Consider the following 56,986-nt stretch of genomic DNA (forward strand, 5'->3'; position numbering starts at 1 on the left):
ACGCCGCCCACTTTACCCCTTTCCACTGGGTGGATGCGTTACTGATGGGGAAAAGCAAACGCGCGCTGCATATTCTGCAACAGCTACGCCTTGAAGGCAGCGAGCCGGTTATTCTGCTGCGGACCCTCCAGCGAGAGCTGCTGCTACTGGTAAATCTCAAACGTCAGTCCGCGCATATGCCGTTACGCGCGCTGTTTGATAAACACCGGGTCTGGCAAAACCGTCGCCCCATGATCGGCGACGCGTTGCAGCGTCTCCATCCTGCACAGCTTCGCCAGGCCGTGCAGTTACTGACGCGTACAGAAATTACGCTCAAACAGGATTATGGTCAGTCAGTATGGGCAGATCTTGAAGGGCTATCGCTCCTGCTCTGCCATAAGGCGCTGGCAGACGTATTTATTGATGGGTGATATGAAATCGTTACAGGCTTTATTCGGCGGCACCTTTGATCCGGTGCATTATGGACATCTTAAACCTGTTGAAACGCTGGCGAATCTGATCGGCTTATCGCGGGTGATTATTATGCCTAACAATGTGCCGCCGCATCGCCCCCAGCCGGAAGCTTCCAGCGCGCAGCGTAAATATATGCTGGAGCTGGCTATCGCCGATAAGCCGCTTTTTACGCTGGATGAACGCGAGCTACAGCGAAACGCGCCCTCTTACACTGCGCAAACGCTGAAAGCATGGCGCGAAGAACAGGGCCCCGAAGCGCCGCTGGCGTTTATTATCGGCCAGGACTCGCTGCTTAACTTCCCCACCTGGCATGATTACGACACCATCCTTGATAACACTCACCTGATCGTTTGTCGTCGTCCGGGCTATCCCCTTGAAATGACGCAGGCGCAACACCAGCAGTGGCTGGAACAGCATCTGACCCATACGCCGGACGATCTGCACCAGTTGCCAGCCGGTAAAATTTACCTGGCGGAAACGCCCTGGCTTAATATCTCCGCAACCCTCATCCGCGAACGTCTGGAAAAAGGCGAATCCTGCGACGATCTGTTGCCGGAAAACGTGCTGAACTACATCAATCAGCAGGGGTTATACCAGTAAGCACATTGCGCAGCGCCGACAGCAGACGCTCGTTTTGCGCAGCGCTGCGTATCGCCACACGATAATAGCGGCTGTCCAGCCCCGGGTAGTTAGCGCAGCTACGGATTAAAATCCGCTGCGTCAGCAACCGTCGCTGCAGGTCAATATCCTCTCGCTCACAGCGTAACAACAGATAGTTTGCCCGCCCGGGATAGACCGTCAGCAGGGGGAGCTGACAAAGCGCCTGATAAAACCGGGCGCCCTCCTCCCGTAACCAATGCCAGGTCGCCTGTTGCCAGGCGCTATCCTGTAACGCTACCTCACCGGCAAGCGCCGCCAGCGCGTTAACCGACCACGGCATTTGTTGGCGACGCATCCGCGCCACCGCCGCGTCATCGCTGTTGACGAGATATCCCAACCGCAGGCCGGGAATGGCATAAAATTTGGTCAGCGAACGCAGCACCCAGATATGTGGATTATCTTTAAGAGCAGGAATAAAGCCCGCCTCATGCGGAATAAAATCGATAAACGCTTCATCCAGGATCAGGTTAATGTTCAGCGATTTGCAGCGATCGGCAATGGCCTGTAATAACTGCCGCTCCGGCAGCAGGCCGGTAGGATTATTGGGCGTACACAGAAACAGGCAGTCCAGATCGGGCGTCAACGCCTCAAGAATGGCATCGGTAAGCTGCCAGCCATCCGCTTCGCGTAGAGACCAACGACGAATTTCACAGCCACTTTGCGCCAGCGCCCGGCCATACTCCGCGAAACCAGGCGTGACAATCATTGCACGACGCGGTTTAAGACCGCTCGCCACGGTAAAGATTGACTCCGTCTCGCCATTTCCCGCCAGTATCCACGATGCCGGCACCTGATGATGACGCGCCAGCGCCTGGTGCAAATGAAAATAATCGGCGTCCGGGTAGCGCTCAATGCAGTCCAGATTGTCGATAAGCGCGCGTTTCACGCTGACAGGCATACCCAGCGGATTAATGTTTGCGCTAAAATCCAGTAACTGGTCAGGCGAGATGCCCAACACCGTCGCGGCTTCCCGAATATTACCGCCATGCGCGCTGTTGAATAACGCCATTATGCCTCCGGCCAAAAAATGCTATTTTAGTGAAAAAAACGTTGCGCAATCAGGGGCATTATCATGTTTTGCGCATTTAACCTCATGAGGAATACCATGCGATTGTGGCTGGTGCGTCATGGCGAAACCGAGGCCAATGTCGCCGGGTTGTATAGCGGACATGCTCCCACGCCGTTAACGAAAAAAGGGATTGGCCAGGCGAAAACGCTACATACTTTATTGCGCCACGCGCCATTTGACAGGATGTTATGCAGCGAGCTGGAGCGCGCGCGCCATACCGCCCGGCTCGTACTGGAGGGCCGGGATGTGCCGCAACACATCTTACCTGAGCTTAATGAGATGTACTTCGGCGACTGGGAAATGCGCCATCACCGCGACCTCACCCATGAAGATGCCGAAAGCTATGCCGCCTGGTGTACGGACTGGCAGAATGCGGTTCCGACCAATGGCGAGGGTTTTCAGGCTTTTACCCGGCGCGTAGAGCGCTTTATCTCGCGACTCGACGCGTTCAGCGATTGCCAGAACCTGCTGATCGTCAGCCATCAGGGCGTACTCAGCCTGTTGATTGCCCGTCTGCTCGCGATGCCCGCCGCCTCGCTATGGCATTTCCGGGTAGAACAGGGATGCTGGAGCGCAATCGACATATGCGAAGGGTTCGCCACCCTGAAAGTATTAAATAGTCGTGCCGTCTGGCGGCCTGAGTGATGAATTTTCCGTTTTTTCTCGCCGCAGCGGTTTCGCCCATTGACAGCCCCCGACAGGCTGTTATTCTCCGCAGCCAGGCTTTTTTCACCTTGCAGAGCTTTGCAGAAATTGTTTTACAAAAATGGCGATGCTTTCTGTGACGTGGGATGGGATGATAATCTGGTTTTAAACGCCGATCCGGCGACATAAGTCCCGGTATCGCCGCTGATTCAGGTATACTACACGGCGTCCCGCCGGAAGGTTAGCGTTAACTCGCAACGCCTTACCGGTCCAGCCTGTTGGCCTTTTTTCTATCGTTATAACGCAATTATTCACCCAGGGGGAAAACTTGCAGGGTAAAGCACTCCAGGATTTTGTTATCGACAAAATTGATGACCTGAAAGGTCAGGACATCATCGCCTTAGATGTTCAGGGTAAATCCAGTATCACCGACTGTATGATTATTTGTACCGGCACCTCCAGCCGTCACGTTATGTCTATTGCCGACCACGTGGTGCAGTCGTCGCGCGCGGCCGGTATGTTGCCGTTGGGCGTCGAAGGCGAAAATGCGGCTGACTGGATTGTCGTCGATCTGGGCGATGTGATTGTGCATGTCATGCAGGAAGAAAGTCGCCGCCTGTATGAACTGGAAAAACTCTGGAGTTAATGCGTGAAGCTGCAACTTGTCGCTGTCGGCACGAAGATGCCCGACTGGGTTCAAACGGGATTTACGGAATATCTGCGTCGTTTTCCGAAAGATATGCCCTTTGAGCTGATCGAAATCCCTGCGGGCAAACGCGGCAAGAACGCGGATATCAAACGCATTCTCGACAAAGAGGGCGAGCAGATGCTGGCCGCCGCCGGTAAGAATCGCATTGTTACCCTGGATATTCCAGGCAAGCCGTGGGATACGCCGCAGTTAGCCAATGAGCTGGAGCGCTGGAAACAGGACGGGCGCGACGTCAGTTTGCTGATTGGCGGCCCGGAAGGATTATCTCCCGCCTGCAAAGCGGCAGCGGAACAGAGCTGGTCGCTCTCGGCGTTAACGCTCCCTCACCCACTGGTTCGGGTTCTGGTCGCGGAGAGTTTGTACCGGGCGTGGAGCATCACAACCAACCACCCTTATCACCGTGAGTGATCGTGAAGTCTTGAGAAGATTAAGCAGCGGATGAAACGACAAAATTCTTTTCGTGACTATACGGCTGAGTCCGCACTGTTTGTGCGTCGGGCGCTGGTCGCCTTTTTGGGTATTTTGCTGCTGACCGGCGTACTGATCGCCAATTTGTATAATCTGCAAATCCTTCGTTTTACCGATTACCAGACCCGCTCGAACGAAAACCGTATCAAGCTGGTGCCAATTGCGCCAAGCCGCGGGATAATCTACGACCGTAACGGCATTCCCCTTGCGCTGAACCGCACTATCTATCAGATTGAAATGATGCCGGAAAAGGTGGATAACGTTCAGCAAACGCTGGATGCGCTACGCAGTGTGGTCGATTTAAACGACGACGATATCGCCGCCTTTAAAAAAGAGCGCGCCCGATCCCATCGCTTTACTTCTATTCCGGTGAAAACAAACCTGACGGAAGTTCAGGTCGCGCGCTTTGCCGTCAACCAGTACCGTTTTCCGGGCGTTGAAGTCAAAGGCTATAAACGCCGCTATTATCCATACGGATCGGCGCTGACCCACGTTATCGGCTACGTATCGAAAATCAATGATAAAGACGTCGAGCGTCTCGACAGAGAAAACAAACTGGCAAACTACGCCGCCACCCATGACATCGGCAAGCTGGGCATTGAGCGCTACTATGAAGATATTCTGCATGGGCAAACCGGTTATGAAGAGGTTGAAGTCAACAACCGCGGCCGCGTCATTCGCCAGCTCAAAGAGGTGCCGCCGCAGGCCGGACACGATATCTACTTGACGCTGGATCTCAAGCTCCAGCAGTATATTGAAACGCTGCTGGCAGGCAGTCGCGCGGCGGTGATTGTCACCGATCCGCGTACCGGCGGCGTGCTATCGCTGGTCTCCATGCCAAGTTACGACCCTAACCTTTTCGTGGATGGCATCTCCAGCAAAGATTACTCCGGGCTGCTTAACGACCCGAACACGCCATTAGTGAACCGCGCGACTCAGGGTGTCTACCCACCCGCTTCTACCGTTAAGCCTTACGTCGCCGTATCGGCGTTAAGCGCTGGCGTCATCACCCGTAACACCAGTCTTTTCGACCCTGGCTGGTGGCAGTTGCCGGGGTCTGAGAAACGCTACCGCGACTGGAAAAAATGGGGCCACGGGCATCTGAATATCACCAAATCCCTTGAAGAGTCGGCGGATACCTTCTTCTATCAGGTGGCCTATGACATGGGAATCGACCGCCTGTCAGAATGGATGGGTAAGTTTGGCTATGGGCACTATACCGGAATTGATCTCGCAGAAGAGCGCTCAGGTAATATGCCGACCCGCGAGTGGAAACAGAAACGCTTTAAAAAACCGTGGTATCAGGGCGATACGATTCCGGTGGGCATCGGCCAGGGTTACTGGACGGCAACGCCGATTCAGATGAGTAAGGCGCTGATGATCCTTATTAACGACGGTGTAGTTAAAGTCCCGCACCTGTTAATGAGCACCGCGGAAAACGGTAAACAGGTGCCGTGGGTACAGCCGCATGAGCCGCCGGTGGGCGATATTCACTCCGGCTACTGGGAAATTGCGAAAGATGGCATGTATGGCGTCGCCAACCGCCCTAACGGCACGGCGCATAAATATTTTGCCAGCGCGCCCTATAAAATCGCGGCGAAGTCGGGCACCGCGCAGGTCTTTGGCCTGAAGGCCAACGAAACGTACAATGCGCATAAAATCGCCGAGCGCCTGCGCGACCATAAATTGATGACCGCCTTTGCGCCGTATAACAATCCCCAGGTCGCCGTCGCGATCATCCTTGAAAACGGCGGCGCAGGCCCGGCAGTAGGCACGATCATGCGCCAAATCCTTGATCACATCATGCTGGGCGACAACAACACCCATTTGCCTGCGGAAAACCCGGTGGTTGCAGCGGCGGAGGACCAATAATCATGACGGATAATCCGAACAAAAAAACCTTCTGGGATAAAATTCATATCGATCCCACGATGCTACTCATTCTGCTGGCGTTACTGGTTTATAGCGCGTTGGTCATCTGGAGCGCCAGCGGCCAGGACATCGGCATGATGGAGCGTAAAATCGGTCAGATTGCGATGGGGCTGGTGGTCATGGTGGTGATGGCGCAGATCCCGCCGCGCGTGTATGAAGGCTGGGCGCCCTATCTCTATATCATTTGTATCATTTTGCTGGTCGCCGTTGATGCCTTCGGCGCAATATCCAAAGGCGCGCAGCGCTGGCTCGATCTGGGAATCGTTCGCTTTCAGCCTTCGGAAATAGCCAAAATCGCCGTGCCGCTGATGGTCGCCCGCTTTATTAACCGTGACGTCTGCCCGCCCTCGCTGAAAAATACCGCCATCGCCCTGGTATTAATCTTTATGCCTACCCTGCTGGTCGCCGCCCAGCCGGACCTGGGGACGTCTATTCTGGTCGCCCTTTCCGGTCTCTTTGTCCTATTTTTGTCTGGTCTGAGCTGGCGCTTAATTGGGGTCGCCATTGTATTGATCGCTGCATTTATTCCTATTTTGTGGTTTTTCCTGATGCACGATTACCAACGCCAGCGCGTCATGATGCTCCTTGATCCGGAGACCGATCCGCTGGGCGCGGGCTATCATATTATTCAGTCTAAAATCGCCATTGGCTCAGGCGGCCTGCGCGGTAAAGGCTGGCTCCACGGCACCCAGTCGCAGCTGGAGTTTTTACCCGAACGCCATACCGACTTTATCTTCGCGGTACTGGCGGAAGAGCTCGGTCTGGTGGGCATCCTGATTCTGCTCGCGCTCTATATTTTGCTGATAATGCGCGGTCTGTGGATTGCCGCCAGAGCGCAAACTACATTTGGTCGCGTGATGGCTGGCGGATTAATGTTAATATTATTCGTTTATGTCTTCGTAAATATTGGTATGGTGAGCGGTATTCTGCCTGTGGTTGGAGTACCTTTACCCCTGGTCAGCTACGGGGGCTCCGCACTGATTGTGCTGATGGCCGGGTTCGGGATTGTGATGTCGATCCACACCCACAGAAAAATGTTGTCGAAAAGCGTATAAGGGGTGCGCAATGCGTAAGCAGTTGCCTGTAATCTGCGTCGCGGCAGGGATAGTACTACTCGCGGCATGTACTAATGACGGCGGTCAGCAGCAAACCACCGTCGCGCCGCAACCTGCGGTATGTAATGGTCCGACTGTGGAAATCAGCGGAGCGGAACCGCGTTATGAACCTCTGAATCCGACCGCAAACCAGGATTATCAGCGTGACGGTAAAAGTTATAAAATCGTTCAGGACCCGTCCCGCTTTAGCCAGGCTGGCCTGGCCGCTATTTATGATGCGGAACCCGGCAGTAATTTAACCGCCTCCGGGGAGATGTTCGATCCGATGCAGCTTACCGCCGCCCATCCGACACTGCCTATCCCCAGCTATGCGCGAATCACCAACCTGGCCAACGGTCGCATGATCGTCGTGCGTATTAACGATCGCGGCCCCTATGGCACAGATCGGGTCATCTCCCTGTCCCGCGCGGCGGCGGATCGTCTGAATACCTCGAATAATACTAAAGTACGGATTGACCCCATTATCGTGGCGCCGGATGGTTCGCTCTCCGGCCCGGGGATGGCCTGTACGACGGTGGCGAAACAGACCTACGCTCTGCCCCCGCGCCCTGATTTAAGCGGCGGAATGGGAAGCGCCTCTTCAGCGCCTGCGCAACCGCAAGGCGACGTTCTTCCGGTCAGTAATTCCACGTTGAAAAGTGACGATACCACCGGTGCGCCGGTGAGCAGCAGCGGCTTCCTCGGCGCGCCGACCACGCTGGCGCCTGGCGTGCTGGAGAGTAATGAACCGACGCCGGCGCCACAGCCAGCGCCGGTTTCCGCGCCTGCCGCCGCAGCCCCGGTATCTGCCCCGGTGAGCGCGCCAGCCGCCGCGGCGAGCGGTCGTTTCGTCGTCCAGGTCGGCGCCGTCAGCGATCAAACGCGTGCGCAGCAGTACCAACAGCGTTTAAGCCAGCAGTTCAGCGTACCAGGACGCGTAATACAAAACGGCGCGGTCTGGCGTATTCAACTGGGGCCTTTTGCCAGTAAAGCCGAAGCCAGCGCGTTACAGCAACGTTTGCAAACAGAAGCACAATTACAGTCCTTTATCGCCAGCGCGCAGTAACCGATCGCAGGTATCTGTACTGTCAATTTCTGTAAATGACATTAACAAAGTCACGCGGAAAGTCAGATGCCTGCCAGTTATGCTTTTGCTATAGTAGGGCTCTTTTTTTAATTTCATCACGGACGTCGTAGTTCAGACCATGAAGACCACTTTTTCCGCTCGTTTTATGCAGCGCATGGCGCTCACCACGGCGCTTTGTGCCGCGTTTATCTCAACCGCACATGCCGATGACCTGAATATCAAAACTATGATCCCGGGTGTTCCGCAGATCGATGCGGAATCCTACATCCTGATCGACTACAACTCCGGCAAAGTTCTGGCGGAACAAAACGCCGACGAACGTCGCGACCCGGCGAGTCTGACAAAGATGATGACCAGTTACGTCATCGGACAGGCAATGAAAGCGGGTAAATTTAAAGAAACCGACCTGGTTACCGTCGGTAATGACGCCTGGGCCACCGGCAATCCGGTATTTAAAGGCTCCTCGCTGATGTTCCTCAAGCCGGGAATGCAGGTACCGGTCTCTCAGTTGATACGCGGCATCAATCTGCAATCCGGCAATGACGCCTGTGTGGCGATGGCTGATTTCGCCGCCGGTAGCCAGGATGCTTTCGTCGGACTGATGAACAGCTATGTGAACGCGTTGGGGCTGAAAAATACCCACTTCCAGACCGTACACGGCCTGGACGCCGACGGACAATACAGTTCAGCTCGCGATATGGCGCTGATTGGTCAGGCGTTAATTCGCGATGTGCCTAACGAATATGCCGTTTATAAAGAAAAAGAATTCACCTTTAACGGCATTCGCCAGTTAAACCGTAACGGTCTGCTGTGGGATAACAGCCTGAATGTGGACGGCATCAAAACCGGCCATACCAGCAAAGCGGGCTATAATCTGGTCGCTTCCGCAACCGAAGGCCAGATGCGATTGATTTCCGCCGTGATGGGCGGACGGACCTATAAAGGCCGTGAAACAGAAAGCAAAAAACTGCTGACGTGGGGCTTCCGTTTCTTTGAAACCGTTAATCCGCTGAAGGCTGGTAAAGAGTTCGCCTCTGAACCCGCCTGGTTTGGTAATACCGATCGCGCCTCGCTGGGCGTCGATAAAGACGTTTACCTGACGATCCCTCGTGGTCGCATGAAAGATTTGAAAGCGAGCTATGTACTGAATACCGCAGAACTGCACGCGCCGCTGCAGAAAAACCAGGTGGTCGGCACCATCAACTTCCAGCTGGACGGTAAAACCATCGAGCAGCGTCCGCTGGTCGTACTGCAAGAGATCCCGGAAGGGAACTTCTTCGGTAAAATCATTGATTACATTAAATTAATGTTCCATCACTGGTTTGGATAAAAATTGAACGCTTGAAAGTGTGATTTTCGTCCCCATATACTATGCATCAGTAAAACTCCCGCCCTGTGGCGGGAGTTGTTATTTTTTTACGTAATGCCGGAGCTGACATGAAAACCAAACTTAACGAACTGCTTGAATTCCCTACGCCATTTACTTACAAAGTAATGGGGCAGGCGTTACCTGAGCTGGTTGATCAGGTGGTTGAAGTGGTACAGCGCCATGCGCCTGGTGATTACTCTCCGACGGTAAAACCGAGCAGCAAAGGCAACTACCACTCGGTCTCTATCACCATTAATGCCACCCATATTGAACAGGTTGAAACGCTGTACGAAGAACTGGGCAATATTGATATCGTGCGAATGGTATTGTAATACATCCAGACGGTTACCCGGTCTTATCCGGGTAACTCCCCGCCTCCCCCGCTGTGATATACTTTCCTCTCTTTTTTCATTCTCTACGGAGATGCCGTTTTGTATCAGGATAAAATCCTTGTCCGCCAGCTCGGCCTTCAGCCCTATGAAGCTATCTCTCAGGCCATGCATAACTTTACCGATATGCGCGATGAAAACAGCCATGATGAAATCTGGTTGGTTGAGCATTACCCGGTGTTTACCCAGGGCCAGGCCGGTAAAGCGGAACATATATTGATGCCTGGCGATATTCCCGTTGTGCAGAGCGATCGTGGAGGACAGGTGACCTATCATGGTCCGGGCCAACAGGTAATGTACGTTTTACTTAACCTGAAACGACGTAAACTGGGCGTGCGTGATTTAGTCACCCTACTTGAACAGACCGTGGTGAATACGCTGGCTGAAATTGGTATTGAGGCGCATCCGCGCGCCGATGCGCCGGGCGTCTATGTGGGTGAAAAGAAAATCTGCTCGCTGGGTTTACGTATCCGTCGCGGCTGCTCATTCCACGGTTTAGCGCTAAACGTTAACATGGATCTTTCTCCTTTCCTGCGTATCAACCCGTGTGGTTATGCCGGCATGGAAATGGCTAAAATAACGCAGTGGAAGAAAGACGCTACCACAGATAATATTGCGCCCCGCTTGCTGGCGAATATTTTAGCTCTGCTAAATAATCCACCGTATGAATATATTGCTGCTTAATGCGTAAAATATAATGGCCCAAGAAATTTATGGGTCATTAATCATATATGATTTGAATGCTTTACTTCTCCCCCCGCTTTCTATATTTTCGTTATATCCCTGCTGTAGCCGCCAGGCGGCATGGCCTCTTCAGTCCTCATGATGAGGAATTTTCCGTGAACAAAATCCCGGCCTTGCTGTTACTTATCTTATTGAAATGACTTAAAATACATTCATAAGAGTAATTTTAAAACCAACTCATAAATGCAAAATATACTATTTCATCTATTATTCATAATACGAATGAATTCGGAGCCAGAGCGTGAGTGATAATAATCAGGCAGAAAGACAACCGGCCGATCAACATCTACAAGACAAACCGCAAATTTTCAGAACACTGAGAAATATTGACCTCAATCTGTTGACGATTTTCGAGGCCGTATATGTCCATAAAGGGATCGTCAATGCCGCGAAAATTCTTAACCTGACGCCGTCAGCCATCAGCCAGTCCATTCAAAAATTACGGACTATATTTCCCGATCCGCTGTTTATTCGCAAAGGCCAGGGCGTAACGCCCACGACGTATGCTACGCATCTGCACGAATACATCAGCCAGGGGCTGGAATCTATTCTTGGCGCCCTGGATCTTACGGGCAGCTATGATAAGCAACGCACCATTACGATTGGCACGACGCCTTCGGTCGGCGCGCTAGTGATGCCGATTATTTACCAGGCCATCAGGCCGCGTTATCCTCAGCTTTTGCTGCGCAACATTCCGGTAGACGATGCCGAAAGCCAGCTTAGTCAGTTTCAGACCGATCTCATTATCAATACCCATAGCTATAACAACCGGAGCATCCAGCATCACGTCCTGTTTAGCGATACGCTTGAGATTGTCTGCCGCCAGCATCACCCGTGTCTGGCGAACGCCATTACTGAAGAGAGACTGAACAGCGCGGATCACACCTTTCTGATGCTGGAGGGACAACATCTTTCCCTACTGCGCCAGCGACTGCAGGAGACATTTCCCGATCAGCAAATCAGTTTTAGCAGCTACAATATTTTTACCATTGCCTCGCTGATCGCCAGCAGCGATATGCTGGGACTGATGCCCACCCGCTTCTACGACTTATTTAGCCGTTGCTGGCCGCTTGAACGCCTTCCCTACGCGCCGGTGAATAGTGAACAGGTCGAGTTCTCGCTGCATTACAATAAACTGAGTCTGCGCGATCCGGTGCTGGAGAACGTCATTGATATCATCCGTGAGGCGTTCTGACAAAAATGTTGCATTCAGGTCACGGAAGATATGGGCAAACAGCACAAAACAACAACTATTTTACATTTTGCCGGGCTGTCAGGCTGCTTTATGGCCCTTATCAATGATATACTGCGTGTCACAAATTCAAAAATAGTTGATAAATACAACTTTCTCTTGAATTGAAACGCTTTCCTTCGTTATTCGCAACTGGAACACGCACGCTATGAGTAAACCCATTGTGATGGAACGCGGTGTAAAATACCGCGATGCCGATAAGATGGCTCTTATCCCGGTTAAAAATGTGGTCACAGAGCGCGACGCTCTACTACGTAAACCGGAATGGATGAAAATAAAACTTCCGGCGGATTCTACCCGTATCCAGGGCATCAAAGCCGCAATGCGCAAAAATGGCCTGCATTCTGTCTGCGAGGAAGCGTCTTGCCCAAACCTGGCTGAATGTTTCAACCACGGCACCGCTACGTTTATGATCCTTGGCGCCATTTGCACTCGCCGCTGTCCGTTCTGTGATGTCGCCCATGGCCGCCCCGTTGCGCCGGATGCGGAAGAGCCGCAGAAACTGGCGCAAACGATCGCCGACATGGCGCTACGCTATGTGGTCATCACCTCTGTCGACCGTGACGATCTGCGTGACGGCGGCGCCCAGCATTTTGCTGACTGCATCACCGCTATCCGTGCCAAAAGCCCGGAGATAAAAATAGAGACCCTGGTGCCAGACTTCCGTGGACGTATGGATCGCGCGCTGGATATTCTTAACGCGACGCCGCCGGATGTGTTTAACCACAACCTGGAAAACGTGCCGCGTATTTACCGCCAGGTTCGTCCGGGCGCCGATTACAACTGGTCGCTGAAATTACTGGAACGCTTCAAAGAAGCGCACCCGGAAATTCCGACAAAATCGGGCCTGATGGTGGGCTTAGGCGAAACCAATGCGGAAATCATTGAGGTTATGCGCGACTTACGCCGTCATGGCGTCACCATGCTGACGCTTGGTCAGTATCTACAGCCAAGCCGCCATCACCTGCCGGTACAGCGTTATGTCAGCCCGGAAGAGTTTGACGAGATGAAAGCGGAAGCCCTGGCGATGGGCTTTACCCATGCCGCCTGTGGCCCCTTTGTACGTTCTTCGTACCATGCTGATCTCCAGGCCAAAGGCATGGAAGTGAAATGATCGTGTAATAGACGCTTACATTTCAGGCAAAAAAAACCGGCAACTTGCCGGTTTTTTTACTCTGCGGAGCAAGCGCATCGCGCTATTACTCTTTGTGCGAGAGTTTTTCAGCCTGAACGCTACCGTCGACGTCTTTCTTAACGCCCGCGTCTTCATCGTTCATTGCTTTCTTGAATCCTTTAATCGCCGTGCCCAGGTCTCCGCCCAGCGTACGTAACTTCTTGGTACCAAACAGCAGAACAACCAGTGCGGCAACCACCAGCAGTTTGGTAATACTAATCTCACCCATAGATACCTTCTTCACTAAAAACAGGCTGCGTAACGCGCCGGATTAACCTGAGAATATTAACGGTCTTTCGACGCGCGCACACAATAGCAATCTGTAACAAGGTGAATCAAGCTTTGCGTAAAAAAACATCATAATAATTGCGGTGGCGCAAATCGTCGTTGCTGCAAAAGAGGAAGTTGCTCCCGCACCTGGTCTATTCGTTCTCTGAATATTTCCGCGACGATCAGCGCCGGACGATCGGCTGCTGCGGCTATCGTTACCCCCAACGGATCGATAATACGACTTTGACCAATATTACGATTACCACACTCCCCGGCCGCAATCATATAGCAGGTGGTATCCAGCGCTCTCGCCGCCAGCAGCGTCGACCACTGCTGCTCTTTCAACGGGCCGCGAACCCAGCCCGTCGGCAGCGCCAATACGTCAGCCCCCTGTAAAGCCAGCGCTAACGCCATGTCAGGAAAGCGCAGGTCATAACAGGTCATAAGCCCCACCTTAACCCCCTCCACGTCCAGCACAGGCGCGATAGCGGTTCCGGCATCAATACTTTGGGATTCTTGCATCGAAAACGCATCATAGAGATGCAGCTTCGCGTAACGCGCGACAATGTGACCTGCCCGTAGAGCCACCAGCATATTAACCGCCCGTCCAGGCGTTGACGGGACAAGGATAGTGAATATCGTCGTCATATTATTATGAGCGCTTTCTTCCTGAAGCCGCGTCATAAACGCGCCATCCAGCGGCTGCGCGGCGCGAATCGGCAGGTCAAGGTCGATGTCATCTCGCGCTAATATCCCCTCAGGCAGCACCAGAAGCGATACGCCGCGGCCCGCCGCCTGAGCCATTAACGAAACGCAAACTTGCGCATTCTTTTCCCATACAGAACTCACCACAAACTGCCCGGCTGCAACGAACATATCCCCTCCCACACCTCTGTCAGGACTCGCCAATTATGCGTGTTCGGCGTTACACTCCTCCTGTATAGCAATTAAATAAAGGATTCGGCAGTGTTACAGCTTCTTTTAGCAGTTTTTATCGGCGGTGGAACGGGGAGCGTAGCCCGGTGGATGCTAAGTATGCGTTTTAATCCGCTTCATCAGGCGATTCCCATCGGTACGCTAACAGCAAATTTGCTTGGCGCGTTTATTATCGGCATGGGGTTCGCCTGGTTTAACCGCATGACACATATCGATCCGATGTGGAAAGTGCTCATTACGACCGGCTTTTGCGGCGGCCTGACGACCTTTTCTACTTTTTCTGCTGAAGTGGTATTCTTGCTGCAAGAGGGGCGCTTTGGCTGGGCGCTGCTGAATGTGCTGATTAACCTGTTGGGTTCGTTTGCCATGACAGCGCTGGCATTCTGGCTATTTTCCGCCGCAGCGGCGCGTTAAGCGCAAAAAAAACCCGCCGAAAGGGCGGGTTTTGAAATCTTGCTGTCGGACGTATGCTTACAGAGCAGTTACGTTTGCAGCGGAAGGGCCTTTGGCACCGTTAGTGATTTCGAACTCTACGCGCTGACCTTCAGCCAGAGTTTTAAAACCATTGGTCTGGATTGCAGAGAAGTGTACGAACACGTCTTTGCTGCCATCTTCCGGAGTAATGAAACCGAATCCTTTGGATTCATTAAACCACTTAACGTTACCTTTAATCTTAGACATCAAAATTACCTTTACATGAAAAATAGACACAAATGCTGTGTCGGATACCAGTACAACAATTGTGATGCATTTTGTCCAGTCGAACTTTGCGAAAAAGTGATAAATATCGCGTTAATTTTTAGCTAACCCTGTCTACTTATTGTTTTTTAAGGCTTTTTTATTCACAACTGAAGAATGCCCTTCCCCGTCAAAACTGGAAACGCATCCAGGCGAAATAGACGTTTCCGTTGTTATACGAACCCGGAATGTAGGTCATCTGAAAGGTAGCGGGACCATAGCCTATCGACGCTAAAGGCAACAGTACAGGGATGGGAATATAATTCCAGTTGTCGCGCGCGGTAACGCCTGCGGTAAAGCCAAGTCCCAGACGAAAATTATCGTCTTCCAGCGGTCGCCAGGTTTTTTCCCAGCCATAACCGCCTATGGGTTCCCATTTGTTAAATGAATCTTTAAAGGCCATCATATAGAGGCCATGCCAGTTGCCTTTGTCGTCCCAGCGCGACTGACCAAAACCAACGCCCCACGGCCGCTCGTTATAGCGATCCGTTTTCTCTTTATCGTAGGCAAAGCGCGCATGCCAGGTAATGGCGGGGACATACAAATCATAATGCTCAGGCTGTCGCCACGTTTCTGCGACGTTATCGGTAAACGTGTTAAACCACCCTTTATCCGCCGCAGAGACTGAAGGAATAGCCAGCCATGGCATAACAAGGAGAGCAATAATAAGAAAATACTTTCTGATAATCATCACAACAGCCATACCGTTCAAAAATTCGACCGTGATAATAACAACATTAACCTGAATAAAATCTTAACAAACTATAAACAGAGAATAATCTGAGAAAGTATCGGGTTAACGGCGTTTGATTTAGCACTCAGAACCGTCGCGCTCTCCTTACTAAGTTTTCACAAAAAACACAAAACAAAGCACAACAAACAAAACAATAAAATAACAATAAATTAATACTTATAGCGCTACAGAAAATTCGTATAAGCATATTTCATCTTTAGCGATGACATGAAAAAATAACCGCGCCGTGATTTTAATCAGTAAGGCGCCATCCTTTATTCGGTACATTTTTATACCACTTTTGTGGTTCTTATTTTTACTCTGGGTGTCGATAAGACAGGGGAAACAATGCTAACAGTTATAGAGCTCCTTATCGGAGTCGTCGTTATTGTGGGTGTAGCGCGCTACATCATTAAGGGATATTCCGCCACTGGCGTTTTATTTGTCGGCGGTCTGGTTCTGCTTATTATCAGCGCACTGATGGGGCATAAGGTATTACCTGCCAGCGAAACCAGTACCGGCTATACCGCAACAGATATTGTTGAATACATCAAAATTTTGCTCATGAGTCGCGGCGGCGATCTTGGCATGATGATCATGATGCTGTGCGGCTTTGCCGCTTATATGACGCATATCGGCGCGAATGATATGGTCGTGAAGCTGGCGTCGAAACCTTTACAGTACATAAACTCGCCCTACCTGTTGATGATTGCCGCCTATTTTGTCGCCTGCCTGATGTCGCTGGCCGTCTCTTCCGCGACGGGGCTTGGCGTACTGCTCATGGCTACTCTCTTCCCGGTGATGGTCAACGTCGGCATTAGCCGCGGCGCGGCGGCGGCTATTTGCGCCTCTCCGGCCGCCATCATCCTCTCGCCAACGTCTGGCGATGTGGTTTTAGCCGCAAAAGCGGCGGAGATGCCGTTAATCGATTTCGCGTTCAAAACCACGCTGCCGATTTCCATCGCCGCAATTATCGGTATGGCGATTGCGCACTTTTTCTGGCAACGCTATCTGGATAAAAAAGAGAACATTTCACATGAGATGCTGGACGTGGCGGAGATTACCACCACGGCCCCGGCGTTTTATGCCCTTTTGCCGTTCACGCCCATTATCGGCGTACTGATTTTTGACGGTAAATGGGGGCCGCAGTTGCACATTATTACCATTCTGGTGATCTGTATGCTGCTGGCCGCCGTGCTGGAATTCGTGCGCGGCTTCAACACGCAAAATGTGTTTTCCGGCCTGGAAGTGGCTTATCGCGGCATGGCGGATGCGTTTGCCGGCGTCGTGATGCTGCTGGTCGCGGCGGGCGTTTTCGCCCAGGGGCTGAGCACCATTGGCTTTATCCAAAGTCTGATCTCGATTGCCACTTCTTTTGGCTCCGCCAGCATTATTCTGATGCTGGTATTAGTGATTTTAACCATGCTGGCCGCGATGACCACCGGTTCAGGCAATGCGCCTTTTTACGCCTTTGTTGAGATGATCCCTAAACTGGCGCACTCCTCCGGCATCAACCCAGCCTATTTATCCATCCCAATGCTGCAAGCCTCAAACCTGGGGCGCACGATTTCGCCGGTCTCCGGCGTGGTGGTCGCTGTCGCCGGGATGGCTAAAATATCACCGTTTGAAGTGGTGAAGCGCACGTCCGTTCCGGTCATCGTCGGTCTGTTGATCGTCATTATCGCCACGGAAATTATGGTGCCAGGCGCCTCTTCCGCCGTTACTGGCGGCTAATAGCCGGTAAGCCGGGGCGAGGGAAAACATCGCCCCGGCATCTTAAACCAGGCTTAGCCGCCGTGGTAAATACGCTGCGGCCTGCCCACTTTGCCATGAATAATCTCTGCGACAATCAGGTGCTGACTCGCGCAATATTCCAGGTAACGTCGGGATGTGGTGCGGCTTATCGTTAAGGCCTGCGCAACCGTTTCAGCCGTATGGCGTACGGTTGGATCGGCAAACAGCTTCATCACCGCATTAAGGGTTAAGGCATCAATACCGGTCGGCAAATCCCCTTTCGGTTCGCCGCGCGCATAGGCGTTGAACATTTCATCTATCTGCTTCTGGCTTGCGCTATCCGCGCTCGCCAGCATACGTCTGCGCTGTTGATAGCGGGTCAGCGTCTGTCCCAAACGTTCATAAGCAATAGGTTTGACCAGATAATCAAACGCGCCGCTACGTACCGCTTCCGCTACCGTCTCCATGTCACTGGCGGCGGTCGTAAACACGACGCCGCCGGGATAGCGCGACTGCATTAATTCATGCAGCAGCGTAATCCCCTTCCCATCCGGCAGATAATTATCCAACAGAATTAATCCAGGTTTGAACCGGTCAATCATCATTCTCGCCTGCGCCAGATTGCCCGCCAGCCATATCTGCTTAAAGCCAGGAATATGGCGGATATATTCTGCGTGCATCTCCGCCAGCAGCGTTTCATCCTCAACGATCAATAGGGTTAATGGTTCTGTCATCGTTTTTTTTCACTTTCGGAAGGAATAAAGAAAATAAGGTGCCACAAGGATCATTGTCTTCCAGCGTAATGACCCCGCCACAGCGCCCCACATAACTTGCAATCAGATATAACCCGATACCATGCTCACCGGGTTCGTCGGTTCGGGTACTTACGCCCTGCTCAAAAATTTTTTCCCGCAGCGCTTCAGGAACGCCGCAGCCCTGGTCGGCGACCTCTATCACCACCTCGTCGCCCTCGTCGCTCAGGAAAAGTTCGATGGTATTGTCGCCTTCCTGTGTACGCAAACTCGCTTCAAACGCATTATCCAGCAGATTCCCGACGATGGCGGCGAACTCCGTGCTATCCAGCCCCTCCGGCAGTTGATGTAGCTGGCTGCCGGGAACAATCACCATCTTGAGCCCCAGTTCACGCGCGCGCTGAACTTTGCCAAACAGCAAACCGGCCACCTGACGATCGGCGAAGGCGCCGCGTAAACTATCAATAAGTTGCTGCTGCGCCTGCGACTCACCCTGCACCATCTCTCTGACCCGATCATACTCCTTCATTTGCAGCAGGCCGTTCAGAGTCGACATCCAGTTCAGGTGCTCATGGCGTAGCGTGCGCAGGCTCTCAACATACTGTTTAATCTGGGTTAGCTGCGCGTTCAACGTCGCGATTTCATCTTTGCTGCGAAAACTAATAATAGCGCCCAGCAACTCCTCGCCGGAACGGATAGCTTCACGATTGGCGATGACGCTCAGGCCATTGAAGTTGGCCATCACGTCCTGGCGTCTTTCTGCGATCTGGCAGGTAAAAAAGTCTGCCGGATTGACGACTTCCGCTATCAGCTTGCCCAGCCACTGACGCCCCGGCGACGGCAGCCCCAACATTTTTCTCGCATTGCGGTTAATCGCGGTGATATGTCCCTCCGGATCAACGGCGATCAGCCCTTCATAAACCGAGCTAAACAACGCCTCCTGCTGGCGTACCACGCGCGCAATCTGTTTCGGCTCCATGCCCAGCATTTGTCGGCGGATATGCGCGGCGAAAAACCAGGAAAGCAGCATTAATATCAACAGCAACAGGACAAAAACCCCCGCCATCGGTAATAAGAAGTCCAGCCGCCAGGAGTCGATTTTACTGACCAGATAGCCAATTGAAACAACGCCGATCACGTTGCCTTCGTTGTCAAAGATAGGCGTTTTGGCGCGCATCGCCATCCCTATTGAGCCCTTACCGGTAATGAAATAACTTTCTCCTCTTTCCAGCGCGCCGGGTTTCGTAAACTGCATGGGATAGCCGATTTTTTCCGGATTCGGATGGTAAAGCCGGATCGAGTGGCGATCGCCTATCACCACATAGTCAAAATCCGTCCCGCGCTGCAGTTTATTCGCAATTATCGCCAGGCGTTTATAGTCCCGGTTTTTTACGGCGGCGATAATGCTGTCGTTAGAAGCAATAATTTTTGCCTGATTCATCGCCATATCACGAACATGGGACGCCAGATAATCTTCGAAACTGGCAGACAAATATTGTGCTAACGCTGCCACGATGAAAACAGAAACCACCAGAATGAGCAGAAAAATACGTAACGGAAACGCGAGTTGCCGAAAAAAAGGAAACAGCTTTTTATTTTTCTGATAGGACATTAAGGTTCCTTATGGGTATTTCTCTGCAGATTTATCGCAAATGTAATAAAAATGTTTTGAGCATCTTGAAGCCTATAAAAACCAATCGTTACAGATTCCCCACATTAAATCAATTAAACAACTAAAACCCATCGCCGGAATGGCGATTAAATTAATTAAAAAACTTAAAACCATAAAACACTTAAAAACCATCTAACGCTTTGTGAAATAAATCAAAATTTACCACTAAAATACTCCTTACGATGTATACGTCAGTGAGAAAAAATAAATAACTCGTCATAAAAACACTCCTACTCTGACTGAAAAGAAAAAGTTATCAAGTTGCAACACAGCGCAACATATACAGAAAAGTGGCAACAAGCATATCACCAGGATATTTCTTACTATGTTTGGCAATAATGTATTCACTCGGGTAAAACGCTCTGAAAATAAAAAAATGGCGGAGATCGCTCACTTTCTCAAAGAGAATGATTTAAGCGTCGATACCACTGTAGAGGTGTTTATTACCGTCAGCCGTGATGACCGTCTTATTGCCTGCGGCGGTATTGCCGGAAATATCATTAAATGCGTGGCCATTAGCGAATCAGTACGCGGCGAAGGCTTAGCGTTAACGCTAGCGACGGAATTGATTAATCTCGCCTGGGAACGGCACTGCACCCATCTTTTTATTTATACCAAAACGGAATACGAAGCGCTGTTTAAACAGTGCAGCTTTTCGACGATAGCCAGCGTCCCCGGCGTGATGGTCTTAATGGAAAATAGCGCGACCCGGTTGAAACGGTATGCGGAATCGCTGGCGACATTACGTCACGAGGGAAAGAAAATTGGCTGTATTGTGATGAACGCCAATCCTTTCACGAACGGCCACCGCTATCTGATCCAACAGGCGGCTGCGCAGTGCGACTGGCTGCATCTGTTCCTGGTCAAAGAAGATACGTCACGCTTTCCCTATGAAGACCGACTCGATCTGGTCCTTAAAGGGACCACCGATATCCCGCGCTTAACCGTTCACCGCGGCTCCGAATACATTATCTCTCGGGCAACGTTCCCCTGCTATTTCATTAAAGAGCAGAGCGTCATTAATCACTGTTATACCGAAATCGACCTGAAGATTTTCCGCCAGTATCTGGCGCCCGCGCTTGGCATCACACACCGCTTTGTCGGTACGGAGCCGTTTTGCACCGTTACCGCCCAGTACAACCTTGATATGCGTTTCTGGCTGGAGACGCCAACGCTTCCCGCCCCACCCATTACGCTGGTGGAAATAGAGCGGCTTTGCTTCCAGGAGACGCCGATATCCGCCTCCTGGGTACGCAAGCTGCTGGTTAAACACGATCTCACGGCTATCGCGCCGCTGGTTCCCGACGCCACCCTGCGCTATTTGCAGGGCATGGTCGAACGCCATCCGGGCAGCGCGGCAGCCCGTCAAAAGTCCCCCGTATTAGCAACAGGTGAAAAATGAAAATAAACCAGCTAGCCGTCGCAGGCACGCTTGAGTCCGGCGATGTGATGATACGCATTGCGCCGCTCGATACGCAGGATATTGACCTGCAAATCAACAGTAGCGTTGAAAAACAGTTTGGCGAGGCCATTCGCGCCACCATCCTGGAGGTGCTTTCTCGCTACGACGTGCGCGGCGTACAACTGAACGTCGATGATAAAGGCGCTCTGGACTGCATTTTGCGCGCCCGACTGGAAACGCTACTGGCGCGCGCCAGCGGTATTGCCGCTCTGCCCTGGGAGGATCGCCAATGATTTCCGCCTCTCTGCAACAACGTAAAACCCGCACCCGCCGCAGTATGTTATTCGTACCGGGCGCCAACGCGGCGATGGTGAGCAATTCGTTTATCTACCCGGCCGACGCGCTGATGTTCGACCTGGAAGACTCCGTTGCATTACGCGAAAAAGACGCGGCGCGCCGTCTGGTATATCACGCGCTGCAACACCCGCTTTACCGTGACGTCGAAACCATCGTCCGCGTGAATGCGCTGGACTCCGAATGGGGCGTCAACGATCTGGAAGCGGTCGTGCGTGGTGGCGCGGACGTGGTGCGTTTACCGAAAACCGACACCGCACAGGACGTCATTGATATCGAAAACGAAATTCTGCGCATTGAAAACGCCTGCGGTCGCGAACCGGGCAGTACCGGCCTGTTAGCCGCCGTGGAGTCGCCGCTGGGTATTACCCGCGCGGTAGAAATCGCCCACGCCTCTGAACGGTTGATCGGGATTGCGCTGGGCGCGGAAGACTATGTTCGTAACCTGCGCACCGAACGCTCTCCGGAAGGCACCGAACTGCTGTTCGCCCGCTGCGCCATTTTGCAGGCCGCGCGTTCCGCCGGCATTCAGGCCTTCGATACCGTCTATTCCGACGCCAACAACGAAGCCGGTTTCCTGCAAGAAGCCGCCCACATTAAACAGTTGGGCTTTGACGGTAAGTCACTGATCAACCCCCGCCAGATAGAGCTGCTGCACAACCTTTATGCGCCGACGCGTAAAGAGGTCGCCCATGCGCGTCTGGTCGTTGAAGCCGCAGAAGCCGCCGCCCGCGAAGGTCTTGGCGTCGTTTCCCTTAACGGCAAGATGGTCGACAGCCCGGTGATTGAACGCGCCCGTCTGGTGCTCTCCCGTGCAGAACTTTCCGGTATTCGCGAAGAATAAGGCAAAACAATGACGCAGAAAAATGAATCTCAACGCCAGGATCGCGTAGCAGCCTGGAGCCGCCACGCTGAAAGCGAACTGAGCGCTTACCAAAGTGCGGCAAAATTGGATCTACAAGCGCAAAAACCGCGCGACCACAAACTGTGCGCCAGCCTGGAAGAGGCCATCCGCCGTTCCGGTTTACGCGACGGCATGACGCTCTCTTTTCACCATGCGTTTCGCGGCGGCGATCTAACGATTAACCTGGTGATGGAAACCATCGCGAAGATGGGCTTCAAAAACCTGACCCTGGCCTCCAGTTCGCTAAGCGACTGCCATGCGCCGCTGGTTGAACACATTCGTAACGGGGTGGTCAGTCGCATCTATACGTCAGGCTTGCGCGGCCCGCTGGCGGAAGAAATTTCTCGCGGCCTGCTGGCTGAGCCGGTTCAGATTCACTCCCACGGCGGTCGTGTACATCTGGTACAAAGCGGCGAACTCAATATTGATGTTGCGTTTCTTGGCGTGCCCTCCTGCGATGAATTCGGTAATGCTAACGGTTATACCGGCAAGGCCTGCTGCGGTTCACTGGGCTACGCGATGGTGGATGCCGACAGCGCGAAACAGGTCGTAATGCTGACGGAGCAACTGCTGCCGTATCCGCATAACCCGGCAAGCATCGCTCAGGATCAGGTTGATCTGATCGTGCAAATCGAAGAAGTCGGTGATGCAAACAAAATCGGCGCTGGCGCGACCCGCATGACCACTAATCCGCGTGAACTGCTGATCGCCCGCAGCGCGGCGGAAGTCATTGCTCACTCCGGCTACTTCAACGAAGGTTTCTCCCTGCAAACCGGCACTGGCGGCGCATCGCTGGCGGTCACCCGCTTCCTGGAAGACAAAATGCGTAGCCGCAACATTGTGGCTAATTTCGCGCTGGGCGGAATCACCGCCACCATGGTCGACCTGCATGAAAAGGGTTTAATCCGCAAACTGCTTGACGTGCAGAGCTTCGATCGCAACGCTGCGCAATCTTTGGCCCGCAACCCGAACCATATCGAAATCAGCGCTAACCAGTACGCCAACTGGGGCTCTAAAGGCGCTTCCGTCGACCGTCTGGACGTGGTGGTACTGAGCGCGCTGGAAGTTGACACCCACTTTAATGTTAACGTGCTGACCGGCTCCGACGGCGTTCTACGCGGCGCGTCCGGCGGTCACTGCGATACCGCCGTCGCGGCGGCGCTGTCCATCATCGTCGCGCCGCTGGTGCGCGGTCGCATCCCAACGCTGGTTGATAACGTCACCACCTGCGTCACACCAGGCTCCAGCGTTGACATTCTGGTCACCGATCACGGTATCGCCGTCAATCCGGCGCGTCCGGAGCTGGCTGAACGCCTGAAAGCAGCGGGAATGAAAGTGGTATCGATTGAGTGGCTGCGCGAACGCGCGCAACTGCTTACCGGTCAGCCCCGCCCTATCGAATTCACCGACCGCGTGATTGCTGTCGTGCGTTATCGCGACGGTTCAGTGATCGATGTGGTGCATCAGGTGAAGGAATAAGCCATGCGCCTGTTTCCTGAACTCGCCACCTGTCACGACGTTTCTATTCCTGAGCTGCTCGCCAGCCGGGATGAGAGACAAGCAAGACAGCGCGCCTGGCTAACGCGCCACGCCACTCCGCTGGTCTCCTTTACCGTGGTGGCGCCAGGCCCGATAAAAGACAGCGCGTTAACCCGCCGGATCTTTAATCACGGCGTGACTGCCCTGCACACGCTGGCAGAAGAGTATGGCTGGACCATCCGGGAGCAGGCTGTACTGGCTTCCGCCAGCGGGCCGGAAGGACTGCTGGCGATTGACGCGCCCGCTCAGGCGCTCAAACAGGCGACCATCGCGCTTGAACAGCGTTATCCACTGGGGCGCCTGTGGGATATCGATGTCCTGACGGCGGAAGGCGAAATACTCTCCCGCCGCCATTTCGCGCTTCCCGCCCGCCGCTGTCTGCTGTGCGGGCAAAGCGCGGCTGAATGCGCGCGGGGTAAAACCCACGCGCTGACTGATTTACTGACTCATATGGAGGCGCTGCTGCATGATGCCGATTCCCGCCACCCCGACTAACGCCTCCATTCAGCCTCAGTCGCTGTATGACGCCTGGGCCGATTTGGCCTGGCGCGCTATGCTGACCGAGGTAAATTTATCGCCAAAACCCGGTCTGGTAGACCGACTAAACTGCGGCGCGCACAAAGATATGGCGCTGGCGGATTTTCACCGCAGCGCGGAGGCGATTCGACACTGGCTGCCGCGCTTTATGGAATATGGCGCCAGCTGCACGCGCCTGCCGCCAGAGTCGGTTCTGGCGGGCCTGCGTCCATTGGGGATGGCCTGTGAAGCAGCGATGTTTCGCGCAACGGCGGGCGTCAATACCCATAAAGGCAGCATTTTCTCGCTGGGGTTACTGTGCGCCGCCATTGGCCGCCTGTATCAGCTACGCCAGCCGATCGCCGCAGAAACACTCTGCGCTACCGCCGCCGATTTTTGCCGCGGCCTGACAACGCGCGAACTGCGCCAGAACAACCTACAGCTTACCGCAGGTCAGCGGCTGTATCAGCAACTGGGATTAACCGGCGCGCGCGGTGAAGCGGAAGCGGGCTATCCGCTGGTCATCCGCCACGCGTTGCCGCACTACCGCGCATTGCTGGCGCAGGGGCGCGATCCGGAACTGGCGCTGCTTGATACCTTACTGCTGCTGATGTCGCTTAACGGCGATACCAACGTCGCGTCGCGCGGCGGGGCGGACGGTCTGCGCTGGTTACAGCAGCAGGCAGCGTTCTTATTACAGCAGGGCGGCATACGGACGCCTGACGATCTCGTTTATCTCCACCGGTTCGATCAGCAATGCATTGAACGCAATCTCAGCCCAGGCGGTAGCGCCGATCTGCTGATCGTGACCTGGTTTTTAGCGCAAATTTCGCAAGTTAATCATTAACACAATTATAGAAAATATCCTTTCCGGAGAGTCATTTATGTCTTTATCCAAAGATAATATATGGAAGTTGTTGGCCCCATTAGTGGTGATGGGCGTCATGTTGCTAATTCCTGTTCCAGATGGTATGCCGCCACAGGCCTGGCACTATTTTGCGGTTTTTGTCGCGATGATTGTCGGTATGATCCTGGAGCCGATCCCGGCAACAGCGATCAGTTTTATCGCCGTAACCATTTGCGTTATCGGCAGCAATTACCTGCTATTTGACGCTTCGGAACTGGCCGATCCGGCGTTTAACGCCAGTAAACAGGCACTGAAATGGGGGCTTGCCGGTTTCTCCAGCACCACGGTCTGGCTGGTTTTCGGCGCGTTTATTTTCGCGCTGGGCTACGAAGTGACCGGGCTGGGGCGCCGCATTGCGCTGTTTTTGGTAAAATTCATGGGTAAACGCACGCTGACGCTCGGCTATGCGATTGTCATTATCGATATTTTGCTGGCGCCGTTTACTCCCTCCAATACGGCTCGTACCGGCGGTACTGTCTTCCCGGTCATCAAGAACCTGCCGCCGCTGTTTAAATCGTTTCCAAACGATCCTTCCGCACGCCGCATCGGCGGTTATTTGATGTGGATGATGGTGATCAGTACCAGCCTGAGCTCTTCGATGTTTGTCACTGGCGCGGCGCCAAACGTGTTAGGTCTGGAGTTCGTCAGCAAGATCGCCGGCGTCCAGATTAGCTGGCTGCAGTGGTTTCTCAGCTTTCTGCCGGTAGGGATTATTTTACTGATCGTTGCGCCGTGGCTCTCCTATGTGCTTTATAAACCTGAAGTGACCCACAGTGCGGAAGTCGCGGCCTGGGCTGGCGGAGAGTTAAAAAACATGGGGCGTCTGTCCCGCAAAGAGTGGACGCTGATTGGCCTGGTGCTGCTTAGCTTAGGATTGTGGGTTTTTGGTGGAAAAATCATCAACGCCACTGCCGTGGGTCTGCTGGCCGTCTCGCTGATGCTGGCGCTGCATGTTGTGCCGTGGAAAGACATTACGCGCTACAACAGCGCCTGGAACACCCTGGTGAACCTCGCTACGCTGGTGGTCATGGCCAATGGCTTAACCCGCTCCGGCTTTATTGACTGGTTCGCCAATACCATGAGTACGCATCTGGAAGGTTTCTCGCCGGATGCAACCGTCATTGTACTGGTACTGGTGTTCTATTTCGCGCACTACCTGTTCGCCAGCCTTTCCGCTCACACCGCGACCATGCTGCCGGTCATTCTGGCGGTGGGTAAAGGCATTCCGGGCGTTCCGATGGAACAACTTTGTATTCTGCTGGTGCTGTCTATCGGTATCATGGGCTGTCTGACGCCGTATGCCACCGGCCCTGGTGTGATTATCTACGGCTGCGGTTACGTGAAATCCAAAGACTACTGGCGGCTTGGCGCAATCTTTGGCGTTATCTATATCGCAATGCTGTTGCTGGTGGGCTGGCCGATTCTGGCAATGTGGAATTAAACATTACGCCAACGTAGGTTAAAAATGATGCCGTTCAGGTTCACCTGAGCGGCATTTTTTATGATTAAATGGGTAACATTCATAATGTGTATAAATTATCGAATTCACCATGAACACAATATGGCATTACAGCCCGCTGCTGGCTGCCCTCTTAACCCCGATTTTTGCCGCCAACGCCGACGAACTTCAGGCGCAACAGTACGGTGATTTCACTGACTATGTGCTGGCACTTTCCTGGCAAACCGGTTTTTGTCAAAGCCAGCATGAACGCCGCCATCGGGAGCCCGATGAGTGCCGTCTGCAAAAAGAGCCAGCCAACAAAGCAGACTTTCTGACCGTCCACGGCCTGTGGCCTGGATTACCCAAATCTATCGCCGCACGCGGCGTTGACCAGAGACGCTGGCAGCGCTTTGGTTGTGCGACGCGGCCAATCCCGAATCTGCCTGAAGTCAAGGCCAGCCGGAAATGCTCCGCCCCCGCCCCCGGACTTTCGCCTGACATCGCGGCAGCGCTTAAGGAAGTGATGCCCGGCGCGGGGGGGAATTCCTGTCTGGAGCGCTACGAATATGCCAAACATGGCGCCTGTTTCGGGTTTGATCCCAATGCCTATTTCGGCACCATGATACGGCTGGATAAGGCGATAAAAGACAGCGCGCTGGGGCAGTTTCTGGCGGATAATTACGGCAAGACCGTTAGCCGCGCTGAGTTTGATAGCGTCGTCGCACAAATGTGGGGCCAGGATAATGTCAAAGCCGTTAAAGTAAACTGCCATGGCAATCCCGCCTATTTAACAGAGATTCAGTTTTCACTAAAGGCGTCGATGATTAACGCCCCGCTCTCCTCTGCCTCATTTCAGCCGCAGCCGCATCCCGGCAACTGCGGGAAACAGTTTATTATCGATAAAGCCGGTTATTGACGAAGCAGAGGTTTAAAACCGTAGCCACATTTGAGAACACGCCCGAATGTAGACTAAAATTCACTCAAGGCTATGACGTTTGAGGATTTACCCGAATGTGAACTAAATCACTTCAAAGACGGGGGAAGTCTCAGTATCATCATGAGAGTTAAACCCTCGCCGCCAGACGGTGAGGGTTTTCTTTTGGGACCATTTACCTGCACTACTCGCAGTATCGATGACATGGAGTAAGAAATGTCCAGACCCACTATTATCATTAACGACCTTGACGCCGAACGTATTGATCGTCTTCTGGAACAGCCTGCGTATGCGGATCTGCCGATTGCCGACGCGCTCAACGCCGAACTGGATCGCGCGCAAATGTGTTCGCCACAAGAGATGCCGAACGATGTCGTCACCATGAACAGCCGCGTTAAATTCCGCAATTTGAGCGATGGTGAAACACGCGTGCGGACGCTGGTGTACCCCGCCAATATGACGGACAGCAGTACCCAGCTTTCGGTAATGGCGCCCGTCGGCGCGGCGTTGCTGGGACTGCGCGTCGGCGACACTATTCACTGGGAACTGCCGGGCGGCGCCTCCACCCATCTCGAAGTGCTGGAACTCGAATATCAGCCTGAAGCCGCGGGCGACTTCCTGCGTTAAACCCCATCTGCATAAGCGTTAATGCGTTTACACAGAGGATGCCTACGCATCCTCTTTCCGTTAGCCCTTTCATTTCTGCCTGTTTCAGACAACGCCGCCTGGCATCGGGTTGATTACTCCCGTCGCCTGTTTCTGCGCCGCTTGTGCCGACGTCGCTCCCGGCACCAGGATAACCTTTCGGCACTCTTCTTCGCGTTTTTCGAAAATTTCGTAGCCGCGCGCCGCCTCTTCAAACGGCATATAGTGCGTGACAATCTCCTCCGGCTTCAGCAACCCTTTTTCAATAAGCGGTAATAACTCCCCCAGCCACGCGTGAACATGGGTTTGACCCATTTTAAAAGTTAGCCCCTTATCAAAGGCGTCGCCGAATAAAAAGCCGTGAATAAAACCGGCATACACGCCGGGTACGCTGACCACGCCGCCGCGTCTGACCGCCGCGATACATTGTCGCAGCGCTTTGCCGCTACTGCCTTCCAGTTTAAGGTTCGTCAGCACCGTCTCCGTCAAACTGCCTTTCGCTTCAAAGCCTACGGCATCAATTACCGCGTCCACGCCGCGGTGTCCTGCCGTCTGCTCGATGATTTTTTCCGCCGGATCGTTCTCATCATCGAAGTTGATCGGTATCGCGCCATAACGTTCTTCGGCGAAACGCAAGCGCCAGGCGTGGTGATCAACGACGAAGATCTGCTCCGCGCCCAGCAGGCGCGCACAGGCGATAGTCAGTAATCCTACCGGCCCTGCGCCAAAAACCGCCACGCTGGAACCTTGCTGAATCTGGGCATTTTTTGCCGCCTGCCAGGCGGTAGGCAAAATATCAGAAAGAAACAGCGCCTTATCGTCAGATAACAGCGGCGGCACCTTAAATGGACCGACATTACCTTTTGGCACGCGAACATATTCAGCCTGTCCGCCGGGAACGCCGCCATACAGATGGCTATACCCAAACAGCGCCGCCGGTGGCGGGATCTGTTTTTTATTCATCGCCGCGCCGTGTCCGTCGTTAGTGTTTTCACACGCTGAATATTGCTGTAGCCGACAGAAAAAGCAGTCACCACAGGCAATGACAAACGGGATAACAACCCGATCCCCTTTTCGAATATTCTTCACATCATGTCCGGTTTCCACCACCTCGCCCATAAATTCATGGCCGAAAATATCGCCATGTTTTACCTGTGGGATCTTGCCGCGATAGAGATGCAAATCAGATCCGCAAATCGCGGTGGCGGTAACACGCAAAATGATATCGTCAGGCTGCTCAATGCCGGGATCGGGTACGTTTTCAACCTTTACGTGATGTGGACCGTGATACGTCAATGCTTTCATGCAGCCTCCGGGGTAACGGTGAATGTTGCGTTCGACTATAAAAGGGTAGCTATCCCGGAGAGACTGCCGGCAAAACAGGCGGCTTTAGGATTTTTCCTGGAAAATACACGATTTTTTAGCGCCAGGTTGCCGTAATATTTAAAATTGCCAGACAAATAGCAGAAAGAAACATTATTATATGCTTGAATAAATTCAGTATTGATTAACAGGGAGTAACGGGTATGTATAAGACAATCATTATGCCGGTTGATGTTTTTGAAATGGAACTTAGCGATAAAGCTATTCGCCACGCTGAGTTTCTGGCGCAACAGGATGGCGTCATTCATCTGTTGCATGTACTGCCTGGGTCCGCGAGCATGAGTCTGCACCGCTTTGCCGCCGACGTGCGTCGCTTTGAAGAACATTTACAGCATGAGGCGGAAACGCGTCTGCAAACGATGGTGGGACACTTCAGTATCGATCCTTCACGAATTAAAACACATGTTCGCTTTGGTAGCGTGCGCGATGTCGTCAATGAGATGGGCGAAGAACTGGATGCGGATGTCGTGGTAATCGGTTCGCGTAATCCGTCCATCACGACACACCTGTTGGGGTCTAACGCCTCAAGCGTGGTGCGCCATGCGACGCTGCCGGTATTGGTTGTGCGTTAACTCTGGTGGCTAAAAACTGACACGCCCTGCCAGGTCGCGCCTGGCAGGGCTTTTTACTGCATCATCGTTAGTACAAATGCCCGATATTCACAATAGTACTCACCGTGTCGCCAAAAAAGGCCAGCCGACTCAGAAATACGCCGACGAATAACAAGACGAACAGGAGTTTCGGGCGCGAATCACCGTGACGGCTGACGACAAAAGCGAGCGCAAGGCAAACCAGGCTTGCCAGATAAAACGGTGAAGCCAGCCATGAATGCGCCGTCATCTGCATGACCGTTCCCCCGCTTAACCACACCAGCGGCGCCGCGATAAGTACCGCGATACACACCACAATTCCCTGGCGTAACGCAGGAACGGCAGGCCTGAGTTTTAACAGCGGAATCGCCGCGCAACCCATGACCCATACCGTAATAAAAAATAACAGCATGGTAAATCCATTAGCGATAGCCACCATCGCTGGCGCGGCGTAGGTCATCCCCTGCACCGCCACCAGTAACACGCCGAACACGGAGGCGATAAGAGTCATCGCTTTATGTCCCTTTGCCAGGAACGTTACGCCGACCGCTGCGCCAAACAACGTAGCACCAAGAATTTCCCGACTTAACCAGGCATGTCGCAGGTTAATCAGCGCATTATAAGCGCGATCGGGATGCGCCAGATGCAGAATCGCGGCAATAGACGCCAGTGCCAGCACCAGCCCAGTGACCAACCAATAGAAACGCTGGCCTTCCACTTCACCACGCAGCGTACGCCATGTCAGTACCAAAGCCATCCCGACAGACATCTGGCTTAATACCGTAAAAAACACCAGCGGCAGTTCATATTTTTCCATTACTTGTCCTCCGGCTGCTTAGGCTGGCGCGCCAGAATAAAGCGCGTTCCTGGATTGAGCTGTGGCATATGCGGGAACCCTGGCGGATACTGCACCGCATTATCGGGCACAGGATCGACATCCAAATCGATAATCGACAAGGCGCCCACCGGACAGGCGTTCACGCACGCCGGATTCATACCGATATCAAGACGCTCGTAGCACATACTGCATTTTTCCGCTTTACGCGTCTCTTCATTAAAACGCGGCGCGCCATAAGGACAGTTACGAATACAGTTTTTACAGCCGATGCAGCGCTCAGGGTTATGCACCACCACGCCATCTTCACGTTTGGTATAGGCTTCGACCGGACAGGCGGCGACGCAGGCCGGATGTTCGCAGTGGTTACAGGCCAGCGAGTAAAACGCCCGCTCTTCATGTGGATAGATGTCTTTATCCAACGGATAAACGTAGCGCCAGAAGCGATCCGGCTCCAGTTGGTTAAAGCTTTTACACGCCATAGCACAGCCGCGGCAGCCGATGCACTTATCGCTATTCACTAAAAACGCACGTCTCATGCTACGGACTCCCCTTTACCGATCAATACAACGTCAGCAAACTGACTGTGGATAGCGGCGCCCGGCGCGCCAGTTTTCATCAGCCCCATATCAGCAGGCGTATCAGCCACGACGTTTTGCACGTTGTACTGCCGTTTCGGGAACCAGGCTTCATACATCACCAGAAAATCTTCCGGCACGTTGGTGGTGACTTTTGCCCGCAGCTCAACTTCACCGGTGCCATTGAAAACTTTGACCAGATCGTTCTCGCTGATGCCTTTTTTCTGTGCGGAAGAAGGATGGATATAAACGAACGGTTCCGGGTAGAACACCTGCATCCAGTCCAGGTTGATAAACTGCGAGTGCAGGCCAAACTGCACGTGCGGCGTAAACAGATGGAACGGCAGTTTGCTCTCGGCTTCCGGTTTGTATTCCGGCAGCGCGGTGTGGCCGTTTTTCTCCGCCAGTTCAGATTTAAATTCATACTTGCCTGACGGCGTTTTGAACTTGCGGTCATACCAGGCGGCAGAGCTTGGCAGGATCGCTTTTTTCGGCCCGTCCAGCAGATCGTCCCAGGAAGAGATGCCGAACATTTTCGCCATACCGTCGTTGAACTCCTGATCCAGCCAGCGCTTGTGATCGAACTCTTGCGGGAAGGTACAGGAACCCGGCGCCATCTTATTAATGGTGCGCGACAGCATGGTAGCGATTTCGAGATCGCATTTTGCTTCATACATCGGCTTAATCGCCGGCTGATTAATGGAAAGCCAGTAGTGCCAGTAAGAAGCATCCACGTTCCACTCTTCAAACGCGGTGGTAACGGGCAGCACGATATCAGCGTGTTGCACCGTTTCGTTGAAGAACTGATCGGCGCAGACCACCATTTCCAGTTTTTCAAACGCTTTCTTCATCTTGCTGCGATCGAAATCCTGGGCAAACGGGTTTTTACAGGCGACCCACAGCATACGAACCGGCGGATCGTTGGCCTCCAGAATCCCCTGCGCCGTCTGGTTAATATTCAGAGAGCGATCGGAGTACTGCACGGCGTCGCTGCCAGCGGCAGCCCCGAATTCACTGGTGGTGCCCGCCGCTCCCGGTATGCCAATAGCGCCCACCGGCGGCTTCTGCAGCATGGCGTTATAGTTAAAGCCCCAGGTATGCAGATGGCCATAACGCGCGCCGCCGCCTTCGACACCGATGTTGCCGGACATAGCGACAAAGGCATCGATAGCGCGAACGTTGGCGCCGCCGTTGACATGACGCTGCATCCCGTAACCAATCCAGACCGTGGCCGGCTTAACCGCCGTAAACTCTTCCGCCAGCTGGCGAATGACATCCGCAGACAGGCCGCAGATTTCTGATGCCCACTCCACGGTCACATGGTTACGCAGATAGGCTTCAAATTCCGGATAGCCGTGAGCATCGTTGTTGACAAAATCTTGATCCACCAGCCCTTTATCCACCAGGTGGCGCACCATTCCCAGCGCCAGTGCGCCGTCTGAGCCAGGCCGCACGCGCAGGTAGAGATCGGCTTTGGCGGCAGTCTGCGACAGCAGCGGGTCGATAACCACGACCTTCGCCCCTTTCTCGCGCGCCTGATAGATGTACTTCATGCTGTGCATTGAGCACCAGGCCGGGTTGGCGCCCCAGATAATGATGTATTTCGCTTTCACCATATCTTCCGGGTCGTTACACCACATGTCGCCCATGTCGTAGTTTTGCGCGTCGATACCGGCAGGCCAGCACGGCGTACCGGCGAAACGGGTGGTGTAGCCAAGCGAGGACATCATCCCTTCAACGGCATAGTTCAGCACGCCAAACTTACCGGAATATTTGGTCAGCGCCAGACCGAGCATAGAACCGTCTTTTTTCTTAATCTCCAGCATCCTGGCGGCAATGCGCTGCATCGCCTCTTCCCATGAGATGCGACGCCAGTTGCCGCTACCGCGAACGTCCTGCGCCATGGGATATTTAATACGATCGGGGCTATAAACCCGGCGCGGATAGCTTAACCCTTTGACGCAAGGGGTACCGTGAGTAAATGTTGATTCCGGCGCGCCTTCCACGAAAGTAATGACCCCGTCCTTTACCCATGTCTTGAGGCTACAGGTGTCATAGCAGTTACGCGGACACGCGTTACGATAAATTTTGTACGTTTTAGGGTTAAAGGGAACAGGCGGCTGCGCAAGCGCGCATCGGGAGGTCAGTAATCCTCCGGGTAAAGCCGCAACGGCGCCCAGTGCCACTATCCCCTTTAAAAAAGAACGTCTGTTCAGATGTCCTGTCTCATTACTCATATTGATACTCTCGTTTTAATTCATCAAGCCAATAAAATAAGATGTCCGCCACCGTATATAACGTGGTCGTTTGCGCATGAGTTTTTATTTTTTCGATATATAATGGCACCCACTTTGTTAAATAGTTATTGATATATTGAGTGAGAGTAGTTCGGTATTGTGACGTTTGCCGGATATTAGCCAGTAATAGTGTGGTCAATTCCAGCACGCAGGAAATATGATCGTCAGGGATATTGCTCTCCTGATTAACCGATAATCCCAACGCTGCCATAAAATCCCGTATCTCCAGCGTCGCCTTTCCCATCACCAGCGCATCGTCCTCCAGATACACTGAAGCGAAAGGCGCAGCCAGCAGCTTGCCAGGACCGACGAATAGCGCATTAAAGTCATACTCCGCCTCCAGCCACGCCCGATCGGTAAGGTTTACCGCAGCAGTGGGATTTAATCTCACGTAGGCAGATTTCAGTGAACGACTATCATGAGAATTAAAAAAATCACGCAATGTAAGCCCTGTTTTTTCTAATTCCGTCAGTGATTCATAGATTGAATCCATGAATAAATAACCTCACATACAAATGCAATATAAATCAAAAAAAAAGAATGGGCATGTTAACGGAAGCGCTTAATCTTTCTTTGATAAAAAAACAGAAAAATTCCCGTTAAATCCGTAGAAGAGGTTTTTATTGTTTCAAAGTTTAAAAACAGAAGACCGTTGAAATAAAAAACCGTCTGTTATTAACAGACGGTTTCAGAGTATTGATAATGAAGAATGTGTTTTAGCTGGCGGCGTGCCCCAGGCATAAACAGCGCAGGCCCGAATAGCTTACACTATCGGGCCATTTACGATGGCCAGTTAACTGACCTTGCAGGTGTGCTTACTTCTTTTTATGCGATTTTGGTGCGAATCAGATAATCAAAGGCGCTCAACGAGGCTTTCGCCCCTTCGCCTGTGGCGATGATAATCTGTTTGTAAGGAACGGTGGTACAATCGCCTGCGGCGAAGACGCCCTTAACACTGGTTTCACATTTGGCGTCAATAATGATCTCGCCCATGCGGTTACGCTCAAGCGCACCTTCCAGCCAGTGGGTATTCGGCAACAGACCAATCTGCACAAAAATGCCTGCCAACGCGACGCTATGAATATCGCCGCTGACACGGTCACGATACTCCAGCCCCACCACTTTCGAACCGTCGCCCTTCACTTCTGTCGTTTGCGCATTCAAAATGATATCGACATTTTTCAGGCTACGCACTTTGTCCTGTAGCACCTGATCCGCCTTCATCTCCGGCGCGAACTCCAGCAACGTAACGTGTTCTACAATACCTGCCAGATCGATAGCCGCCTCAACGCCGGAGTTGCCGCCGCCGATGACCGCCACACGCTTCCCTTTAAATAACGGACCGTCGCAGTGCGGACAATAGGTGACGCCTTTGGTGCGATACTGATCCTCGCCCGGCACATTCATATTGCGCCATTTCGCGCCGGTGGCGATGATGATACTGCGCGCTTTCAAGACTGCGCCGGACGCCGTTTCAATCTGATGCAGGCCACCTTCTGTCGCGGCCGGAACCAGTTTACTTGCGCTCTGGCTGTCGATAACGTCAACGTCGTAATCGCTAACATGCGCTTTCAGCGCGCCCGCCAGTTTCTGACCTTCGGTTTTCGGCACCGAGATATAGTTTTCGATATCCACGGTATCCAGCACCTGACCGCCGAAGCGCTCGCCCATCAGACCGGTACGGATACCTTTGCGCGCCGAGTAGACCGCCGCCGCCGCGCCCGCCGGGCCGGAGCCGACAATCAGCACGTCATACGCATCGCGTTTGTTCAGCGCTTCCGCCGCACGTTTTTCTGCGCCAGTATCCACTTTAGCGACAATCTCGGTCAGAGTCATACGTCCCTGGCCGAACTCTTTACCGTTGACAAACACCGCCGGAACGCCCATCACGTTACGTTCGGTAATTTCGTTCTGGAAGGTGCCGCCATCAATTGCCGTATGTTTAATACGCGGGTTCAGCACCGCCATCAGGTTCAGCGCCTGCACGACATCCGGGCAGTTATGGCAGGAGAGTGAATAATAAGTTTCGAATTCAAAATCGCCATCAATATCGCGAATCTGCTCCAGCAGCGACTGCGCTTCTTTTGACGGATGACCGCCGGTCCACAGCAGCGCCAAAACCAGCGAGGTAAATTCGTGGCCCAACGGAGAACCGGCAAAGCGCGGCCCCTGCTGAGAACCTGGATTCGTAATCAGGAAAGACGGCTTGCGCACCGGCAGAGTATTGTCTTCTTTAAACGTGACTTTGTCGGACAGCTCGGCGATTTCAGCCAGCAGTTCCTTGATTTCCGCCGATTTAGCGCTGTCATCCAGCGTGGCAATCAGCTCAACAGGTTTGGTCAGTTTCTCAAGGTAAGCCCTGAGCTGGGTTTTCATATTTGTGTCGAGCATTCTTCTTCCCTCTCTGAAAACATCATCATGCAAGCCGACTTCGCGGGACTGCATTAATACAACTTGCGTCATGGTGCTGAAATGAAATGGGCGCGGGTGCGCCCATGACTGAAACAATTTCCAAAGTATTTCACGTCAGAGTAAGGCGGCTAGCCTGAGAATCCCCGGGAGCTTACTGAAGTAAGTGACCGGGGTGAGCAGGCGACGCCAACGCAGCTATGGCGTGAAAGACGACGGAAATTTAAATTTTACCGACCAGGTCTAAAGATGGAGCCAGAGTCGCTTCACCTTCTTTCCATTTCGCCGGGCATACTTCGCCTGGGTGAGCGGCAACATACTGTGCTGCTTTAATTTTACGCAGCAGGTCAGACGCGTCACGGCCGATACCTTCAGCGGTAACTTCGATCGCCTGGATGATACCCTGCGGGTCAACAACAAAGGTCGCACGGTCTGCCAGACCTTCATCTTCACGCATGTTGTCGAAGTTACGGGTCAGGGCGCCAGTCGGGTCGCCGATCATCGCATATTTGATTTTTGCGATAGTTTCAGAGCTGCTGTGCCATGCTTTGTGCGTGAAGTGAGTATCGGTTGAGACGGAATAAACGTCTACGCCCAGCTTCTGCAGTTCTTCGTAATGGTCGGCAACGTCACCCAGTTCAGTCGGGCAAACAAAGGTAAAATCGGCCGGGTAGAAGAAGAAGACGCTCCAGCGGCCTTCGGTATCTTTCTCGGTGACTTCAATGAATTCACCGTTTTTGAACGCCTGGTTTTTGAAAGGTTTGATTTTGGTGTTAATTAAGGACATCTATACTTCCTCCGTGTTTTCGTTGAGGAGTAAGTTAACGAAATTTTGCTGATTCGGCTAATGCGTTTCCATTATCAAATCAATAAGCGTTAACTAACAACCCGATTCGGGCGACATTGTGAACACTGCGCCCTGTCAGCCATCTAAAGTAAAAAGGCCGCCTGACAGGCGGCCCCATTACCTGAACTACCCGTAGGTAACTTCAGAGCCAGTACGACTCGTCTTGCAAATTACAGACGTATTGTCTGCAACTCGAAATCCATAGCGTATATGCTGGCTAAGTGTTGCGCTCTACATTACCTTAACAAAGGCTGTAACAGCGAAAAGGATTACATCACCCCAGCATAGAAAGGGCAATCCCGGCACGCCAGCTCTTACCTATGTCTGTGATAGGCATCATCATTAATACTCTTTTCGCTTTGATCTTAAAAGGAAAAAATATGATTAAACGTACATTGCTGCTTGCTATGCTGCCCATTCTCGCCCACGCGGAAGAACTGCCTGCGCCGGTTAAAGCCATTGAAAAACAGGGCATAACAATCCTGAAATCCTTCGAGGCGCCGGGGGGCATGAAGGGCTATCTCGGAAAGTATCAGGATATGGGCGTCACGATTTACCTGACGCCGGACGGCAAACACGCGATTTCCGGCTATATGTATAATGAAAAAGGTGAAAATCTTAGCAACGCCCTGATAGAAAAAGAGATCTATGCGCCGGCCGGACGAGAAATGTGGCAGAAAATGGAAAAGGCGTCATGGATACTCGACGGTAAAAAAGACGCGCCGGTGGTGCTGTATGTCTTCGCCGACCCTTTCTGCCCCTATTGTAAGCAGTTTTGGCAGCAAGCTCGCCCGTGGGTCGAATCCGGCAAGGTACAATTACGTACGTTACTGGTCGGCGTGATTAAACCGGAAAGCCCGGCCACAGCCGCAGCGATTTTAGGCGCGAAAGACCCGGCGAAAACATGGCATGACTATGAAGCCTCCGCAGGAAAGATGAAGCTGGAGGTTCCGGCGTCCATCCCCCCGGCGCAGATGAAAGTCATTAATCAGAATCAGCAGTTAATGGACGATCTTGGCGCTAACGCGACGCCAGCAATTTATTACATGAATAAAGATAAGACGTTGCAACAGGTTGTGGGTTTACCGGAAAAAGCGCAACTGGACGCCATGATGGGGCAGCCTTAACGCAGAAATTAGCAAGGCAGAAGCTTAACCGTACCACGCCCGATAGCGCTGCGTTTGTCGGGCCAACCTCCTCCTGGCATTAACGCGACGCCAGACCAGCATATCATCCAGCACAGCTTTTTTAGACTAACGGCGTGATTATAAAAGTGTAAGTTATGTTCGTCTTTACTGTGATTATTTACTCGCTAAAATATTCATAACTGTGGTATTTTAGTTTAAATAAACTCTACATTAAGTTTAATAAACATAATTCTGGTAAATTATTGAGATTAAGTCATAATCATGGAAGATACCATGATTATGCCTGGAAGATACTATGGCTAACCTTTACGACCTTAAAAAATTTGATCTTAACTTGTTGGTTATATTTGAATGTATTTATCAACATTTAAGCATTAGCAAAGCGGCAGAAACTCTCTATATTACACCTTCTGCCGTAAGCCAGTCATTGCAACGCCTGCGCACGCAATTCAATGACCCTTTATTTATTCGTTCAGGTAAAGGAATTACGCCTACCGTAACAGGCATTAATTTACATTATCATTTAGAAAATAACCTTAACAGTCTGGAACAAACTATTAATATAATGAATCAGTCCAGTCTGAAGAAAAAGTTTATTATCTATAGCCCACAGCTGTTGATCACCCAATATGTGATGAAATTAGTTGAATATATTCGCAAAGATTCACAGGTTGAAATTGAACATCACGACATTTTGACCACTGACGAACAGCCTGAAGATCTTCTTGCCTACCGCAAAGCAGATATTGTGGTTTCAATGGCCCCACTCAATAATCGTTCTATTGTTTGTACTCACTTTAATAAGGTGGAATGTATCCTGGCTTGCAGTGAAAACCATCCCCGGCTAGGTGAAACCGCAACTATCGACGAAATTCTACAAGAGTCATTTACGCAATTCGTCGCCCGGAAAAACGATATAAAAGAGCATCATTCAGTTATCCATGATATGCTGGGGGAAAGAATAATTGGTTTCAGAAGCAAATCGCTGATAACCATCGCCAACGCCATCAGCGCCACGGAGCTTATTGGTTTTTTACCACAATCACTTGTTGACTATTACTCATCCACTATCAAACTTAAAAAAGTCTCCATACCTTTTACCATTGCTCCTGTACAACTCTATCTTATGTATAATAGAGCTTCGATGAATAATAGCGGATTTACTGAGCTCATTGAGTACATTACAAAAAAGCATGAATAAAAAGGTCAGGTAACGGGCATTAACATAAATTCAATCTATATATTTATAGAATGCATTTATTTAGTAAATATAATAAAGCATTGCAAGTTCATCTAATCTGCTTATCCTTTATGTTAATTATTTCGAATATACTGTAGTTAACACATCGGAGACTATCCAGAGATGTCGGTTTATAAAGTTCCGCTTGAGCAAAATGTTCTGGAAGCGGCTCAAGAGCGTATAATGTGGACCCTGGAAACCTTACCCCGGGTCTGCGTCTCATTTTCCGGTGGTAAAGATTCAGGACTTATACTGCACCTGACGGCAACGTTGGCGCGCAAAATGAATAAAAAGATCCACGTTCTCTTCATTGACTGGGAAGCGCAATTCTCCTGTACCATCGCCTATATTGAATCATTACGTGAATACTACGCGGACGTTATCGAGCGTTTTTATTGGGTCGCATTACCCTTAACCACACAAAATTCCCTTTCACAATACCAGCCGGAGTGGCAGTGTTGGCAGCCGGGTGCCGACTGGGTACGACAACCGCCAGAAGATGCGATTACCGATCCGGCCTTTTTTTCCTTTTATCAACACGGCATGACCTTTGAACAGTTCGTTCGCGATTTTGCCGACTGGTTTTCAGAAAAGCGTCCTGCCGCTATGCTGGTCGGTATTCGTTCCGACGAATCCTATAACCGATTTGCCGCTATCGCTAACTCGCATAAGCTGCGCTTTGCCGACGACAAGCCCTGGACCACGTTAGCCCCTAAGGGTCACACCTGGTATATCTACCCCATCTATGACTGGAAAACCGCAGATATCTGGACCTGGTTCGCCAAAACAGGTAAACCATGTAACCCTTTGTATAATTTGATGTATCAGGCTGGCGTACCGCCCCGTTACATGCGTATTTGCGAACCGTTCGGCCCAGAACAACGACAGGGGTTATGGCTGTATCATGTTATCGAACCTGAGCGCTGGGCGGCCATGTGCGCCAGAGTCAGCGGCGTGCTCAGCGGAGGTATTTACGCCGGACAAGACAACCATTTTTATGGCCACCGGAAAATTTTAAAACCCGATCACCTTAACTGGGAAGAGTACGCGCTGCTCCTGCTACACAGTATGCCTGAAGTCACTGCCGAACATTACCGTAATAAAATCGCCGTTTATTTGCAGTGGTATAAGAAAAAAGGCATGAACACCATCCCACAGACGCAGCAGGGCGATATCGGATCGCGCGATATTCCGTCGTGGCGACGGATCTGCAAAGTTTTACTGAACAATGATTACTGGTGCCGGGCGCTGTCATTCAGTCCGACAAAACCTAAGAATTACCAGCGTTATAACGAACGTATGAAAGCTAAACGCCAGGAATGGGGGATCTTATGCAACACCGACTCACAACCGAAATAACTCACTTTCTCTCTGAACTGCCTGAAGAAGAGAGAATCGCCGCCATTAATGAATTTAGAATGGCGATACATAACGTTAGTCCTTTTCGCGATGAGCCTGTCGATTGTGTCCTGTGGGTGAAAAACGATCATATTTCGCCTAATGACTACAACCCGAATAACGTTGCGCCGCCGGAGAAAAAACTGCTGCTTAAATCGATTGAACAAGATGGGTTTACTCAGCCGATAGTGGTGGTAAAGGCCGATGCGGAGGAGTACGAGATTGTGGACGGTTTTCACCGTCATGAGCTGGGCAAAGGAAAAACGGTCCTGAAAAGGCGTCTGAAAGGCTACCTGCCGATAACGTGTCTGGACAGAGAACGTCACGAACGCATGGCGGCAACCATTCGGCATAACCGTGCGCGCGGACGCCACCAGATCCACGCCATGTCAGAAATCGTGCGCGAACTTTCTCTGCTAGGCTGGGACGAAAGCAAAATCGGCCAGGAGTTAGGTATGGACGCCGATGAAGTCCTGCGCCTGAAACAGATCAACGGCCTGCAGGAGCTTTTTGCAGACCGTCGATTCTCCAGAGCGTGGACGGTTAAATAACTACAGTTTACACAGGCGATCTGCGGCGGCCAGCAGCGTTGATTCCTGTTTAGCGAAACATAAACGTATAAGCTGATGCGGGAAAGGGGCGGCGCAAAAGACAGAGAGCGGAATAGCGGCGACGCCGACTTCTTCGGTTAGCCACTGACAAAACTCAACGTCATTTAGCGTCGACACTGCGCTGTAATCGATTAACAGAAAATAGGTACCTTCACAGGGCAGCACTTTTAATCGGCTTTGCGCCAGCGCGTTAACCAGCACATCGCGTTTTTTCCGATAAAAATCGGGTAACGCGCGATAGTGTTCCGGCGCGGCGCGCAGCATATCCGCCAGCGCCAGTTGCGCCGGCGTATTGACGCAAAACGTCAGGTACTGGTGAACTTTGCGTATTTCGGCGCTAATGGCCGCAGGCGCAACGCAGTAACCAATCTTCCATCCTGTCATATGAAAGGTTTTACCAAACGATGAAACGGCAACCGCCCGCTCTCGTAACTGAGGGTGCGCCAATACGCTGGCATGACCTTCGACGGCAAAACAAATATGTTCGTACACTTCATCGCTTAACACATAAATTTCCCGCTCGCCGATAGCCTGCCACAGCGCCTCGATATCCGCCTGACACCAGACGGTAGCGGTGGGATTATGCGGCGTATTGAGGATCACCAGCCGCGTGCGCTCGCTAAGCAACGCCGAAAACGCCTGCCAGTCGACGCGAAAATGCGGCGGCGTGAGCGCTATGCGTTTTAACACGCCGCCGGAAAGCGCCACGGCCGGGGCATAGCTGTCATAACTGGGATCGAAACAGATAACCTCATCCCCTGCCCGCACCAGCGCGGTAATCGCCGCATACAGCGCTTCTGTCGCGCCCGCCGTGACGGTGATATCACTGACGTCATCGGGTCGATAACCATATATTTCCGCCGTTTTATCGGCAATGGTCTCCCGCAGCGCCTGCGCGCCCGTCATCGGCGCATATTGATTCGCGCCCTGCGCGACATGATAAGCCAACCGCTCGTGCAAATAACGAGGACCATCAAAATCAGGGAAGCCCTGCGATAAATTTATTGCCTGATGTTTCTGCGCCAGCGCGCTCATTTGCGTAAAAATCGTGGTGCCAAGATTGGGCAATTTGCTTTTTGGAATCAGTGGGTTATTTCTCATTATCTTCATACCCGCCAGTGATGTGGTTGTTGACACACTATCACAGGGTGTTAGTATTTGGCAATCAAGACGTTTAGATGTCTAAATATAATAACAACGGTGAGAAGACCCTAAGGACAACACAACATGAACCACACTGAAATCCGCGTCGTTACCGGCCCGGCGAATTATTTTTCCCATGCTGGAAGCCTCGGAAGACTGACAGACTTTTTCACGCCGGAACAGCTTTCCCACGCCGTTTGGGTGTACGGCGAACGCGCGATTGCCGCCGCCCGGCCTTACCTGCCGGAAGCGTTTGAACGTGCTGGCGCAAAACATCTGCAGTTTACCGGCCATTGTAGCGAACGCCATGTTGCCCAACTGGCGCACGCCTGCAACGACGATCGTCAGGTGGTGATAGGCGTCGGCGGCGGCGCGCTGCTCGATACCGCCAAAGCGCTCGCCCGCCGTCTGGCGCTGCCGTTTGTCGCTATCCCGACCATCGCGGCGACCTGCGCCGCCTGGACACCGCTTTCCGTCTGGTATAACGACGCGGGACAGGCGTTACAGTTCGAAATTTTTGATGATGCCAATTTTCTGGTGCTGGTCGAACCGCGCATTATTCTGCAGGCGCCCGATGACTATCTGTTAGCTGGCATTGGCGATACGCTGGCAAAATGGTATGAAGCCGTTGTGCTTGCGCCACAGCCTGAAACGTTGCCTTTGACCGTAAGACTGGGCATTAACAGCGCGTGCGCTATTCGCGATCTCCTGCTGACCAGCAGCGAACAAGCATTAGCGGATAAACAGCAGCGTCGGCTGACCCAGGCATTTTGCGACGTGGTGGATGCGATTATCGCTGGCGGCGGTATGGTCGGCGGCCTCGGGGAACGCTATACCCGTGTCGCCGCCGCCCATGCGGTACACAACGGTCTGACCGTCCTGCCGCAAACGGAAAAATTCCTGCACGGAACGAAAGTGGCTTATGGCATTCTGGTGCAAAGCGCGCTACTGGGACAAGATGACGTGCTGGCGCAATTGATTGCAGCGTACCGGCGATTTCATCTGCCGGCCCGACTTAGCGAACTGGACGTGGATATTCATAACACCGCCGAGATCGATAGGGTAATCGCACATACCCTGCGCCCGGTCGAATCCATCCACTATTTACCGGTGACGTTAACGCCTGACACCCTGCGTGCGGCGTTTGAAAAAGTTGAATTTTTCAGAATATAGCCTGGTGACGTTGCGCTTATCAGGCCTGGCAACACTCAGCAGCAACGCGCGCCGCCTTTTCCACCATAGCGCGCATCCTGCCGCTCGCGGAAAAATTCTTCATAGGTCATCGGCGTCTGATCCGGATGCGTTATGCGCATATGTTCCACATAGTTGTCGTAGTCTGGCACGCCAATCATCATTTTTGCGGCCTGTCCCAGATATTTTCCGGCTTTCGAAAGCGTATCGAACATCGTTGTCACCTGTCATCCAAATGCCCTCTCCTTATTCTGGAGAGGGCTATTGATGTAAAAAGATTAGTGCGCGCCTTTCGCCTGCGTCACGATCTCATCCACATTTTCCGGCATCGGCTCATACGGCGTTTCATTCGCCGTCGGTTTATCAATCTTCAGAGCGGCCAGCGCCGTCTTAATAGAGAAGACCGCCAGCACCACGACCACCACCATAAAGAAGATGGTTAGCCCGGCATCCAGACGGTTATTGAATACCAACTGCGCGAGCTGCGATGCGGTGTACTGCGGCGGAATATTGCCGCTGTCGATCATCGCCTGGAACTTATTGGCAATGGCCAGGAAGCCGATTTTCGCATCCGGACTAAACGCTTTCTGCCAGCCCGCCGTCAGCGTACAAATCAGCAGCCAGGCCGTTGGCACCAGCGCGACCCACGCATAACGCTGACGCTTCATTTTGAACAGTACCACGGCGCAAAGCATCAGCGCCATCCCCGCAAGCATCTGGTTAGCGATGCCAAACAGCGGCCACAGGGTGTTAATACCGCCTAACGGATCGACCACGCCCTGATGGAGGAAATACCCCCACGCCAGCACGCACAATGCCGTAGCAAGCAGGTTCGCTGGCAGCGAATCGGTACGTTTCAGCCCTGGCGACACTACGCCCAACAAATCCTGCAACATAAAACGCGCCGCACGGGTACCCGCATCCACCGCCGTCAGAATAAACAGCGCTTCAAACAGAATGGCAAAGTGATACCAGAACGCCACATCCATCATGCCGCCCAACGCGCCATGTAAAATGTAGGCCATCCCTACCGCCAGCGTTGGCGCACCGCCTGCGCGGGAGATAATGGATTGTTCGCCGACTTCATTGGCAATCTGGTGTAACGTATCCGGCGTGATAGCGAAACCCCAACTACTGACCACCTGCGCAGCAGAAGCCACGACATCCGCTGTCCCCGCTGGCGCCAGTACCGCCATCGGGCTATTCATCGCAAAGTAAACGCCTGGATCGATAATACAGGCGGAGACCAGCGCCATAATGGCGACGAAAGATTCCATTAACATCCCGCCGTAGCCGATAAAGCAGGCCTGGCCTTCGTTGGCCAACATCTTCGGCGTCGTGCCGGAGGAGATGAGCGCATGGAAACCGGATACCGCGCCGCAGGCGATGGTGATAAACAGGAACGGGAACAGGTCGCCCGTCCAGACCGGTCCGGTACCATCAACAAATTTGGTCAGCGCCGGCATAGTCAGCGTCGGACGCATGATCAGAATCCCGACCGCCAGACCGACAATCGTACCAATTTTCAGGAAGGTAGAGAGGTAATCACGCGGCGCGAGCAGCAGCCAGACCGGCAGTACCGCCGCGACAAAACCATACCCCACCAGCATCCAGGTAAGCTGCACGCCAGTAAAATCAAAGTACGGCGCCCAGGTTGGGCTTGCCGCCACCCATCCGCCGGAAATAATAGCGAAAATAAGGAATACCAGCCCAATGACCGACACCTCGCCGATGCGCCCCGGACGCAGATAACGCAGGTAGATGCCCATAAAAATCGCCAGTGGAATGGTGAACGCAACAGTGTACGTTCCCCACGGGCTATGGGTCAGCGCTTTCACCACGATCATCGCCAGGACGGCCAGAATGATCACCATGATCATAAAGCAGGCCACCAGCGCGATCACCCCGGCCGTCGCGCCCATCTCCTCTTTAACCAGCTCGCCAAGCGAACGCCCATCACGCCGGGTCGAGACGAACAGCACCATAAAGTCCTGCACCGCTCCCGCCAGCACAACGCCCGCCAGCAGCCAGATCATCCCCGGCAGATAGCCCATCTGCGCGGCCAGTACCGGCCCGACCAGCGGACCTGCGCCAGCAATGGCCGCAAAATGGTGACCGAACAGCACTTTTTTATCGGTCGGAACATAATCCAGACCATCATTATGACGTACCGCGGGCGTCATACGCGTTGGGTCAACCGCCAGCACTTTTTTGGCGATATAGAGCCCATAAAAACGATACGCAATAAGATAGACACAGACCGACGCCACCACGATCCATAGCGCGTTGATCTGTTCCCCACGATTTAACGCAATATAGCCCAGGGCAAACGCACCCAATACTGAGAGCGCTGTCCAGACGAGGTATTTCCCTGATTTATTCATAGTTGTTGTCCGTTTGGGTGTTCCAGAGAGATGTTACATTTTGTTTCTATAACACCTTTACCGTAATTAACAACACAACAACATGATAAAACCGGATCGTTACCCATTTTTTACATTACAGTGTTAACCAGATCACTTCCTTTCTTCGTTAACGCTGCAATTGCATTTTACTTTGCCAGAACTATCCCATTACCGCCGTTCCCAGGCGACAGGTGCAGCAGCGCCTCCCCTGCTCGTCAAAGAGCGTAATTTCCCAGCTTTGATTCTGCCGCCCCAGATGCAGCGGCAGGCAAACGCCGCGTACTTTCCCCTGCGAGACGGCGCGGTGATGGGTGGCGTTTAACTCGGTCCCGACCACGCACTGCCCGTCGCGGGTCATCAGATAACCCGCCATTGATCCTAACGTCTCCGCCAGCGCTGCCGATGCGCCGCCGTGTAGCAGACCAAACGGTTGATGAGTGCGGGCATCGACGGGCATTTCCGCCTCCAGCACGTCATCGCCCAGACGGGTGTAAACAATGCCCAGATGCGCCACCAGCGTGTTCTGACTGGTAGCGTTCAATTCATCCAGCGTTAAATGCCGTTTCCAGATCATCGTCAGGCTCCCAATGTTGAACCACCGTCCACCACGATATCCTGCAAGGTAATGTGGCTGGCCAGATCGGAGGCAAGAAACAAAATGGTATTGGCTATCTCCTGCGGACGGGCGATTTTACCGAGCGGAATACCGAGCTTAAACTGTTCGCCGAAACCGCGGATACGCTGCTGTTCGGCATCTTCACTCACCCATAAAGTGCGCTGCATATCGGTGTCAGTCGAACCGGGCGACACCACATTACAGCGCACCCCGCAGCCCGCCAGCTCCAGCCCTACGGTTAGCGCCAGGCTTTTCAGCGCCGCTTTAGAGGCGCCGTAGGCGCTCATACCGATACGTGGCGTATGCGCCGCATCTGAGGCTACGGTAACAATCGCCCCTCCCTGCTGACGGCGAAACTGCGCCATCGTCTGTGAAAACAGGTTAAATGCCCCGCCCACATTGACCGCAAATGTCTGCTGCCAGTCGTCGACGCTAAGCGCATCGGTCGCTCCCATACGCAAAATACCGGCGGCGTTGACCAGCACATCCAGCCGCGGCGTTTTTTGCAACACACGCTGACACACCTGCGCAACCTGTGCGGCATCCGCCACATCCATGACTTCGGTAGCAAAGGGATAATTCTCTTGCGTAAATTCACGATCGAAGCCGAACACCCGCGCCCCGGCGTCAACAAACGCCAGCGCCGTCGCGTAACCGATCCCTTTCCCCGCCCCGGTCACCCATACCGTTTTGTCTGAAAAATCAAAGCTGGCCATTACTCTACCCCGCGAGAAAGCAGCGCCCACCAGGCGTCAATGGTCGGATTTTTCGCCAGCATAACGAAGTCGATATCGCCGTGTACTTTACGCCAGCGCGCCGCCAGCCCCATCATGCGTACTGAATCCAGGCCATAATCAATCAGGTTTTCATCATCCAGCGGCTCGTCAGTCTCATCCAGCAACGGCAGAATCAACGCCCGCAGCGCCGCTTTACTGGCAGGAACCGGCGTCGGCAGCAGAGATTCAGTCATGACGACGCGACCGGAACGCCCCGCCACATAGTTCAGCGCCATCAGATGCTCTTCCCGGCTGAAATCCGCCAGCGCATCCGCCACCATAAACGGCTTAATGTCGCGCATAAACGCATCGGTAGCGGTGGTCATACAGCCAATATGCGCATACACACCGGTAATGATGAGCTGATTGCGTCCGGTATCTTTTAACATCTGTTCCAGCGGCGAGCGGTGAAACGCGCTATAACGCCACTTCACCAGCACCGTATCCGCCTCATCCGGCGTTAAGGCTTCTACCACCTTCTGCTGTTCCGGAGAGCGCGTCAGTCCCGGTCCCCACATATCATTGAGTAACGCGCGATCTTCATCGCTTTGCTCTTTCGGCTGAGCGGTGTAATAGACCGGGATATGATGTTCCTTACAGTACTGGCGCAGAGCGGCGATATTGGCAATCACCTGGTCCATCATTGGGCAGTTGCGGCCCCAAAAGCTGACAAAGTAATCCTGCATATCGTGGATGAGCAGCGCCGCGCGCTCCGGCTCAAATGCCCAGTTCACTTTGTTGGTCGGGATATCCAGTGCGGTGGGCAGCGCGTAAGACTGTAGTTTCGGAATGGCCATCTCTCTTTCTCCTTCAGAGCGGTGAACGTGACGCCAACCGCTGGCGTAATTGTTTTTTATCGACTTTACCAACCGGCGTCAGTGGCAGTGACGCAACGCACTCCACGCGATCCGGTAATTTAAATTCCGCCACGCCCTGCTCTCGCAGGAAACGGCGTACCTGTACCGCTCGCAGCGGCTCTTTTACCACCAGATATGCGCAACTTTTTTCCCCCAGCAGTTCATCTTCCATGCTGACCAGCGCCGCATGGATCACCGCCGGGTGGCGCAGTAACAGGTTTTCTATCTCTTCGGCGGCTATCTTCTCGCCGCCCCGATTGATCTGATCTTTTTCACGCCCGTGAACGGTGATGTAGCCGTCTTGATCAATGGAGATCAAATCGCCGGAGCAGTAAAAACCGTTGGCGTCAAAGGCGCTGGCATTGTGTTGCGGACTGTTGAAATAGCCGCGAAAAGTATAGGGGCCGCGCGTCATCAGACGACCAATCTCGCCCGGCGGCAGTGGATTCCCGTCGGCATCCGCCACCCACACTTCGTCGTCCGGACACATGGGTCTTCCCTGGGTATTGATAATCCGTTCCGGGCTATCGTCCAGCCGGGTATAGTTCACTAACCCTTCCGCCATGCCGAAGACCTGCTGCAACTGACAGCCAATTTCAGCCGGAATACGGGCGGCCAGCGTCGCAGAAAGCCGCGCGCCGCCAACCTGCAATAACCTTAATGACGCCAGCGGCGCATTGCCGCCCCACTCCTGGATAGCCTGTAGCCATAGACTGACCGCGGGCGGCACCAGCGCCGTGGCATTAATCTGGTGTTTTTCGATCAGCGGGAAACAGAGCGTGGCGCTGGGATCGGTCGCCAGCACTACCGTTCCTTTGGCGAGAAAGACGCCCAGCGCGCCCGGCGAACTCATGGCGTAGTTATGCGCGGCGGGAATCGCGCACAGAAAACGCGTCTCCTCGTTGAAACCGCAAATCTCATTGCTGCGGCGCACGCTGTAGTAATAGTCGTTATGGGTACGGGGAATAAGCTTTGGCGTGCCGGTAGTACCGCCGGAAAGCTGAAAGTAGGCCACTTCGTCAGCAGGTGATGGCGTGGCGGTGAAATCTTCCGCCGCCTGCCGCATCGCCGCGTCCAGGCTGTGATCGCCGTCGTCGTTACGCAATAACACCACCCGCACAGAGCGGTGTTCAGCCACAAACGTGTTGAGAAAGTCCTCCCCGGCGAACAGCGTATGTTGGCGATCGGCAATCACCAGCGTCGGCGCGATCTGCATCGCATAGGCGTTAAGTTCGGTACGTTGATGGCTAAACAGCGCCAGAACGGGCGCTACGCCAAGCTTCAACAGGGCGAAAAAGGTGATATACAGTTCCGGTACATTCCCCAGTTGCACCAGAGCGGTTTCGCCAGGTTTGATGCCCTGACGGCGTAAACTGCAGGCCAGATTATCCACGGCCTGGTTGAGCTGGCGATAGCTGAATGCGCGCTCGCCTTCAATGACCGCCGTCTTATCGCTGTCAGCGTGGCGGGTCAGAATATCGGTCAACGGCACGTCTTGCCAGTAGCCTTTTTCACGATAACGGCGGGAAAATTCATCCGGCCAACGGGTGAAAGGTATACGCATCATCGTTCCTTAATGCAGTCCAAAAACGTTCAACATCGTAGAGAGCTTGACGCCGGTTTCCCGCCACTCGCCGACTGGCGAAGAGGCAGGGACAATCCCGGCGCCGGCGAACAGGCGCACCTGATTACCTTGCAATTTCGCACAACGAATCGTCACTACCCACTCGCCGTTTCCTTCGGCGTCGCACCAGCCGACAATGCCGCCAAACAGTTCACGATCGAACGGTTCCAGTTCAGCAATCAGCTTTTTCGCGACCTGATGGGGGAAACCGCTTAACGCAGGGGTCGGATGCAGCAGACAGGCCAGCGTCAGCGCGTTTTCTCCGGCGTTGGCCTTGCCCTCAAACGGCGTACCGAGATGCCATAGCGTCGGCGTGGTGATCAACTGCGGAGAGGAAGGTAATTGCAGTTCCGTGCTGCGATCGCGCAGGATCTGCTTCATCGCCTGCGTCACCAGCTCATGTTCATGGCGATCTTTTTGTGAAGCCAGCAGTCGGTTTCCCGCCTCGCGATCCAGAACGTCATCCGGCTGTCGGCGTGCCGAGCCTGCTAACGGCAGCGAACTAAACCGCTCGCCCTCTTTGCGTAGCAACAATTCGGGGCTGGCGCCCAGCAGAACGCCGCCATCCGCCAGTGGCACATGGAAGTTGTAACTAACTGGATTCTGCGCAACCAGCCGCTCCAGCAATGCTCCGCTATCCACCGCCACATCAGTGGTGATATCTATTAGCCGGGAAAGCACCACTTTATCGACGTCTGGCGTGGCGGTCAGCATAGCCGCGCGTGCGACCATTGCTTCAAAAGCATCCTGCTCCGGAATCGCCTTTCGCGCCGTCACCGTCAGTGGCTGATGGTCAGTAAAATAACGCGCCGTGCGCTGCTTTTGCTGGCGGGAAAAGGACTGCCACGCCATCGGGATAAATAGCGACGACGGCTGACGGGTATCAAAGGGGATCGCCCCCACCAGGATAGGGTTGGCGATGCCCTGCGATTTGGCCTCGGCAAACTGCTGGCGCAATTTCTGCTGGAAAGGGCTATCCGGCGAATCTCCGGCAACCGCAGGCTCGGTATAACGGGCGAAGCACCCGGAAGTGGTAAAACTGCGATACGGCGACATGAAGAAAAAGCGATCGGGAGCAAGCGTTGCCATTGTCTCCTGAGCGTCCTCGGCCAGTGACATATCCATATCATCCTCCAATGATAAAGGCTTATATACACTTCATCTTTCAAGCTGCCTCTTTGTTGGCTGCGCTCAGAAACCCCGGTCACACAGTTATCTATGCTCGCGGGGATTTCTTCCCTTGCCGTTGCGATGCTTCTTGAATGATTTTGTGTATAATAATGATTATTATTTCTATTTTTAGTGCGCTAACCTAAGAGTAAAACGTCGCTCTGTCAACTCTGGTCATGAGTTAAATGGCACTAAGGCTTGCATCTCGCTGCCGCTGACATGAAAATGAGAAGCATTAACTTTATTAATAACAGGACGCTATTGTGAGACTCCCCGCCTTTTATCGTTGGCTGCTTTTAGTGGTTGGTTTATCAATTTCAGGAATATCCTTAGCCCAGGACGCCGGTTGGCCCCGGCAAATCCAGGACAGCCGCGGCGTTCATACTCTGGACCACAAACCCGCGCGTATCGTCTCTACCAGCGTGACGTTAACAGGCTCGCTGCTGGCGATTGATGCGCCCGTCGTCGCCAGCGGGGCCACTACGCCGAATAACCGCTTTGCCGACGATCAGGGGTTTATGCGTCAGTGGAGCGACGTAGCAAAGGCTCGCCATGTCGCCCGGCTGTATATCGGCGAACCGAATGCCGAAACGGTCGCCGCGCAAATGCCGGATCTCATTTTGATTAGCGCCACCGGCGGCGACTCCGCGCTGGCGCTTTACGATCAGCTCTCCGCTATCGCGCCGACGCTCGTCATCAATTATGACGATAAAAGCTGGCAGAGTTTGCTCACGCAGCTTGGCGAGATCACCGGCCAGGAGAAACAGGCCGCCGCGCGAATAGCGGAATTTGAGGCGCAACTGACGACGGTTAAACAGCGAATCGCCCTGCCGCCGCAGCCGGTTAGCGCGCTGGTGTATACCCCTGCCGCGCATAGCGCCAATCTGTGGACGCCAGAATCAGCACAAGGCAAGCTATTGACGCAGTTAGGCTTTACGCTGGCGACATTGCCCCGAGGGCTGCAAACCAGCAAAAGCCAGGGTAAGCGCCACGATATCATTCAGCTTGGCGGTGAAAATCTGGCCGCCGGGTTAAACGGCCAATCTCTTTTCCTGTTTGCCGGCGACAACAAAGATGTCGCGGCCCTTTACGCCAATCCGCTGCTGGCGCACCTGCCAGCGGTGCAAAATAAGCGCGTCTATGCCCTGGGCACGGAGACGTTCCGTCTGGATTATTACAGCGCAACGTTGCTGCTTAACCGGCTGGCCGCCCTGTTTTAGCCTTATCGGAGTCTTATCCGACTGACCAGACCGATTTTGTCAGTCGGATAAACGCCTCTTCATCAGCCAGCATCGCTAACCGGCGGCGTCTGGCGAAAACGACGTAGCTCGCCCAGCACTAACAGCAGCAGCAAACCAATAATTACCAGCCCGAATCCACTCACGCTCGCGGAAGCGACCGGCGTCATCATTGCGCCAAGACCGCCTAACAGCGCCGCGCCGATAGCGTCTCCCGTGACGTTTTGCGCAGTCCACAGGCCGTTCATTCGCCCCAACATATTTTCCGGCGTCTGGGTTTGCAGCAGGGTATATTGTAATAACGAACTGATGGCGCTAAGCCAGCCAAACAGTGCCAGACAGATAACACCTGCGATCCAGACCGGCATGATGGCGAACAGCCCCACCGCCAGAAAAGAACCCACTGTCGAAACCAGCATAATGAGCCCCGGACGAACGCTATGCGCCAGTTGTCCGCTGGTCAGCGCGCCAATGGCCGCCCCCAGCGGAATTGCCGCATACAGCAAACCGATTTGCGCCGCCGACATCTGCCAGCTCATCGCCAGCGCCGGATAGAGGACGCGTACCGCGCTTGCCATCGTCACCAGGCCGCCAAGCAGCGCAATACCGCCGATAAGCGGACTGGCGAGCAAAAAACGAAATGCTGCCAGTAACGCGATAAATGGATTTTCCCGCGGCTGCGGAGGGACAGGCAGTCGCGGCAGCGTCAGTAACGGCAATAGCGTAATAAACGTCCCGGCGGCCGCCAGCCCATAGTTCCAGGCTACGCCGCCGCTGGCAAGCAATATGCCCCCCAACATCGGCGAAATAACCGATCCCAGACGTACCGTCAGCATGGTAATCGCGCCGGCCTGCATCAGATTTTCTCTTCCGACCAGCGCTGGCGTCGCCGCCAGTAACGCGGTCACGCCCAGAGACGCGAAAAAGCCGTCCCACAGGCCAAGGAGATATATCGCCAGCAATGACGGTTCCGGCAACAGCGCGTTCACGCACAGGCCAATAAAGCCAATACCGCAAGTACCGCGCGCCAGCAGAATCACCTTCTTACGTTCGTAGCGATCGGCCAGTACACCACCCACCATTAAACCAATAAACATGGCGCCGCCGGTTAACGTTACCGACAGCCCTACCTGCCAGGTGGAGTGCGTCATCATTTGGATCTGTACCGGAACCGCCACGCCAAGCAGCCCCAGCGAGACAATAGAGATAAAACGGGCCAGAAATACTGCGCGAAATGCAGGGTGCGTCTTCAACAGGCTGAGATTGAGCAGCCAGGATTGTCGATTCATTACAACGCCTTAATGCGAGTTTTTTTAAATATCCATTCAATGGCTGCACATGCTAACATAACCAAATAAGATAGATAACGATAATTACTATCATTATCAGGGAAGTTACTATGTCATGCTCATTTTCCGTGACGCGCGCGTTTGCCGTGCCCGGATTGTTGTTATTACTGAGTCTCGCCGCGGTTTTAAGCCTGGTCATTGGCGCGAAACCGCTGCCCGCCGCCGTCGTGCTGGAGGCGTTCACCGGCGTGTGCCAAAGCGCCGATTGCACCATCGTCCTGGATGCGCGTTTGCCGCGTACGCTGGCCGGATTACTGGCAGGCGGCGCGTTGGGTCTCGCCGGGGCGCTCATGCAAACACTTACTCGCAACCCGCTCGCCGACCCGGGGATTCTGGGCGTTAACAACGGCGCCAGCTTCGCCATTGTACTGGGCGCGGCGCTGTTTGGTTTCTCCACGCCGCTGGAACAGCTTTTCATGGCATTTAGCGGCGCGCTTATCGCATCGCTGATTGTCGCCTTCACCGGTAGTCAGGGCGGCGGCCAGTTAAGCCCGGTCCGCCTGACACTGGCGGGCGTGGCGCTTGGCGCGGTACTGGAAGGACTGACCAGCGGCATCGCGCTGTTAAATCCAGAGGTCTATGACCAGCTTCGCTTCTGGCAGGCGGGATCGCTGGACATTCGCAGCCTGCAAACGTTGAAAGTCGCGCTTGCGCCCGTGGTTATCGCAGGGATCGTGGCGCTATTTCTGAGCCGAGCGCTGAACAGCCTGAGCCTCGGCAGCGATACCGCGACGGCGCTGGGGAGTAAAGTGGCGCGCACCCAACTTATCGGTTTACTGGCGATTACCGTCTTGTGCGGCAGCGCAACGGCGCTGGTTGGCCCTATCGCCTTTATTGGTCTGATGATGCCGCATATGGCGCGTTGGCTGGTGGGCGCAGACCACCGCTGGTCGCTGCCAGTGACGCTACTGGCAACCCCTGCTCTGCTGCTTTTTGCCGATATTATTGGTCGTCTGTTGGTGCCGGGCGAACTCCGCGTATCGGTTGTCAGTGCATTTATCGGCGCGCCGGTACTTATTTTTCTGGTACGCCGTAAATCGAACGGAGGCGGCCTGTGATGTTTCTTTCTCGTCGGCTTATCGTAAGCTGCCTGCTTCTGGCGGCTGGCTGCTTCGCCATTGGTTTATGGAGCCTGCAAAGCGGCGCCGTGCCTCTTGAGACCGGGCAGATTATTGCCGCGCTGCTGGGCGACGCGCCGCGTAACATCACCCTTGTCGTAACCGAATGGCGACTACCGCGCGTATTAATGGCGCTGCTGATTGGCGCTGCGCTTGGCGTCAGTGGCGCGATTTTTCAGTCGCTGATGCGTAACCCGCTAGGCAGCCCTGATGTGATGGGCTTTAATACCGGCGCCTGGAGCGGCGTACTGGTCGCAATGGTCCTGTTTGGCCAGCATCTTACCGCGATCGCGCTTGCGGCAATGGCGGGCGGTATCGTCACGTCATTGATTGTCTGGCTGCTCGCCTGGCGTAACGGGATTGAAACTTTCCGGCTGATTATCATCGGTATCGGCATCCGCGCGATGTTAGTCGCCTTTAATACCTGGCTTCTGTTGCAGGCGTCGCTGGAAACGGCGCTCACCGCCGGCTTATGGAACGCCGGGTCGCTCAACGGTCTGACATGGGCAAAAACCTGGCCTTCGGCGCCGCTGATTATTGTGATGCTGACAGGCGCCGCGCTACTGGTGCGTCGTATGCGGCTGCTGGAGATGGGCGATGACAGCGCCTGCGCGCTGGGTGTTAGCGTGGAGCGGTCACGCCTGATGCTGATGCTGGTGGCGGTGTCGCTCACCGCTGCGGCAACGGCACTGGCTGGCCCCATCTCGTTTATTGCCCTTGTCGCGCCGCACATCGCCCGCCGTCTTAGCGGCACAGCGCGCTGGGGATTAACCCAGTCGGCGCTGTGCGGCGCGTTGTTACTACTGGCCGCCGATGCATGCGCACAGCAACTGTTTATGCCTTATCAGCTTCCAGTGGGCGTGGTCACCGTCAGCCTCGGCGGTATTTATCTTATCGTCTTGTTAATTCAGGAGTCCCGCAAAAAATGACCGAATCCGTAGCCCGTTTGCGCGGCGACCAGTTAACGCTGGGTTATGGCAGCTATACCGTCGCAAAAAACCTTAATGTTTCGATTCCGGACGGCCATTTTACCGCCATCATCGGCCCTAACGGCTGCGGCAAGTCAACGTTGCTACGCACGCTAAGCCGTCTGATGACGCCTGTTGACGGCCATGTCTGGCTGGATGGCGAACAAATACAGCGTTACGCCAGTAAAGAGGTGGCGCGGCGCATCGGATTGCTGGCGCAAAACGCCACTACGCCGGGCGATATCACCGTACAAGAGCTGGTCGCCAGAGGGCGTTATCCGCATCAGCCGTTATTTACCCGCTGGCGCAAGGAAGATGCCGACGCCGTCGCCAGTGCCATGCGTGCAACAGGTATCACCTCACTGGCGACGCAAAGCGTAGATACTCTGTCCGGCGGCCAACGCCAGCGGGCGTGGATAGCCATGGTGCTGGCGCAGGAAACGTCCATCATGCTGCTGGATGAGCCGACAACGTGGCTGGATATTAGCCATCAAATTGATTTGCTGGAATTGTTAAGCGATCTCAACCGCGAAAAAGGTTATACGCTCGCCGCCGTCCTGCACGACCTGAATCAAGCCTGCCGATACGCCACGCATTTGATTGCATTACGCGAAGGTAACATTGTCGCGCAGGGCGCGCCGAAAGAGATTGTTACCGCAGAGCTTATCGAAAA

The 56,986-nt window shown here is 53.4% G+C and carries 57 protein-coding genes (2 of these 57 only partly in view); 34 read left to right on the plus strand and 23 right to left on the minus strand.

What is annotated here, in order from left to right; all coding sequences use genetic code 11:
* Positions 1–410, plus strand: partial view of a DNA polymerase III subunit delta gene (gene holA, locus ACLJRH_RS04665; protein ID WP_001623105.1) — the 3' portion only. It extends 622 nt beyond the left edge of the window; only the last 410 of its 1,032 coding nucleotides appear in the window; its start codon lies off the left edge, out of view; it ends in the stop codon at positions 408–410.
* Position 411: 1 nt separating this feature from the next.
* A complete protein-coding gene (nadD, locus tag ACLJRH_RS04670; RefSeq protein WP_023137128.1) occupies positions 412–1,053 on the plus strand; it encodes a nicotinate-nucleotide adenylyltransferase in 642 nt (213 codons plus the stop codon).
* Here the strand turns inward: nadD and cobD are convergent.
* Positions 1,028–2,122, minus strand: coding sequence for a threonine-phosphate decarboxylase CobD (gene cobD / locus ACLJRH_RS04675; protein ID WP_001173259.1), 1,095 nt, complete (start codon positions 2,120–2,122; stop codon positions 1,028–1,030). The two genes, nadD and cobD, sit on opposite strands and share 26 nt — an antisense overlap.
* 96 nt (positions 2,123–2,218) lie before the next feature.
* On the opposite strand from cobD, the gene ACLJRH_RS04680 reads away from it, so the two are divergent.
* From ACLJRH_RS04680 to lipA, 11 genes are all read left to right on the plus strand, one after another.
* Positions 2,219–2,827 carry an adenosylcobalamin/alpha-ribazole phosphatase gene (locus ACLJRH_RS04680; RefSeq protein WP_023137126.1) on the plus strand — a complete coding sequence of 203 codons (609 nt, stop codon included), beginning with the start codon at positions 2,219–2,221 and terminating at the stop codon, positions 2,825–2,827.
* 328 nt (positions 2,828–3,155) lie between these two features.
* Positions 3,156–3,473 carry a ribosome silencing factor gene (gene rsfS, locus ACLJRH_RS04685; RefSeq protein WP_001161670.1) on the plus strand — a complete coding sequence of 106 codons (318 nt, stop codon included), beginning with the start codon at positions 3,156–3,158 and terminating at the stop codon, positions 3,471–3,473.
* Positions 3,474–3,476: 3 nt separating this feature from the next.
* Positions 3,477–3,944, plus strand: coding sequence for a 23S rRNA (pseudouridine(1915)-N(3))-methyltransferase RlmH (gene rlmH / locus ACLJRH_RS04690; RefSeq protein WP_000776107.1), 468 nt, complete (start codon positions 3,477–3,479; stop codon positions 3,942–3,944).
* Positions 3,945–3,974: 30 nt separating this feature from the next.
* Positions 3,975–5,876 (plus strand): peptidoglycan DD-transpeptidase MrdA, encoded by a 1,902-nt coding sequence (mrdA, locus tag ACLJRH_RS04695; RefSeq protein ID WP_000828700.1) that lies wholly within the window; start codon positions 3,975–3,977, stop codon positions 5,874–5,876.
* Between the two features lie 2 nt (positions 5,877–5,878).
* Entirely contained in the window at positions 5,879–6,991 is a 1,113-nt protein-coding gene (gene mrdB / locus ACLJRH_RS04700) for a peptidoglycan glycosyltransferase MrdB (protein WP_000131713.1), read from the plus strand.
* Between the two features lie 10 nt (positions 6,992–7,001).
* Positions 7,002–8,096 (plus strand): endolytic peptidoglycan transglycosylase RlpA, encoded by a 1,095-nt coding sequence (rlpA, locus tag ACLJRH_RS04705; RefSeq protein WP_023137125.1) that lies wholly within the window; start codon positions 7,002–7,004, stop codon positions 8,094–8,096.
* 139 nt (positions 8,097–8,235) lie between these two features.
* Positions 8,236–9,447 carry a D-alanyl-D-alanine carboxypeptidase DacA gene (gene dacA, locus ACLJRH_RS04710; protein ID WP_000858711.1) on the plus strand — a complete coding sequence of 404 codons (1,212 nt, stop codon included), beginning with the start codon at positions 8,236–8,238 and terminating at the stop codon, positions 9,445–9,447.
* Positions 9,448–9,554: 107 nt separating this feature from the next.
* Complete coding sequence (gene ybeD, locus ACLJRH_RS04715; protein WP_000850547.1) at positions 9,555–9,818, plus strand: DUF493 family protein YbeD; 264 nt, start codon at positions 9,555–9,557, stop codon at positions 9,816–9,818.
* A 99-nt stretch (positions 9,819–9,917) separates the two neighbouring features.
* Positions 9,918–10,559, plus strand: a complete 642-nt coding sequence (gene lipB / locus ACLJRH_RS04720; RefSeq protein ID WP_000284012.1) for a lipoyl(octanoyl) transferase LipB — start codon at positions 9,918–9,920, stop codon at positions 10,557–10,559.
* A gap of 301 nt (positions 10,560–10,860) precedes the next feature.
* Complete coding sequence (locus ACLJRH_RS04725; RefSeq protein ID WP_023137124.1) at positions 10,861–11,814, plus strand: YbeF family transcriptional regulator; 954 nt, start codon at positions 10,861–10,863, stop codon at positions 11,812–11,814.
* 205 nt (positions 11,815–12,019) lie between these two features.
* A complete protein-coding gene (gene lipA, locus ACLJRH_RS04730) occupies positions 12,020–12,985 on the plus strand; it encodes a lipoyl synthase (RefSeq protein ID WP_000042640.1) in 966 nt (321 codons plus the stop codon).
* 85 nt (positions 12,986–13,070) lie between these two features.
* Here lipA and tatE read toward each other — a convergent pair whose 3' ends face one another.
* Together tatE and ACLJRH_RS04740 are read right to left on the minus strand one after the other, a co-directional pair.
* Positions 13,071–13,274, minus strand: a complete 204-nt coding sequence (gene tatE, locus ACLJRH_RS04735; protein WP_000503938.1) for a twin-arginine translocase subunit TatE — start codon at positions 13,272–13,274, stop codon at positions 13,071–13,073.
* A 128-nt stretch (positions 13,275–13,402) separates the two neighbouring features.
* Positions 13,403–14,191, minus strand: coding sequence for a deaminated glutathione amidase (locus tag ACLJRH_RS04740; RefSeq protein WP_000495793.1), 789 nt, complete (start codon positions 14,189–14,191; stop codon positions 13,403–13,405).
* A gap of 90 nt (positions 14,192–14,281) precedes the next feature.
* Between ACLJRH_RS04740 and crcB the strand changes: the two genes are divergently transcribed.
* Positions 14,282–14,665 (plus strand): fluoride efflux transporter CrcB, encoded by a 384-nt coding sequence (gene crcB, locus ACLJRH_RS04745; protein ID WP_000939753.1) that lies wholly within the window; start codon positions 14,282–14,284, stop codon positions 14,663–14,665.
* Between the two features lie 57 nt (positions 14,666–14,722).
* On the opposite strand, the gene cspE is transcribed toward crcB, so the two are convergent.
* Positions 14,723–14,932 (minus strand): transcription antiterminator/RNA stability regulator CspE, encoded by a 210-nt coding sequence (cspE, locus tag ACLJRH_RS04750; RefSeq protein WP_000034826.1) that lies wholly within the window; start codon positions 14,930–14,932, stop codon positions 14,723–14,725.
* Positions 14,933–15,119: 187 nt separating this feature from the next.
* Positions 15,120–15,692 (minus strand): lipid IV(A) palmitoyltransferase PagP, encoded by a 573-nt coding sequence (gene pagP / locus ACLJRH_RS04755; RefSeq protein WP_001623090.1) that lies wholly within the window; start codon positions 15,690–15,692, stop codon positions 15,120–15,122.
* A 378-nt stretch (positions 15,693–16,070) separates the two neighbouring features.
* Between pagP and dcuC the strand changes: the two genes are divergently transcribed.
* Entirely contained in the window at positions 16,071–17,456 is a 1,386-nt protein-coding gene (dcuC, locus tag ACLJRH_RS04760) for an anaerobic C4-dicarboxylate transporter DcuC (protein WP_000958619.1), read from the plus strand.
* Between the two features lie 53 nt (positions 17,457–17,509).
* Here the strand turns inward: dcuC and dpiA are convergent, their stop codons facing one another.
* The gene (gene dpiA / locus ACLJRH_RS04765; RefSeq protein ID WP_000138778.1) at positions 17,510–18,190 is read right to left on the minus strand and encodes a two-component response regulator DpiA; all 681 of its coding nucleotides are present in this window, start codon (positions 18,188–18,190) and stop codon (positions 17,510–17,512) included.
* Entirely contained in the window at positions 18,159–19,820 is a 1,662-nt protein-coding gene (gene dpiB / locus ACLJRH_RS04770; protein ID WP_023136395.1) for a sensor histidine kinase DpiB, read from the minus strand. The genes dpiA and dpiB overlap by 32 nt, the downstream gene beginning before the upstream one ends.
* Before the next feature lie 385 nt (positions 19,821–20,205).
* Here dpiB and citC point away from each other — a divergent pair, with 385 nt between their 5' ends.
* From citC to rnk, 9 genes are all read left to right on the plus strand, one after another.
* On the plus strand, positions 20,206–21,282 hold the full coding sequence (citC, locus tag ACLJRH_RS04775) for a [citrate (pro-3S)-lyase] ligase (protein ID WP_000467874.1): 1,077 nt from the start codon (positions 20,206–20,208) through the stop codon (positions 21,280–21,282).
* Complete coding sequence (gene citD / locus ACLJRH_RS04780) at positions 21,279–21,575, plus strand: citrate lyase acyl carrier protein (RefSeq protein WP_000700679.1); 297 nt, start codon at positions 21,279–21,281, stop codon at positions 21,573–21,575. Before citC ends, citD begins: the two co-directional genes overlap by 4 nt.
* Complete coding sequence (citE, locus tag ACLJRH_RS04785) at positions 21,572–22,480, plus strand: citrate (pro-3S)-lyase subunit beta (protein ID WP_000622342.1); 909 nt, start codon at positions 21,572–21,574, stop codon at positions 22,478–22,480. Before citD ends, citE begins: the two co-directional genes overlap by 4 nt.
* Before the next feature lie 9 nt (positions 22,481–22,489).
* Positions 22,490–24,019 carry a citrate lyase subunit alpha gene (gene citF / locus ACLJRH_RS04790; RefSeq protein WP_000192323.1) on the plus strand — a complete coding sequence of 510 codons (1,530 nt, stop codon included), beginning with the start codon at positions 22,490–22,492 and terminating at the stop codon, positions 24,017–24,019.
* Positions 24,020–24,022: 3 nt separating this feature from the next.
* Positions 24,023–24,574: a citrate lyase holo-[acyl-carrier protein] synthase gene (gene citX, locus ACLJRH_RS04795; RefSeq protein WP_023136394.1), complete on the plus strand. Its 552-nt coding sequence runs from the start codon at positions 24,023–24,025 to the stop codon at positions 24,572–24,574.
* Positions 24,546–25,442: a triphosphoribosyl-dephospho-CoA synthase CitG gene (gene citG / locus ACLJRH_RS04800; protein ID WP_023136393.1), complete on the plus strand. Its 897-nt coding sequence runs from the start codon at positions 24,546–24,548 to the stop codon at positions 25,440–25,442. Before citX ends, citG begins: the two co-directional genes overlap by 29 nt.
* 37 nt (positions 25,443–25,479) lie before the next feature.
* Complete coding sequence (citT, locus tag ACLJRH_RS04805) at positions 25,480–26,943, plus strand: citrate/succinate antiporter CitT (RefSeq protein WP_000059039.1); 1,464 nt, start codon at positions 25,480–25,482, stop codon at positions 26,941–26,943.
* Positions 26,944–27,052: 109 nt separating this feature from the next.
* Entirely contained in the window at positions 27,053–27,859 is an 807-nt protein-coding gene (gene rna / locus ACLJRH_RS04810) for a ribonuclease I (RefSeq protein WP_001529051.1), read from the plus strand.
* 234 nt (positions 27,860–28,093) lie between these two features.
* Positions 28,094–28,504, plus strand: a complete 411-nt coding sequence (gene rnk / locus ACLJRH_RS04815; RefSeq protein WP_000089748.1) for a nucleoside diphosphate kinase regulator — start codon at positions 28,094–28,096, stop codon at positions 28,502–28,504.
* An 84-nt stretch (positions 28,505–28,588) separates the two neighbouring features.
* On the opposite strand, the gene ACLJRH_RS04820 is transcribed toward rnk, so the two are convergent.
* Positions 28,589–29,827: a zinc-dependent alcohol dehydrogenase gene (locus tag ACLJRH_RS04820; protein WP_000646115.1), complete on the minus strand. Its 1,239-nt coding sequence runs from the start codon at positions 29,825–29,827 to the stop codon at positions 28,589–28,591.
* 221 nt (positions 29,828–30,048) lie between these two features.
* Here ACLJRH_RS04820 and uspG point away from each other — a divergent pair, with 221 nt between their 5' ends.
* On the plus strand, positions 30,049–30,477 hold the full coding sequence (gene uspG, locus ACLJRH_RS04825) for a universal stress protein UspG (protein WP_000278499.1): 429 nt from the start codon (positions 30,049–30,051) through the stop codon (positions 30,475–30,477).
* Between the two features lie 67 nt (positions 30,478–30,544).
* On the opposite strand, the gene ACLJRH_RS04830 is transcribed toward uspG, so the two are convergent.
* From ACLJRH_RS04830 to ahpC, 6 genes are all read right to left on the minus strand, one after another.
* Positions 30,545–31,312: a dimethyl sulfoxide reductase anchor subunit family protein gene (locus tag ACLJRH_RS04830; RefSeq protein WP_023136392.1), complete on the minus strand. Its 768-nt coding sequence runs from the start codon at positions 31,310–31,312 to the stop codon at positions 30,545–30,547.
* Positions 31,312–31,869: a 4Fe-4S dicluster domain-containing protein gene (locus tag ACLJRH_RS04835; RefSeq protein WP_001250387.1), complete on the minus strand. Its 558-nt coding sequence runs from the start codon at positions 31,867–31,869 to the stop codon at positions 31,312–31,314. Before ACLJRH_RS04835 ends, ACLJRH_RS04830 begins: the two co-directional genes overlap by 1 nt.
* Entirely contained in the window at positions 31,866–34,145 is a 2,280-nt protein-coding gene (locus tag ACLJRH_RS04840; protein ID WP_023136391.1) for a molybdopterin-dependent oxidoreductase, read from the minus strand. The genes ACLJRH_RS04835 and ACLJRH_RS04840 overlap by 4 nt, the downstream gene beginning before the upstream one ends.
* A complete protein-coding gene (locus ACLJRH_RS04845; protein ID WP_000377437.1) occupies positions 34,138–34,698 on the minus strand; it encodes a molecular chaperone in 561 nt (186 codons plus the stop codon). Before ACLJRH_RS04845 ends, ACLJRH_RS04840 begins: the two co-directional genes overlap by 8 nt.
* Before the next feature lie 332 nt (positions 34,699–35,030).
* Entirely contained in the window at positions 35,031–36,596 is a 1,566-nt protein-coding gene (gene ahpF, locus ACLJRH_RS04850; protein ID WP_000887644.1) for an alkyl hydroperoxide reductase subunit F, read from the minus strand.
* 241 nt (positions 36,597–36,837) lie between these two features.
* The gene (gene ahpC, locus ACLJRH_RS04855; RefSeq protein WP_000052802.1) at positions 36,838–37,401 is read right to left on the minus strand and encodes an alkyl hydroperoxide reductase subunit C; all 564 of its coding nucleotides are present in this window, start codon (positions 37,399–37,401) and stop codon (positions 36,838–36,840) included.
* A gap of 440 nt (positions 37,402–37,841) precedes the next feature.
* Here ahpC and dsbG point away from each other — a divergent pair, with 440 nt between their 5' ends.
* From dsbG to ACLJRH_RS04875, 4 genes are all read left to right on the plus strand, one after another.
* The gene (gene dsbG, locus ACLJRH_RS04860; protein WP_000597129.1) at positions 37,842–38,588 is read left to right on the plus strand and encodes a thiol:disulfide interchange protein DsbG; all 747 of its coding nucleotides are present in this window, start codon (positions 37,842–37,844) and stop codon (positions 38,586–38,588) included.
* A gap of 316 nt (positions 38,589–38,904) precedes the next feature.
* On the plus strand, positions 38,905–39,810 hold the full coding sequence (citR, locus tag ACLJRH_RS04865; RefSeq protein WP_000002494.1) for a DNA-binding transcriptional repressor CitR: 906 nt from the start codon (positions 38,905–38,907) through the stop codon (positions 39,808–39,810).
* 162 nt (positions 39,811–39,972) lie between these two features.
* A complete protein-coding gene (locus ACLJRH_RS04870) occupies positions 39,973–41,208 on the plus strand; it encodes a phosphoadenosine phosphosulfate reductase (protein WP_023223316.1) in 1,236 nt (411 codons plus the stop codon).
* On the plus strand, positions 41,181–41,798 hold the full coding sequence (locus ACLJRH_RS04875; protein WP_001164754.1) for an IbrB-like domain-containing protein: 618 nt from the start codon (positions 41,181–41,183) through the stop codon (positions 41,796–41,798). The genes ACLJRH_RS04870 and ACLJRH_RS04875 overlap by 28 nt, the downstream gene beginning before the upstream one ends.
* Here the strand turns inward: ACLJRH_RS04875 and ACLJRH_RS04880 are convergent, their stop codons facing one another.
* Entirely contained in the window at positions 41,799–42,959 is a 1,161-nt protein-coding gene (locus ACLJRH_RS04880) for a pyridoxal phosphate-dependent aminotransferase (protein WP_001632810.1), read from the minus strand.
* A 126-nt stretch (positions 42,960–43,085) separates the two neighbouring features.
* On the opposite strand from ACLJRH_RS04880, the gene ACLJRH_RS04885 reads away from it, so the two are divergent.
* The gene (locus ACLJRH_RS04885) at positions 43,086–44,174 is read left to right on the plus strand and encodes an oxidoreductase (RefSeq protein ID WP_001016871.1); all 1,089 of its coding nucleotides are present in this window, start codon (positions 43,086–43,088) and stop codon (positions 44,172–44,174) included.
* 35 nt (positions 44,175–44,209) lie between these two features.
* Here ACLJRH_RS04885 and ACLJRH_RS04890 read toward each other — a convergent pair whose 3' ends face one another.
* The 7 genes from ACLJRH_RS04890 to entC form a co-directional block, all read right to left on the minus strand.
* On the minus strand, positions 44,210–44,407 hold the full coding sequence (locus ACLJRH_RS04890; RefSeq protein WP_000460619.1) for a YbdD/YjiX family protein: 198 nt from the start codon (positions 44,405–44,407) through the stop codon (positions 44,210–44,212).
* Positions 44,408–44,470: 63 nt separating this feature from the next.
* A complete protein-coding gene (gene cstA / locus ACLJRH_RS04895; RefSeq protein WP_023136390.1) occupies positions 44,471–46,576 on the minus strand; it encodes a pyruvate/proton symporter CstA in 2,106 nt (701 codons plus the stop codon).
* 181 nt (positions 46,577–46,757) lie between these two features.
* Positions 46,758–47,171 (minus strand): proofreading thioesterase EntH, encoded by a 414-nt coding sequence (entH, locus tag ACLJRH_RS04900; protein WP_000637966.1) that lies wholly within the window; start codon positions 47,169–47,171, stop codon positions 46,758–46,760.
* A 2-nt stretch (positions 47,172–47,173) separates the two neighbouring features.
* Complete coding sequence (gene entA, locus ACLJRH_RS04905; RefSeq protein ID WP_023137410.1) at positions 47,174–47,929, minus strand: 2,3-dihydro-2,3-dihydroxybenzoate dehydrogenase EntA; 756 nt, start codon at positions 47,927–47,929, stop codon at positions 47,174–47,176.
* Positions 47,929–48,786: an isochorismatase gene (locus ACLJRH_RS04910; protein ID WP_001007166.1), complete on the minus strand. Its 858-nt coding sequence runs from the start codon at positions 48,784–48,786 to the stop codon at positions 47,929–47,931. The genes entA and ACLJRH_RS04910 overlap by 1 nt, the downstream gene beginning before the upstream one ends.
* Positions 48,787–48,799: 13 nt before the next feature.
* Positions 48,800–50,410 carry a (2,3-dihydroxybenzoyl)adenylate synthase EntE gene (gene entE / locus ACLJRH_RS04915; RefSeq protein WP_001222467.1) on the minus strand — a complete coding sequence of 537 codons (1,611 nt, stop codon included), beginning with the start codon at positions 50,408–50,410 and terminating at the stop codon, positions 48,800–48,802.
* A gap of 9 nt (positions 50,411–50,419) precedes the next feature.
* Complete coding sequence (gene entC, locus ACLJRH_RS04920) at positions 50,420–51,595, minus strand: isochorismate synthase EntC (protein WP_000367597.1); 1,176 nt, start codon at positions 51,593–51,595, stop codon at positions 50,420–50,422.
* 308 nt (positions 51,596–51,903) lie between these two features.
* Between entC and fepB the strand changes: the two genes are divergently transcribed.
* Positions 51,904–52,860 carry a Fe2+-enterobactin ABC transporter substrate-binding protein gene (gene fepB, locus ACLJRH_RS04925; protein WP_001238994.1) on the plus strand — a complete coding sequence of 319 codons (957 nt, stop codon included), beginning with the start codon at positions 51,904–51,906 and terminating at the stop codon, positions 52,858–52,860.
* A 62-nt stretch (positions 52,861–52,922) separates the two neighbouring features.
* Here the strand turns inward: fepB and entS are convergent, their stop codons facing one another.
* Positions 52,923–54,167: an enterobactin transporter EntS gene (gene entS, locus ACLJRH_RS04930; protein ID WP_001081661.1), complete on the minus strand. Its 1,245-nt coding sequence runs from the start codon at positions 54,165–54,167 to the stop codon at positions 52,923–52,925.
* A gap of 110 nt (positions 54,168–54,277) precedes the next feature.
* On the opposite strand from entS, the gene fepD reads away from it, so the two are divergent.
* The 3 genes in view from fepD to fepC are tightly spaced (each overlapping or abutting the next) and all read left to right on the plus strand, a layout consistent with a single transcriptional unit that may run on beyond the window.
* Positions 54,278–55,285, plus strand: coding sequence for a Fe(3+)-siderophore ABC transporter permease (fepD, locus tag ACLJRH_RS04935; protein ID WP_001277879.1), 1,008 nt, complete (start codon positions 54,278–54,280; stop codon positions 55,283–55,285).
* A complete protein-coding gene (gene fepG, locus ACLJRH_RS04940; RefSeq protein ID WP_000480064.1) occupies positions 55,285–56,274 on the plus strand; it encodes an iron-enterobactin ABC transporter permease in 990 nt (329 codons plus the stop codon). Before fepD ends, fepG begins: the two co-directional genes overlap by 1 nt.
* Positions 56,271–56,986, plus strand: the 5' portion of a protein-coding gene (gene fepC / locus ACLJRH_RS04945) for an iron-enterobactin ABC transporter ATP-binding protein (protein WP_000140622.1). Its footprint extends 79 nt past the window's final position; the window shows 716 of its 795 coding nt (coding positions 1–716); its start codon is at positions 56,271–56,273; its stop codon lies beyond the right edge, outside the window. The genes fepG and fepC overlap by 4 nt, the downstream gene beginning before the upstream one ends.

The organism is Salmonella sp. SAL04162 (assembly GCF_046551535.1).
GTDB classification, from domain to species: Bacteria; Pseudomonadota; Gammaproteobacteria; order Enterobacterales; family Enterobacteriaceae; genus Salmonella; species Salmonella enterica.

What these genes read in the sequence shown, in the direction of transcription:
- nadD (WP_023137128.1), top strand. Translation starts at nt 412, where the DNA reads ATGAAATCGTTACAGGCTTTATTCGGCGGCACCTTTGATCCGGTGCAT.
- cobD (WP_001173259.1), bottom strand. Translation starts at nt 2,122, where the DNA reads ATGGCGTTATTCAACAGCGCGCATGGCGGTAATATTCGGGAAGCCGCG.
- ACLJRH_RS04680 (WP_023137126.1), top strand. Translation starts at nt 2,219, where the DNA reads ATGCGATTGTGGCTGGTGCGTCATGGCGAAACCGAGGCCAATGTCGCC.
- mrdA (WP_000828700.1), top strand. Translation starts at nt 3,975, where the DNA reads ATGAAACGACAAAATTCTTTTCGTGACTATACGGCTGAGTCCGCACTG.
- mrdB (WP_000131713.1), top strand. Translation starts at nt 5,879, where the DNA reads ATGACGGATAATCCGAACAAAAAAACCTTCTGGGATAAAATTCATATC.
- rlpA (WP_023137125.1), top strand. Translation starts at nt 7,002, where the DNA reads ATGCGTAAGCAGTTGCCTGTAATCTGCGTCGCGGCAGGGATAGTACTA.
- dacA (WP_000858711.1), top strand. Translation starts at nt 8,236, where the DNA reads ATGAAGACCACTTTTTCCGCTCGTTTTATGCAGCGCATGGCGCTCACC.
- ybeD (WP_000850547.1), top strand. Translation starts at nt 9,555, where the DNA reads ATGAAAACCAAACTTAACGAACTGCTTGAATTCCCTACGCCATTTACT.
- lipA (WP_000042640.1), top strand. Translation starts at nt 12,020, where the DNA reads ATGAGTAAACCCATTGTGATGGAACGCGGTGTAAAATACCGCGATGCC.
- tatE (WP_000503938.1), bottom strand. Translation starts at nt 13,274, where the DNA reads ATGGGTGAGATTAGTATTACCAAACTGCTGGTGGTTGCCGCACTGGTT.
- ACLJRH_RS04740 (WP_000495793.1), bottom strand. Translation starts at nt 14,191, where the DNA reads ATGTTCGTTGCAGCCGGGCAGTTTGTGGTGAGTTCTGTATGGGAAAAG.
- cspE (WP_000034826.1), bottom strand. Translation starts at nt 14,932, where the DNA reads ATGTCTAAGATTAAAGGTAACGTTAAGTGGTTTAATGAATCCAAAGGA.
- pagP (WP_001623090.1), bottom strand. Translation starts at nt 15,692, where the DNA reads ATGGCTGTTGTGATGATTATCAGAAAGTATTTTCTTATTATTGCTCTC.
- dcuC (WP_000958619.1), top strand. Translation starts at nt 16,071, where the DNA reads ATGCTAACAGTTATAGAGCTCCTTATCGGAGTCGTCGTTATTGTGGGT.
- dpiA (WP_000138778.1), bottom strand. Translation starts at nt 18,190, where the DNA reads ATGACAGAACCATTAACCCTATTGATCGTTGAGGATGAAACGCTGCTG.
- dpiB (WP_023136395.1), bottom strand. Translation starts at nt 19,820, where the DNA reads ATGTCCTATCAGAAAAATAAAAAGCTGTTTCCTTTTTTTCGGCAACTC.
- citC (WP_000467874.1), top strand. Translation starts at nt 20,206, where the DNA reads ATGTTTGGCAATAATGTATTCACTCGGGTAAAACGCTCTGAAAATAAA.
- citD (WP_000700679.1), top strand. Translation starts at nt 21,279, where the DNA reads ATGAAAATAAACCAGCTAGCCGTCGCAGGCACGCTTGAGTCCGGCGAT.
- citE (WP_000622342.1), top strand. Translation starts at nt 21,572, where the DNA reads ATGATTTCCGCCTCTCTGCAACAACGTAAAACCCGCACCCGCCGCAGT.
- citF (WP_000192323.1), top strand. Translation starts at nt 22,490, where the DNA reads ATGACGCAGAAAAATGAATCTCAACGCCAGGATCGCGTAGCAGCCTGG.
- citX (WP_023136394.1), top strand. Translation starts at nt 24,023, where the DNA reads ATGCGCCTGTTTCCTGAACTCGCCACCTGTCACGACGTTTCTATTCCT.
- citG (WP_023136393.1), top strand. Translation starts at nt 24,546, where the DNA reads ATGATGCCGATTCCCGCCACCCCGACTAACGCCTCCATTCAGCCTCAG.
- citT (WP_000059039.1), top strand. Translation starts at nt 25,480, where the DNA reads ATGTCTTTATCCAAAGATAATATATGGAAGTTGTTGGCCCCATTAGTG.
- rna (WP_001529051.1), top strand. Translation starts at nt 27,053, where the DNA reads ATGAACACAATATGGCATTACAGCCCGCTGCTGGCTGCCCTCTTAACC.
- rnk (WP_000089748.1), top strand. Translation starts at nt 28,094, where the DNA reads ATGTCCAGACCCACTATTATCATTAACGACCTTGACGCCGAACGTATT.
- ACLJRH_RS04820 (WP_000646115.1), bottom strand. Translation starts at nt 29,827, where the DNA reads ATGAAAGCATTGACGTATCACGGTCCACATCACGTAAAGGTTGAAAAC.
- uspG (WP_000278499.1), top strand. Translation starts at nt 30,049, where the DNA reads ATGTATAAGACAATCATTATGCCGGTTGATGTTTTTGAAATGGAACTT.
- ACLJRH_RS04830 (WP_023136392.1), bottom strand. Translation starts at nt 31,312, where the DNA reads ATGGAAAAATATGAACTGCCGCTGGTGTTTTTTACGGTATTAAGCCAG.
- ACLJRH_RS04835 (WP_001250387.1), bottom strand. Translation starts at nt 31,869, where the DNA reads ATGAGACGTGCGTTTTTAGTGAATAGCGATAAGTGCATCGGCTGCCGC.
- ACLJRH_RS04840 (WP_023136391.1), bottom strand. Translation starts at nt 34,145, where the DNA reads ATGAGTAATGAGACAGGACATCTGAACAGACGTTCTTTTTTAAAGGGG.
- ACLJRH_RS04845 (WP_000377437.1), bottom strand. Translation starts at nt 34,698, where the DNA reads ATGGATTCAATCTATGAATCACTGACGGAATTAGAAAAAACAGGGCTT.
- ahpF (WP_000887644.1), bottom strand. Translation starts at nt 36,596, where the DNA reads ATGCTCGACACAAATATGAAAACCCAGCTCAGGGCTTACCTTGAGAAA.
- ahpC (WP_000052802.1), bottom strand. Translation starts at nt 37,401, where the DNA reads ATGTCCTTAATTAACACCAAAATCAAACCTTTCAAAAACCAGGCGTTC.
- dsbG (WP_000597129.1), top strand. Translation starts at nt 37,842, where the DNA reads ATGATTAAACGTACATTGCTGCTTGCTATGCTGCCCATTCTCGCCCAC.
- citR (WP_000002494.1), top strand. Translation starts at nt 38,905, where the DNA reads ATGGCTAACCTTTACGACCTTAAAAAATTTGATCTTAACTTGTTGGTT.
- ACLJRH_RS04870 (WP_023223316.1), top strand. Translation starts at nt 39,973, where the DNA reads ATGTCGGTTTATAAAGTTCCGCTTGAGCAAAATGTTCTGGAAGCGGCT.
- ACLJRH_RS04875 (WP_001164754.1), top strand. Translation starts at nt 41,181, where the DNA reads ATGCAACACCGACTCACAACCGAAATAACTCACTTTCTCTCTGAACTG.
- ACLJRH_RS04880 (WP_001632810.1), bottom strand. Translation starts at nt 42,959, where the DNA reads ATGAGAAATAACCCACTGATTCCAAAAAGCAAATTGCCCAATCTTGGC.
- ACLJRH_RS04885 (WP_001016871.1), top strand. Translation starts at nt 43,086, where the DNA reads ATGAACCACACTGAAATCCGCGTCGTTACCGGCCCGGCGAATTATTTT.
- ACLJRH_RS04890 (WP_000460619.1), bottom strand. Translation starts at nt 44,407, where the DNA reads ATGTTCGATACGCTTTCGAAAGCCGGAAAATATCTGGGACAGGCCGCA.
- cstA (WP_023136390.1), bottom strand. Translation starts at nt 46,576, where the DNA reads ATGAATAAATCAGGGAAATACCTCGTCTGGACAGCGCTCTCAGTATTG.
- entH (WP_000637966.1), bottom strand. Translation starts at nt 47,171, where the DNA reads ATGATCTGGAAACGGCATTTAACGCTGGATGAATTGAACGCTACCAGT.
- entA (WP_023137410.1), bottom strand. Translation starts at nt 47,929, where the DNA reads ATGGCCAGCTTTGATTTTTCAGACAAAACGGTATGGGTGACCGGGGCG.
- ACLJRH_RS04910 (WP_001007166.1), bottom strand. Translation starts at nt 48,786, where the DNA reads ATGGCCATTCCGAAACTACAGTCTTACGCGCTGCCCACCGCACTGGAT.
- entE (WP_001222467.1), bottom strand. Translation starts at nt 50,410, where the DNA reads ATGCGTATACCTTTCACCCGTTGGCCGGATGAATTTTCCCGCCGTTAT.
- entC (WP_000367597.1), bottom strand. Translation starts at nt 51,595, where the DNA reads ATGGATATGTCACTGGCCGAGGACGCTCAGGAGACAATGGCAACGCTT.
- entS (WP_001081661.1), bottom strand. Translation starts at nt 54,167, where the DNA reads ATGAATCGACAATCCTGGCTGCTCAATCTCAGCCTGTTGAAGACGCAC.
- fepD (WP_001277879.1), top strand. Translation starts at nt 54,278, where the DNA reads ATGTCATGCTCATTTTCCGTGACGCGCGCGTTTGCCGTGCCCGGATTG.
- fepG (WP_000480064.1), top strand. Translation starts at nt 55,285, where the DNA reads ATGTTTCTTTCTCGTCGGCTTATCGTAAGCTGCCTGCTTCTGGCGGCT.